At 70.1% G+C, this 56,098-nt stretch carries 56 protein-coding genes (1 of these 56 cut by a window edge); 14 read left to right on the top strand and 42 right to left on the bottom strand.

All coding sequences use genetic code 11. The annotated features are described in order from the left end of the window. The 6 genes from ABIC47_RS15735 to ABIC47_RS15710 form a co-directional block, all read right to left on the bottom strand. A protein-coding gene (locus tag ABIC47_RS15735) for a Mur ligase family protein (RefSeq protein WP_018191370.1) crosses the window boundary here: on the bottom strand, positions 1-405 show its 5' portion. 1,140 nt of this gene lie to the left of the window's left edge; 405 of the gene's 1,545 nt are visible here — the first part of the coding sequence; the start codon lies at positions 403-405; its stop codon lies beyond the left edge, outside the window. A 27-nt stretch (positions 406-432) separates the two neighbouring features. Beyond that, the gene (locus ABIC47_RS15730; RefSeq protein ID WP_020077369.1) at positions 433-2,175 is read right to left on the bottom strand and encodes a peptidoglycan D,D-transpeptidase FtsI family protein; all 1,743 of its coding nucleotides are present in this window, start codon (positions 2,173-2,175) and stop codon (positions 433-435) included. 20 nt (positions 2,176-2,195) lie between these two features. Further along, a complete protein-coding gene (gene ftsL / locus ABIC47_RS15725) occupies positions 2,196-2,867 on the bottom strand; it encodes a cell division protein FtsL (RefSeq protein ID WP_018191372.1) in 672 nt (223 codons plus the stop codon). Continuing rightward, positions 2,864-3,868 (bottom strand): 16S rRNA (cytosine(1402)-N(4))-methyltransferase RsmH, encoded by a 1,005-nt coding sequence (rsmH, locus tag ABIC47_RS15720; protein ID WP_089876311.1) that lies wholly within the window; start codon positions 3,866-3,868, stop codon positions 2,864-2,866. The genes ftsL and rsmH overlap by 4 nt, the downstream gene beginning before the upstream one ends. A gap of 115 nt (positions 3,869-3,983) precedes the next feature. Beyond that, entirely contained in the window at positions 3,984-4,415 is a 432-nt protein-coding gene (gene mraZ, locus ABIC47_RS15715; RefSeq protein ID WP_354481799.1) for a division/cell wall cluster transcriptional repressor MraZ, read from the bottom strand. A gap of 239 nt (positions 4,416-4,654) precedes the next feature. Next, positions 4,655-5,035, bottom strand: coding sequence for an SCO2097 family morphological protein (locus ABIC47_RS15710; RefSeq protein WP_018191375.1), 381 nt, complete (start codon positions 5,033-5,035; stop codon positions 4,655-4,657). Between the two features lie 80 nt (positions 5,036-5,115). On the opposite strand from ABIC47_RS15710, the gene ABIC47_RS15705 reads away from it, so the two are divergent. Then, positions 5,116-6,246 carry a polyprenyl synthetase family protein gene (locus ABIC47_RS15705; protein WP_020077367.1) on the top strand — a complete coding sequence of 377 codons (1,131 nt, stop codon included), beginning with the start codon at positions 5,116-5,118 and terminating at the stop codon, positions 6,244-6,246. Between the two features lie 25 nt (positions 6,247-6,271). Here the strand turns inward: ABIC47_RS15705 and ABIC47_RS15700 are convergent, their stop codons facing one another. Beyond that, entirely contained in the window at positions 6,272-6,613 is a 342-nt protein-coding gene (locus ABIC47_RS15700; RefSeq protein WP_018191377.1) for an Rv2175c family DNA-binding protein, read from the bottom strand. Between the two features lie 150 nt (positions 6,614-6,763). Here ABIC47_RS15700 and ABIC47_RS15695 point away from each other — a divergent pair, with 150 nt between their 5' ends. Together ABIC47_RS15695 and pknB are read left to right on the top strand one after the other, a co-directional pair. Next, positions 6,764-7,879, top strand: coding sequence for a LysM peptidoglycan-binding domain-containing protein (locus tag ABIC47_RS15695; RefSeq protein ID WP_354481795.1), 1,116 nt, complete (start codon positions 6,764-6,766; stop codon positions 7,877-7,879). Between the two features lie 86 nt (positions 7,880-7,965). After that, complete coding sequence (gene pknB / locus ABIC47_RS15690) at positions 7,966-9,867, top strand: Stk1 family PASTA domain-containing Ser/Thr kinase (protein WP_354481792.1); 1,902 nt, start codon at positions 7,966-7,968, stop codon at positions 9,865-9,867. A gap of 158 nt (positions 9,868-10,025) precedes the next feature. Here pknB and ABIC47_RS15685 read toward each other — a convergent pair whose 3' ends face one another. The 3 genes from ABIC47_RS15685 to ABIC47_RS15675 all read right to left on the bottom strand — a co-directional run bounded on the left by ABIC47_RS15685 (position 10,026) and on the right by ABIC47_RS15675 (position 13,138). After that, positions 10,026-11,360, bottom strand: coding sequence for a class II 3-deoxy-7-phosphoheptulonate synthase (locus tag ABIC47_RS15685; RefSeq protein WP_020077360.1), 1,335 nt, complete (start codon positions 11,358-11,360; stop codon positions 10,026-10,028). A gap of 109 nt (positions 11,361-11,469) precedes the next feature. Continuing rightward, positions 11,470-12,159 carry a lysophospholipid acyltransferase family protein gene (locus ABIC47_RS15680; RefSeq protein WP_018191385.1) on the bottom strand — a complete coding sequence of 230 codons (690 nt, stop codon included), beginning with the start codon at positions 12,157-12,159 and terminating at the stop codon, positions 11,470-11,472. Positions 12,160-12,187: 28 nt separating this feature from the next. Continuing rightward, complete coding sequence (locus tag ABIC47_RS15675; protein ID WP_354481789.1) at positions 12,188-13,138, bottom strand: ROK family glucokinase; 951 nt, start codon at positions 13,136-13,138, stop codon at positions 12,188-12,190. 148 nt (positions 13,139-13,286) lie between these two features. Between ABIC47_RS15675 and ABIC47_RS15670 the strand changes: the two genes are divergently transcribed. After that, entirely contained in the window at positions 13,287-15,116 is a 1,830-nt protein-coding gene (locus ABIC47_RS15670; protein WP_089876320.1) for an AMP-dependent synthetase/ligase, read from the top strand. 13 nt (positions 15,117-15,129) lie between these two features. Here ABIC47_RS15670 and ABIC47_RS15665 read toward each other — a convergent pair whose 3' ends face one another. From ABIC47_RS15665 to ABIC47_RS15645, 5 genes are all read right to left on the bottom strand, one after another. Beyond that, positions 15,130-16,062: an endonuclease domain-containing protein gene (locus ABIC47_RS15665; protein WP_354481785.1), complete on the bottom strand. Its 933-nt coding sequence runs from the start codon at positions 16,060-16,062 to the stop codon at positions 15,130-15,132. A 173-nt stretch (positions 16,063-16,235) separates the two neighbouring features. Further along, the gene (locus ABIC47_RS15660; protein WP_020077357.1) at positions 16,236-17,081 is read right to left on the bottom strand and encodes an NAD-dependent epimerase/dehydratase family protein; all 846 of its coding nucleotides are present in this window, start codon (positions 17,079-17,081) and stop codon (positions 16,236-16,238) included. Between the two features lie 35 nt (positions 17,082-17,116). Continuing rightward, positions 17,117-17,608 carry a peptide deformylase gene (def, locus tag ABIC47_RS15655; protein WP_018191390.1) on the bottom strand — a complete coding sequence of 164 codons (492 nt, stop codon included), beginning with the start codon at positions 17,606-17,608 and terminating at the stop codon, positions 17,117-17,119. Positions 17,609-17,646: 38 nt separating this feature from the next. Then, positions 17,647-19,005 (bottom strand): MinD/ParA family ATP-binding protein, encoded by a 1,359-nt coding sequence (locus ABIC47_RS15650; RefSeq protein WP_018191391.1) that lies wholly within the window; start codon positions 19,003-19,005, stop codon positions 17,647-17,649. Positions 19,006-19,093: 88 nt separating this feature from the next. Next, on the bottom strand, positions 19,094-22,498 hold the full coding sequence (locus ABIC47_RS15645) for a pyruvate carboxylase (protein ID WP_354481781.1): 3,405 nt from the start codon (positions 22,496-22,498) through the stop codon (positions 19,094-19,096). A 79-nt stretch (positions 22,499-22,577) separates the two neighbouring features. Here ABIC47_RS15645 and ABIC47_RS15640 point away from each other — a divergent pair, with 79 nt between their 5' ends. Continuing rightward, a complete protein-coding gene (locus ABIC47_RS15640) occupies positions 22,578-23,387 on the top strand; it encodes a ParA family protein (protein WP_026307211.1) in 810 nt (269 codons plus the stop codon). A 113-nt stretch (positions 23,388-23,500) separates the two neighbouring features. Here the strand turns inward: ABIC47_RS15640 and ABIC47_RS15635 are convergent, their stop codons facing one another. The 8 genes from ABIC47_RS15635 to ABIC47_RS15600 form a co-directional block, all read right to left on the bottom strand. Continuing rightward, positions 23,501-24,052, bottom strand: coding sequence for a MerR family transcriptional regulator (locus ABIC47_RS15635; RefSeq protein ID WP_018191394.1), 552 nt, complete (start codon positions 24,050-24,052; stop codon positions 23,501-23,503). A gap of 132 nt (positions 24,053-24,184) precedes the next feature. Further along, positions 24,185-24,877, bottom strand: a complete 693-nt coding sequence (ftsR, locus tag ABIC47_RS15630) for a transcriptional regulator FtsR (RefSeq protein ID WP_018191395.1) — start codon at positions 24,875-24,877, stop codon at positions 24,185-24,187. After that, entirely contained in the window at positions 24,877-25,383 is a 507-nt protein-coding gene (locus ABIC47_RS15625; protein WP_018191396.1) for an FHA domain-containing protein, read from the bottom strand. Before ABIC47_RS15625 ends, ftsR begins: the two co-directional genes overlap by 1 nt. Then, positions 25,376-26,008 (bottom strand): cardiolipin synthase ClsA, encoded by a 633-nt coding sequence (gene clsA, locus ABIC47_RS15620; protein ID WP_018191397.1) that lies wholly within the window; start codon positions 26,006-26,008, stop codon positions 25,376-25,378. Before clsA ends, ABIC47_RS15625 begins: the two co-directional genes overlap by 8 nt. Positions 26,009-26,018: 10 nt before the next feature. Then, positions 26,019-26,849 (bottom strand): DUF72 domain-containing protein, encoded by an 831-nt coding sequence (locus ABIC47_RS15615; RefSeq protein WP_354481776.1) that lies wholly within the window; start codon positions 26,847-26,849, stop codon positions 26,019-26,021. Further along, a complete protein-coding gene (locus tag ABIC47_RS15610) occupies positions 26,849-27,253 on the bottom strand; it encodes an RNA-binding S4 domain-containing protein (protein ID WP_018191399.1) in 405 nt (134 codons plus the stop codon). Before ABIC47_RS15610 ends, ABIC47_RS15615 begins: the two co-directional genes overlap by 1 nt. 1 nt (position 27,254) lies before the next feature. Further along, positions 27,255-27,749 (bottom strand): hypothetical protein, encoded by a 495-nt coding sequence (locus ABIC47_RS15605; protein ID WP_354481773.1) that lies wholly within the window; start codon positions 27,747-27,749, stop codon positions 27,255-27,257. A 42-nt stretch (positions 27,750-27,791) separates the two neighbouring features. Then, positions 27,792-28,628, bottom strand: coding sequence for a DUF1295 domain-containing protein (locus ABIC47_RS15600; protein WP_502910265.1), 837 nt, complete (start codon positions 28,626-28,628; stop codon positions 27,792-27,794). A 108-nt stretch (positions 28,629-28,736) separates the two neighbouring features. Here ABIC47_RS15600 and ABIC47_RS15595 point away from each other — a divergent pair, with 108 nt between their 5' ends. Beyond that, on the top strand, positions 28,737-29,036 hold the full coding sequence (locus ABIC47_RS15595) for a hypothetical protein (protein WP_018191402.1): 300 nt from the start codon (positions 28,737-28,739) through the stop codon (positions 29,034-29,036). A 10-nt stretch (positions 29,037-29,046) separates the two neighbouring features. Here the strand turns inward: ABIC47_RS15595 and ABIC47_RS15590 are convergent, their stop codons facing one another. Both ABIC47_RS15590 and ABIC47_RS15585 read right to left on the bottom strand, forming a co-directional pair. Then, positions 29,047-29,436 (bottom strand): VOC family protein, encoded by a 390-nt coding sequence (locus ABIC47_RS15590; protein WP_354481767.1) that lies wholly within the window; start codon positions 29,434-29,436, stop codon positions 29,047-29,049. Positions 29,437-29,481: 45 nt separating this feature from the next. Next, on the bottom strand, positions 29,482-30,429 hold the full coding sequence (locus ABIC47_RS15585; RefSeq protein WP_354481764.1) for a DnaJ domain-containing protein: 948 nt from the start codon (positions 30,427-30,429) through the stop codon (positions 29,482-29,484). A gap of 147 nt (positions 30,430-30,576) precedes the next feature. On the opposite strand from ABIC47_RS15585, the gene ABIC47_RS15580 reads away from it, so the two are divergent. Next, positions 30,577-30,957 carry a glyoxalase superfamily protein gene (locus tag ABIC47_RS15580; protein ID WP_089876341.1) on the top strand — a complete coding sequence of 127 codons (381 nt, stop codon included), beginning with the start codon at positions 30,577-30,579 and terminating at the stop codon, positions 30,955-30,957. Between the two features lie 115 nt (positions 30,958-31,072). On the opposite strand, the gene ABIC47_RS15575 is transcribed toward ABIC47_RS15580, so the two are convergent. The 6 genes from ABIC47_RS15575 to ABIC47_RS15550 are packed head-to-tail and all read right to left on the bottom strand — an operon-like array spanning position 31,073 to position 36,281. Further along, positions 31,073-31,945: a prenyltransferase gene (locus ABIC47_RS15575; RefSeq protein ID WP_502910266.1), complete on the bottom strand. Its 873-nt coding sequence runs from the start codon at positions 31,943-31,945 to the stop codon at positions 31,073-31,075. Between the two features lie 5 nt (positions 31,946-31,950). After that, a complete protein-coding gene (locus ABIC47_RS15570) occupies positions 31,951-32,274 on the bottom strand; it encodes a lycopene cyclase domain-containing protein (RefSeq protein ID WP_354481758.1) in 324 nt (107 codons plus the stop codon). Next, positions 32,271-32,630, bottom strand: coding sequence for a lycopene cyclase domain-containing protein (locus ABIC47_RS15565; RefSeq protein WP_354481755.1), 360 nt, complete (start codon positions 32,628-32,630; stop codon positions 32,271-32,273). Before ABIC47_RS15565 ends, ABIC47_RS15570 begins: the two co-directional genes overlap by 4 nt. Next, a complete protein-coding gene (gene crtI / locus ABIC47_RS15560) occupies positions 32,627-34,225 on the bottom strand; it encodes a phytoene desaturase family protein (RefSeq protein WP_354481753.1) in 1,599 nt (532 codons plus the stop codon). Before crtI ends, ABIC47_RS15565 begins: the two co-directional genes overlap by 4 nt. Beyond that, positions 34,222-35,145: a phytoene/squalene synthase family protein gene (locus tag ABIC47_RS15555; protein WP_354481750.1), complete on the bottom strand. Its 924-nt coding sequence runs from the start codon at positions 35,143-35,145 to the stop codon at positions 34,222-34,224. Before ABIC47_RS15555 ends, crtI begins: the two co-directional genes overlap by 4 nt. Next, entirely contained in the window at positions 35,142-36,281 is a 1,140-nt protein-coding gene (locus tag ABIC47_RS15550; RefSeq protein ID WP_354481748.1) for a polyprenyl synthetase family protein, read from the bottom strand. The genes ABIC47_RS15555 and ABIC47_RS15550 overlap by 4 nt, the downstream gene beginning before the upstream one ends. Positions 36,282-36,356: 75 nt before the next feature. On the opposite strand from ABIC47_RS15550, the gene ABIC47_RS15545 reads away from it, so the two are divergent. Continuing rightward, positions 36,357-37,010 (top strand): MarR family winged helix-turn-helix transcriptional regulator, encoded by a 654-nt coding sequence (locus tag ABIC47_RS15545; RefSeq protein ID WP_354481746.1) that lies wholly within the window; start codon positions 36,357-36,359, stop codon positions 37,008-37,010. Here the strand turns inward: ABIC47_RS15545 and ABIC47_RS15540 are convergent. Then, positions 36,892-38,478, bottom strand: a complete 1,587-nt coding sequence (locus ABIC47_RS15540; protein WP_354481743.1) for an SDR family oxidoreductase — start codon at positions 38,476-38,478, stop codon at positions 36,892-36,894. The genes ABIC47_RS15545 and ABIC47_RS15540 overlap by 119 nt on opposite strands. A 91-nt stretch (positions 38,479-38,569) precedes the next feature. Between ABIC47_RS15540 and ABIC47_RS15535 the strand changes: the two genes are divergently transcribed. Then, positions 38,570-38,911, top strand: a complete 342-nt coding sequence (locus ABIC47_RS15535) for a DUF7882 family protein (RefSeq protein WP_089876356.1) — start codon at positions 38,570-38,572, stop codon at positions 38,909-38,911. A 93-nt stretch (positions 38,912-39,004) separates the two neighbouring features. Here ABIC47_RS15535 and ABIC47_RS15530 read toward each other — a convergent pair whose 3' ends face one another. Next, the gene (locus ABIC47_RS15530) at positions 39,005-39,916 is read right to left on the bottom strand and encodes a sigma-70 family RNA polymerase sigma factor (RefSeq protein WP_089876358.1); all 912 of its coding nucleotides are present in this window, start codon (positions 39,914-39,916) and stop codon (positions 39,005-39,007) included. Between the two features lie 307 nt (positions 39,917-40,223). Between ABIC47_RS15530 and ABIC47_RS15525 the strand changes: the two genes are divergently transcribed. Beyond that, entirely contained in the window at positions 40,224-41,645 is a 1,422-nt protein-coding gene (locus ABIC47_RS15525; RefSeq protein WP_354482140.1) for an MFS transporter, read from the top strand. Between the two features lie 83 nt (positions 41,646-41,728). On the opposite strand, the gene ABIC47_RS15520 is transcribed toward ABIC47_RS15525, so the two are convergent. Together ABIC47_RS15520 and ku are read right to left on the bottom strand one after the other, a co-directional pair. Next, a complete protein-coding gene (locus ABIC47_RS15520) occupies positions 41,729-42,700 on the bottom strand; it encodes a DNA topoisomerase IB (protein ID WP_018191417.1) in 972 nt (323 codons plus the stop codon). Continuing rightward, on the bottom strand, positions 42,697-43,632 hold the full coding sequence (ku, locus tag ABIC47_RS15515) for a non-homologous end joining protein Ku (RefSeq protein ID WP_020077335.1): 936 nt from the start codon (positions 43,630-43,632) through the stop codon (positions 42,697-42,699). The genes ABIC47_RS15520 and ku overlap by 4 nt, the downstream gene beginning before the upstream one ends. Positions 43,633-43,731: 99 nt before the next feature. Here ku and ABIC47_RS15510 point away from each other — a divergent pair, with 99 nt between their 5' ends. Continuing rightward, the gene (locus ABIC47_RS15510) at positions 43,732-46,188 is read left to right on the top strand and encodes an ATP-dependent DNA ligase (protein ID WP_354481740.1); all 2,457 of its coding nucleotides are present in this window, start codon (positions 43,732-43,734) and stop codon (positions 46,186-46,188) included. Positions 46,189-46,261: 73 nt separating this feature from the next. Here ABIC47_RS15510 and ABIC47_RS15505 read toward each other — a convergent pair whose 3' ends face one another. Continuing rightward, positions 46,262-47,527, bottom strand: coding sequence for an MFS transporter (locus ABIC47_RS15505; RefSeq protein WP_081626628.1), 1,266 nt, complete (start codon positions 47,525-47,527; stop codon positions 46,262-46,264). Between the two features lie 170 nt (positions 47,528-47,697). Further along, on the bottom strand, positions 47,698-48,141 hold the full coding sequence (locus tag ABIC47_RS15500) for a nitrogenase-stabilizing/protective NifW family protein (protein WP_020077333.1): 444 nt from the start codon (positions 48,139-48,141) through the stop codon (positions 47,698-47,700). Between the two features lie 151 nt (positions 48,142-48,292). Between ABIC47_RS15500 and ABIC47_RS15495 the strand changes: the two genes are divergently transcribed. After that, complete coding sequence (locus tag ABIC47_RS15495) at positions 48,293-49,867, top strand: bifunctional phosphatase PAP2/diacylglycerol kinase family protein (RefSeq protein WP_354481737.1); 1,575 nt, start codon at positions 48,293-48,295, stop codon at positions 49,865-49,867. An 18-nt stretch (positions 49,868-49,885) separates the two neighbouring features. On the opposite strand, the gene ABIC47_RS15490 is transcribed toward ABIC47_RS15495, so the two are convergent. Together ABIC47_RS15490 and ABIC47_RS15485 are read right to left on the bottom strand one after the other, a co-directional pair. Further along, positions 49,886-50,401, bottom strand: coding sequence for a mycothiol transferase (locus ABIC47_RS15490; protein ID WP_089876366.1), 516 nt, complete (start codon positions 50,399-50,401; stop codon positions 49,886-49,888). A 50-nt stretch (positions 50,402-50,451) separates the two neighbouring features. Next, on the bottom strand, positions 50,452-51,624 hold the full coding sequence (locus ABIC47_RS15485) for a citrate synthase (RefSeq protein ID WP_354481733.1): 1,173 nt from the start codon (positions 51,622-51,624) through the stop codon (positions 50,452-50,454). A 19-nt stretch (positions 51,625-51,643) separates the two neighbouring features. On the opposite strand from ABIC47_RS15485, the gene ABIC47_RS15480 reads away from it, so the two are divergent. Continuing rightward, positions 51,644-52,915: a citrate synthase gene (locus tag ABIC47_RS15480; protein WP_354481730.1), complete on the top strand. Its 1,272-nt coding sequence runs from the start codon at positions 51,644-51,646 to the stop codon at positions 52,913-52,915. Between the two features lie 90 nt (positions 52,916-53,005). Here ABIC47_RS15480 and ABIC47_RS15475 read toward each other — a convergent pair whose 3' ends face one another. The 3 genes from ABIC47_RS15475 to ABIC47_RS15465 are packed head-to-tail and all read right to left on the bottom strand — an operon-like array spanning position 53,006 to position 55,652. Continuing rightward, positions 53,006-53,665: a methionine ABC transporter permease gene (locus tag ABIC47_RS15475; RefSeq protein WP_018191426.1), complete on the bottom strand. Its 660-nt coding sequence runs from the start codon at positions 53,663-53,665 to the stop codon at positions 53,006-53,008. Beyond that, positions 53,662-54,705: a methionine ABC transporter ATP-binding protein gene (locus tag ABIC47_RS15470; RefSeq protein ID WP_354481726.1), complete on the bottom strand. Its 1,044-nt coding sequence runs from the start codon at positions 54,703-54,705 to the stop codon at positions 53,662-53,664. Before ABIC47_RS15470 ends, ABIC47_RS15475 begins: the two co-directional genes overlap by 4 nt. Next, positions 54,705-55,652: a MetQ/NlpA family ABC transporter substrate-binding protein gene (locus tag ABIC47_RS15465; RefSeq protein WP_354481723.1), complete on the bottom strand. Its 948-nt coding sequence runs from the start codon at positions 55,650-55,652 to the stop codon at positions 54,705-54,707. Before ABIC47_RS15465 ends, ABIC47_RS15470 begins: the two co-directional genes overlap by 1 nt. A gap of 201 nt (positions 55,653-55,853) precedes the next feature. Between ABIC47_RS15465 and ABIC47_RS15460 the strand changes: the two genes are divergently transcribed. Continuing rightward, positions 55,854-56,098, top strand: a 245-nt coding sequence (locus ABIC47_RS15460; RefSeq protein WP_354481720.1) for a BatC protein, incomplete at its 3' end; no start/stop codon positions are given.

The following is a 56,098-nucleotide window of genomic DNA, read 5'->3' as shown; positions in this document are numbered from 1 at the left end:
GCTGGTCTTGCCGTTGGTGCCGGTGACGCCGAACAGGGTCGCCGAGTTCTCGTCGGTGCGGTAGATCCAGGCGGAGACCGCGCCGAGCGCGGCCCGGGGCTCCGGCGTGACGATGACCGGGAGGCCGGACTCGGCCGCGAGGGCCGCACCCTCCTCGTCGGTGAGCACGGCGACGGCTCCCGCCTCCGCCGCGGCGGTCGCGTACGTCGCGCCGTGGGCGTTGCGGCCGGGTACGCCGACATAGAGGTCACCGGGTTCGACGGCGGAGCTCGCGAGAGCCGCACCGGTCACCTCGACCCCGTCGAGGTCGCCGCGGCAATCCAGCCCGAACTCCGCTACCAGCTGGGCGAGCGGGCGGGCGACGGGATGCTCGGGGCGCAGTGAAGAGGGCGCCGGTCCTGTCACGTGGCTCACTTTCCGTTGACGCTGTTTCTAGTAGTAGGGCGGATAGTCCGCCGGGCTCGACGTGGAGGGCTTCACCCGGTAGGTCTTCAGCACCTGACTCATGATCGTGTGGAACAGCGGAGCGGCGGCTGCCGACGAAGTAATGGTAGTCGGGAACCCGAGGTTGACCGAAACGACGTACTGCGGATCGTCCACCGGCGCGACGCCCATGACCGACACGTAGTACGACGGCAGGTACCCGCCCTTGCCGTCCGGCTGCTGGGCCGTTCCGGTCTTCGCGGCGATGCGGTACCCGGGGATCTGGAGCTGCTTCTTCAGCTCGCCGTCGGTGACGACGGACTCCATCATCCCGAGCGTCGTGGCCGCCGCCTGAGCGGATACGACCGGCGTCGGCTTGCTGTTCGGGATGTCCGTCACCGAGCCGTCCGGGTGCTCGCATCCCTCGACCAGGGACAGCGGGATGCGGGTGCCGCCGTTGGCGAGCGCCTGGTACGCCCCGACCATCTGCAGCTGGGTCGCCGAGACGCCCTGGCCGAACATCGTCGCGTACTTGGTCTGGTCGTCCCAGTCCTTGACCGGGTGGAGCTCGCCGGCGGACTCGTCGGGGTACGGCAGACCGGTCGGATCGCCGATCCCGAACTTCTTCAGGTAGTCGTACCGCGTCTGGTCGCTGAGCGCGCGGCCCAGCTGCGACATGCCGGTGTTCGACGACATCATGAGCACGCCGGTGAGCGTGAGCCGGAGCGGTGCGTGGAATCCCGAGTCGTGCAGGTCGGCTCCGTTGCCGGACTGCCAGGAGTATGGGGCGAGCACCTGCGAGGTCGGCGTCGCCTTGCCCTGGTCGATGAGCATCGCGGCGGTCAGGGCCTTGAAGGTCGAGCCCGGCTCCCGCGGGTCGGTGAGCGGCTGGAGCCGCCAGAACGACGGGTCCGTCGCATCGATGTTGTTGGGGTCGAGCGACGGCACCTGCGCGATCGCCTTGATCTTCCCCGTCTTCGCCTCCGCCACGGTCACGAAGCCGAACTTGGAGCCTGTCGCGGCGACCTGCTGCGCGAGGGTCTGCTGCGCGAACCATTGGAGATCCGAGTCGATCGTCAGCTTGAGCGTGCCGCCGTCCTTCGCCTCCTTCTGCACCACGGTGCTGCCCGGGATGGCGACGCCGTCGGCTCCGCGCTGGTAGGTCTCCTCGCCGTTCTCCCCTGCCAGACAGCCGTTCTCGCTGGCCTCCAGCCCCGCGTCGCCGCCCTGAGAGAGGTAGCCGAGCAGGTTGCCCGCGACGGCGCCGTTCGGGTAGCTGCGGGCCTGCTTCTTGGTGAAGGTGAGCCACGGGTACGGGAGCTTGTCGAGCTTGTCGAACGTCCCGACATCCATACCGGCCTTGATGAGGACGTACTGCGACTTCGGATTCTCTTTGAGCGCCGCGTCGAGAAGCGCGACGACGGCATCGCCGCCCTGGCCGGTGATCGCACCGATCTTCGCGGCCGCCTCGACCATCTTCGCCCGGCCGCCGGCGATCGCATCCTTCGGCGAGGCCGCAGCCGTGTACGTGTAGATCGTGGTGGCCAGCACCGTGCCGTCACTGTCGATGATGTCGCCGCGGTTGCCCAGCAGCGGCGTCGACACCTCCTTGGCGGTCACCGACTGCTTCTGCAGCGCATCCGCCCGGACCACCTGGATGTCGACCAGCTTGGCGCCGAGGATGCCGACGGTCGCTGCGACGGCGAGGACCGTCATGGCGGTCCGCCGCCGCAGCATCTTCTTGCTGACCATGCCCCGCATCCGTCCCGTCGTCAGTGCGTCACCGGAGTCGGCAACGCTCCCTGCAACGGTACGGTCGGCGCGGCCCCGGATCCGGTAGCCCCACCCGAAGTTGTGGAATTCCCAGCCTGCCCCGCCGCTGGGGACGGATTCGCCGTCTGCTGCGGCTGCGTCACCAGCGAGACGCCCGCGAGCAGTGCGTTCGGGACGAGGTTGCCCTGCGTGCCGGTGACCGTGCCAGCGGCCCCGCTCGCCGGCAGCGGCGCCCCCAGCACCGCTCCGTCGGAGAGGCGCAGGTAGGCGGGGTTGCTGTTGCTGACCATCCCGAGCGCGTTGGCGTTCGCGGCCAGATTCTGCGGCGACGCGACCCGGTTGAGGTCCTCCGACACCGCTTGGTACGAACGCTGCAGCTCGGTCTGCTTCGACTCCAGCGTCTGCAGCTGGTAGGCGCCCTGCGAGATGCCGATGCTGAGGAGGAGCTGGGCCACCACGACCGCGAGCAGCGTGGCGACCGCGATCCCCGCGTACAGGGCGCGAGGGCGTGCACGTCGCTGGGACCGGGTCGGGACGACCTCGAGGTGGGTCCGCTTCGGCTCCTCCACCGGTGCGGGGAGGGCGCCGCCGCGCCAGAGCGCCGCGGGGCGCAGTGTCGCGGGACGTCTGCGCCCGGTGACCGGGGCCGCCTCTGCCAGATTGCCGCTCACGACCGCCTCCTCGTCTCGTCTTTGCTGTGGGATGCGCCGCTCGCCGGGCGCACCCGCTCGGCCGCCCGCAGGCGCACCGGGGTGGCCCTCGGGTTGGCGGCCTTCTCGTCGTCGTCGGCCAGTTCCGCACCGCGGATGAGGAGCTTCAGCTCCGGCCGGTGCTCGGGGAGCTCGACGGGCAGTCCCGCCGGAGCGCTCGACGTGGAGCGGGCCTGCAGCTCGCGCTTCACGATGCGGTCCTCGAGCGACTGATACGCCTCCACGACGATGCGCCCGCCCACCGACAGGGAGTCGATGGCCGCAGGGATCGCCCGCTGCAGCACCGCCAGCTCCTGGTTGACCTCGATGCGCAGAGCCTGGAAGACGCGCTTGGCGGGATGCCCCTGCCGCTGCAGGGCCACCGGAGTCGCCTTGATGATGAGGTCGACCAGCTGGCCGGAGCGCACCAGAGGCTCGCGCTCGCGCGACTCCACGATCCGGGAGGCGTAGCGGCCCGCAAGCTTCTCTTCGCCATACTCGCGGAAGATGCGCCGCAGGTCGGCCTCGGAGTACTCCGCCAGGACCGTCGCGGCGGTGAGCTCGCTCGTGCCGTCCATCCGCATGTCGAGCGGCGCGTCCTTCGAATAGGAGAAGCCGCGCTCCACCCGGTCGAGCTGGAGGGAGGAGACGCCGAGGTCGAACAGCACGCCGTCGACCGCCTCGAAGCCGAGCCCCTCGATGGCCTCGCGGATGCCGTCGTACACCGTGTGGACGAGGTGCACGCGGTCACCGAAACGCTCCAGGCGCTCCCCCGCGATCGCCAGCGCCTCGGGGTCGCGGTCGAGCCCGACCAGCGTGACGTCCGGGAAGCGCTCGAGGATGCCGGCGGAGTGGCCGCCCATCCCGAGCGTGGCGTCGACGAAGACGGCGCCGGGCCGCGTCAGCGCGGGGCCGAGCAGCTCGATGCAGCGCTCCAGGAGGACCGGAGTATGGATGCGGGAGGTGTCGTCGGAGTCGGTCATGGTCGTTCGGGACGAGTCGCCTGCCCCTGATCCCGGATCCCCATCCATTCCGACCTGGCACCGGGGAAGTGGTGTCAGGGCGTATGGCTGGGAGTCCGGCGCCAGGGACGCGGGCTCAGAAGAGTCCCGGGATCACCTCCTCCTCCGTGTTGGCGAATGCTGCTTCCTGCTCGGCCAGGTAGGTCTCCCAGGCCTGGGCGTCCCAGATCTCCGCGCGGCTGCCGGCGCCGATCACGACGAGGTCGCGATCGAGTCCCGCATACGAGCGGAGCGCGGGCGGGATGGTCACCCGGTTCTGCTTGTCCGGGACCTCTGCGCTCGCCCCCGAGAGGAAGACGCGCAGGTAGTCACGGGCCTGCTTGCTCGTCACCGGCGCCTGGCGGATCTTCTCGTGGAGCGATTCGAACTCGCGCTGCGAGAAGACGTAGACGCAGTGCTCCTGGCCACGGGTGAGGACGAGGCCGGACGCGAGCTCATCCCGGAATTTCGCCGGCAGGATGATGCGCCCCTTCTCGTCCAGCTTGGGGGCATGCGTACCGAGGAACATCGGCTGCCACCCCCACTCTCCCGGCCCAGGTTGCGGTGTGGCTCCACTTTACTCCACTTCCATCCACAAAATCTCGCATTGAGGACAGATTGCCCCGAAATGGGTACGTCAAAGCCCGGAAAGACGCGGAACTCGCGGGTGGAGGAAAGTGGAGCGATCGGGCGGCTCCTGGAGCAACAAAAAAGGGCCGATCAGAAGATCGGCCCTTCGTCGAAGAACGTGTGGAGCGGAGTGGAGGGTTAGCCCTCGCCGCCGTCGTTGCGCTTGTCCCAGCGGTCGTTCATGCGGTCCATGAAGCCTGTCTGACCGCCGCGCGCCTTCGCCTTCTTCGGCTCGGCGGCGCCCGGCTCGACCGCGACGCGCTTGCCCGGCGCGATGGACACGAGGACACCCGCGAACATCACGACGAAGCCCAGGATCCCGACGATCGGCTGCTGGTAATAGACCCCGGCGATCAGCACGCCGACGCCCACGACGGCGAGCAGGATGCCGAGCACGATCGACCGGTAGGCGGGACGTGCCCGCTTGCCCCCGACCTTCGCGACGAAATCTGCGTCGTTCTGATAGAGACTGCGTTCCATCTCTTCGAGGAGGCGCTGCTCGTGTTCCGAAAGCGGCATCCGATTCCCCCTCTTTCTCGCGGGTTCGAGGCTTCAGTGAGGTCGATTCTAGACCTCACGTGTCTGGCTAGGCTAGGCGTGTGTCTGAAAGCATCCGATTCGTCGACCTCATCCAGTCAAGAATCGATGGATTCTTCGATGCGCGTGCCTCCATTCTCGTCTCGATCGCCGACGAGCTCTCTCCCGTAGCGGCGTTCTCAAGGGAATTTCTCAGCGGCGGCAAGCGCTTCCGCGCCCTGTTCTGCTTCTGGGGATGGCAGGCCGTCCGCACCGCAGGAGACGAGGGCGACGACGGGTCGGACAGTGGCGCCGTCACGGCCGGCGGCGCCCTCGACGCCGTGGTCTCCGTCGCCAGCGCCCTCGAGCTGTTCCACGCCGCCGCGCTCGTCCACGACGACCTCATCGACAACTCGGACACCCGACGCGGCAAGCCGGCCGCCCACAAGCGCTTCGAGCACCTCCACGAGAACGAGGGATGGGGCGGTTCCGGCGCGACCTTCGGCACGGGCGCGGCGACCCTCCTCGGCGACCTGCTGCTCATCCTCAGCGACGAGCTGTTCGACGAGGGGCTCACCCAGCTCGTGAGCGCACCGGCCCGGCGGGCGACGCGGGCGGAGTTCAACCGGATGCGGATCGATGTCACGGCGGGTCAGTACCTCGACATCTTCGAGGAGATCGGCTGGTCGGGCCGCCCCGACTCGGAGCAGCTGGAGCGCGCCGAGCGCGTCATCGTCTACAAGTCGGCCAAGTACTCGATCGAGTCCCCTCTGCTCATCGGCGCGAGCCTGGCGGGAGCGACCGTCGGCCAGCTGGAGTCGCTCCGGGCGTTCGGGCTCCCCCTCGGCATCGCCTACCAGCTGCGCGACGATCTGCTCGGCGTCTTCGGAGACGCCGACGTGACGGGGAAGCCCAGCGGGGACGACCTCCGCGAGGGCAAGCGGACGGTCCTCATCGCGCTCACGCGCCAGTCCATCCCTTCGGGCGCGCGTGCTGCCCTGGACGAGCTGCTCGGCGACCCCGAGCTCACGCCGGAGCAGATCAGGACGATGCAGCTGACCATCCGGGAGTCCGGGGCCGTCGACACGGTGGAGCGGATGATCGCCGACAACGTCGCGCGCGCCATCGAGGCGTTGGATGCGGCGCCGCTCGGGGCGGCGGCGAAGGGGCAGCTCCGCGAGCTCGCGGTCGCGGTCACGCGTCGGAGCGCGTAGGCCCCATCCCTGAGCCGGGAGCGATTCAGGCCAGCGCTTGGGCCACGCGGCGCACCTCGGCCTTGCGGCCGGCGCGCAGAGCCTCGATCGGCGATGTGCCGAGGCTCTCCTCCTCCGTCAGCAGCCAATCCACCGACTCGTCGTCGCTGAAGCCGTCGTCCGCCAGGACGATCAGGGTTCCCCGCAGCTCGCTGAGCGGCTGGCCGTCCTTGAGGAAGGACGCGGGCACCTTGAGCACGCCGTCGACGCGCTTGGCTCCCAGGTGGCGGTCCTCGATGAGCCGACGGACGCGGCTCACGCTCAGTCCCATCAGCTCGACGAGGTCGGGTACGGTCAACCACTCGGTGGTCTGGACGTGCTCGGTCACCCCACCAGCGTGCCACGGATTGGCGTCCGGCGAGAAGCGGGAGTAATTGTTACGATCATGTAAACCCGTGTCACATCCGTCACTCCTGTTGACTCCTCTCTCCTTGTGTGTCAGCGTGATGGGCGACGTGTCACTCGAAGAGGGGGTCACATGGCTCTGGCAGACACCGGCAGATCGCGCAGCATCCTGGGCACCGTCCCGATCGCGGTCGCGAGCTCGCTCGCGGTGACCCTGAACCTGGTCACGCCCGCACAGGCGGCGCCCCAGGAGGACCGCGCGACCGACCACTCCGGCGACACCGGCGAGATCAGTCCTCTCGAGCGCGCCGCGCTCGGCAGCACCATCGGGATGACGCCCAGCGGATCGACGTCGAGTACGTCCGCTCCGCTCACCTCCGTCGCGGCAGCACCCGCGACCTACCGCGTGCAGTCGGGCGACACCATCTCCGGCATCGCGGCGCGGTTCGGACTCTCGACCGCAGCCGTCCTCGCGATGAACGGCCTGAGCTGGAAGAGCCTGATCTTCCCGGGCCAGGTGCTCGCCCTCGCGCAGGCCGCACCCGCGGCCGCGCCCGCCCCGGCTCCCGCGGCTCCCGCGCCGGCTCCCGCTGCCACGGTGTACTCCGTGGTGCGCGGCGACACGATCAGCGGCATCGCCGGCCGTTTCGGCGTCACCACCCGCGCGGTGCTGGCTGCGAACGGCCTGAGCACCTCCAGCCTGATCTTCCCCGGGCAGAAGATCCGCATCCCGGGCATGACCACCGCCGCGCTCAACGCACCCGCACCGGCGCCCGTCGCCGCTCCGGCCCCCGTCGCCGCGCCGGCACCGCTGCCGACCGCGTCCGCCGGTCAGGTGGTCGCCCTCACCGACGAGATGCGCGCGAATGCCCAGCTGATCATCCGCATCGGCCGCCAGCAGGGCGTCCCGGACCAGGGCATCGTCATCGCCCTCGCCGCGGCCGCACAGGAATCCGGCCTCCGCAATGTCCGCTATGGCGACCGCGACTCCCTCGGGCTGTTCCAGCAGCGGCCGAGCACCGGATGGGGCACGCCGGAGCAGGTGCTCGACCCGACGCGCGCGACGCTCGCCTTCTACGGCGGAGCGGGGAACCCCAACGCCGGCCGCACCCGTGGCCTCCTCGACATCCCCGGATGGACGCGGATGAGCGTGACGCAGGCCGCGCAGGCGGTGCAGATCTCGGCGTTCCCCGACGCCTACGCCAAGTGGGAGACGTCGGCGCGCACCTGGCTGGCCCAGCTCGGCTGAGCCGGAATGTCACAGCCCGATCACAGCCACCGCGTCCACCGGTGTTTTGCAGGGTTCTCGCCCGGCTCGTTCCCTAGACTCGATCCGTGACCACGAGCCAGACCGACCCGATGATCGGCCGTCTCATCGACGGCCGCTATCAGGTGCGCTCGCGGATCGCCCGAGGCGGCATGGCCACGGTGTACCTCGCGACCGACCTGCGCCTCGAGCGCCGCGTCGCGATCAAGATCATGCACGGCCACCTCGCCGACGACTCCACGTTCAAGAGCCGCTTCGTGCAGGAGGCCCGCTCGGCCGCACGGCTTGCACATCCCAACGTGGTCAACGTCTTCGATCAGGGCCAGGACTCGGACATGGCCTACCTGGTCATGGAGTACCTGCCCGGCATCACCCTGCGCGACCTGCTCAAGGACTACGGCAAGCTGACGCCCGAGCAGACCATCGACATCATGGAGGCGGTGCTCTCCGGCCTCGCCGCGGCGCACAAGGCGGGCATCGTCCACCGCGACCTCAAGCCGGAGAACGTGCTGCTCGCCGACGACGGGCGCATCAAGATCGGCGACTTCGGGCTCGCCCGTGCGGCCAGCGCCAACACGGCCACCGGCCAGGCGCTGCTCGGCACGATCGCGTACCTCTCCCCCGAGCTCGTCACCCGCGGCGTCGCCGACGCCCGAAGCGACATCTACGCGCTCGGCATCATGATGTACGAGATGCTCACCGGCCAGCAGCCCTTCCAGGGCGAGCAGCCGATGCAGATCGCCTACCAGCACGCGAACGACGCCGTGCCGGCGCCGAGCAGCAAGAACCCGGCCGTGCCCGCCGAGCTGGATGAGCTCGTCCTCTGGGCGACGGAGAAGGACCCGGACCGTCGACCCCGCGACGCGCGCGAGATGCTCGATCGCCTGCTGGAGGCCGAGAAGGCGCTCCGCGGCGAGGCCGTTCTGCAGCCGACGATGGTGCTGCCGCCCGCGTACGAGATCGACCAGGGCGACACCCAGATCATCAACCCGGCGATCCGCCAGCAGGTCGCGTCCAGCACGCCGGCCGCGGCGACGACCCTCACCACCGCCGCTGCCAAGCGCCGCTCGAAGGGCTGGTGGCTGTTCGCTCTCGTCCTCGTGCTCGCCGGCGTCGCAGCCGGCACCGGCTGGTACTTCGGGGCGGGCCCTGGTTCGCTGGTCGCCATCCCGAACGTCGTCAACAAGGCGCCGGATGCGGCTGTGTCGCAGCTGCAGAAGCTCGGCTTCAAGACGGCGCAGGCACCCGAGTACAGCACGACCGTCGCGGCCGGGATGGTGTCGAGCACCGACCCAGGAGCCGGCGTGCCCGCGGGGCGCGGCAGCACGGTGACGCTGCGCGTCTCGCAGGGACCGAAGCCGGTGACCATCCCGCCGCTCGCCGGCACGACGATCGACACCGCCAAGAGCGCCATCACCGGCGTCGGGGCGAAGGTCGGCACGGTCGCCGAGCAGTTCGACGCCAAGGTGCCCGCCAACACCGTCATCTCAGCGACCCGCGCCGACAACGGCGCGGATATCTCGGGCGGCGGCAGCTACTTCGAGGCCGCGTCGGTGAACCTCGTCGTCTCGGTCGGTGCGATCCCGGATGTCGCCGGCAAGTCCGTGGAGGACGCCTCGGCCATCCTGAGCAAGGTCAAGCTCCTCACCTCCGCCGGCCCGCAGAACTACAGCGACACGGTCGAGGAGGGCGACGTGATCTCCGCGCAGCCGCAGCACGAGCCCGTGCGCCCCGGCGACACGCTGCTGCTGGAGACGTCGAAGGGGCCGGAGCCCGTCACGATCCCGGATGTCGCCGGCAAGACCTGGGATGTGGCCAAGAAGGCGCTCACCGACGCCGGCTTCAAGCTCAAGTACAGCGCCATCGCCGACGTCGCACCGAACGCGTTCGTCGTGTCGAAGGTGTCGCCGGCCGGCGGGACCCAGGCGCCCAAGGGCTCCACCATCACGGTCAACTTCGCCGGCTTCTGAGCGACCGACGCCGCAACCGGCGCGGTCTGCCGCGCTGACCCGTGTCGGAACGGAGGAGATTCCGCTCCGCTGCGCCCTCGAACACAGAAAACGGAGGAGCACCGCGGCCGTGGGGCCGTGGGCTCCTCCGTTTCTGTGGAGGGTGCTGCGAGCTGGTATCAGCGGCCCGCGGCCGAGAGCTCCTCGGCGACCAGGAAGGCCAGCTCCAGCGACTGCTGGTGGTTCAGGCGCGGGTCGCAGAGCGACTCGTAGCGGGTCGCCAGCGTCTCCTCGTCGATGTGCTCGGAACCGCCCAGGCACTCGGTCACGTCGTCGCCGGTGAGCTCCACGTGGATGCCGCCCGGGTTGGTGCCGGCAGCGCGGTGCGCCTCGAAGAAGCCCTTCACCTCGTCGACGATGTCGTCGAACCGGCGCGTCTTGTAGCCGGTCGGCGTGGTGAGACCGTTGCCGTGCATCGGGTCGGTGACCCACAGCGGCTTCGCGTCCGACCGCTTGATGGCCTCGAGCAGCGGCGGCAGGGCATCCCGGATCTTGCCGGCGCCCATCCGGGTGATGAAGGTCAGGCGGCCGGGCTCGCGCTCGGGGTCCAGCTTGTCGATCAGGCGCAGCATGTCGTCGCGGGAGGTGGTCGGCCCGAGCTTCACGCCGATCGGGTTGCGCACGCGGGACAGGAAGTCGACGTGCGCGCCGTCGAGCTCGCGCGTGCGCTCTCCGATCCAGACGAAGTGCGCCGACGTGTTGTACGGCGTGCCGGTGCGGGAGTCGATGCGCGTCATCGGGCGCTCGTAGTCCATGAGCAGCGCCTCGTGGCTGGAGTAGAACTCCACCCGCGTGAGCTCGTCGAAGTCGGCGCCCGCCGCCTCCATAAACTTGATGGCGCGGTCGATCTCGCGGGCGAGGCCCTCATAACGCTGGTTGGCCGGGTTCGCGGCGAAGCCGCGGTTCCAGCTGTGCACCTGGCGCAGGTCGGCAAAGCCACCCTGGGTGAAGGCGCGGATGAGGTTCAGCGTGGATGCGGCGGTGTGATACCCCTGCACCAGCCGGCGCGGATCGGCCTGGCGCGACTCGGGCGTGAAGTCGTAGCCGTTGACGATGTCGCCGCGGTAGGCGGGCAGCGTGACGCCGTTGCGCGTCTCCGTGTCGCTGGAACGCGGCTTGGCGAACTGCCCGGCCATGCGGCCCATCTTGATGACGGGCACGGAGGCGCCGTAGGTGAGCACGACGGCCATCTGCAGCACCGTCTTGACGCGGTTGCGGATGGCGTCGGCGGTCGCTCCGGCGAACGTCTCGGCGCAGTCGCCGCCCTGCAGCAGGAATGCCTTACCCTCGGCTGCCCGGGCCAGCCGCGTCCGCAGCTGGTCGACCTCGCCGGCGAACACCAGCGGCGGAAGGGTGGCGATCTCGGCGGATGCAGCGGCGGCCGCCTCCGGGTCCGGCCAGGCCGGCTGCTGCTTGATCGGGAGCGTGCGCCAATACTCCAGGCCCTCGATCACGGACTCGTCAGGTCGCACGACGGGCTCTGTGGTCTGTAGCACTGGTCTTCCGCTCACTCGGGGTTTGGATGGGATATCCGAGCCTATCGCGAAAGCCGATGCGGCCGTCCTACTGTGACAGCGTCGCCCGCTTCTCCTTGACCGTGCTGGCGTAGACATCGACGTATTCCTGGTCGCCGAGGCGCTGCAGCTCGTACATGATCTCGTCGGTGACGGAGCGCAGGATGAAGCGGTCGCCCTCCATCCCGTCGAACCGGGAGAAGTCGAGCGGCTCCCCCACGATGATGCCGATGCGCCCGATCTTCGGGAGCCGCTTGCCGATCGGCATGATCTTGGCCGTATCCACCATCGCGACGGGGACGACCGGGACGCCGGCCTCCAGGATCATCCGCGCGACGCCCGTGCGGCCGCGGTACAGCTTGCCGTCCGGGCTGCGGGTTCCCTCCGGGTAGATGCCGAGGATCTCGCCACGAGCGAGTACGGCGAGCCCGGTGTTGAGCGACGCCTCCGACGCCTTGCCGCCCGAGCGGTCGATGGGCAGCTGGCCGGTGGCGTTCATGAACGCCTTGGTCGCCCATCCCTTCAGGCCCCTGCGGGTGAAGTAGTCGCTCTTGGCGAGGAAGGACACATGCCGGTCGACCTCGAGCGGCAGGAAGATCGAGTCGATGAACGACAGATGGTTGCTCGCGAGGATGACCGGTCCGTCGGTGGGGATGTTCTCGAGGCCGACGACCCACGGCCGGAAGATACCGCGCAGCAGCGGTCCCACGATCACGTACTTCATCAGCCAGTAGAACATCGAACCGAAGCCTATCCCCGCGCTGCCCCTAGAGCGAGGATGCGTGCAGTCGCGCCAGGTCGGCCGCTCCGACCACCCCGGCGTCGTTCACCAGCTCGGCGATCGCGAACTCGGGCTCCGGGTGGAAGCCGCGGGCGGGCAGGTTCTCCAGGTACGCCAGCCGGATGGGCTCCAGCAGCAGCTCGCCGGCCTGGGCGACTCCGCCGCCGAAGACGAAGAGCTGCGGGTCGAGGATGGCTCCGAGGCTCGCGCACGCCTGCCCGAGCCAGTCGCCGAGCTGGCGGAGGGCGGCGAGCGCGCCCGGGTCGCCCGCGTTGATCAGGGCGCTGATGTCGTTCCCGGTGAGCGCGCCGGTCCGGCTGCGCACATCCGCGAGTCCCTGGCCGATCCCGCCCGCATCCGCGAGCTCGTTCGCCATGCGCTGCAGGGCACGGCCGGAGCCGTACTGCTCGATGCAGCCGTGCGCGCCGCAGCCGCAGGGAAGCCCGCCGGGCACGACGCGCATATGGCCGATCTCGGCTCCCGCGCCGAAGCCGCCGCGGAACAGGCGGTCGTTGCTGACGATCGCACCCCCCACACCGGTTCCGATGGTGAGGACCACCATGTCGGAGACCAGCCGGCCCGCGCCGTAGCGGAACTCCGCCCAGCCGGCCGCATTGGCGTCGTTCTCGATGATCACCGGGATGTCGAGACGCTCCTCGAGCTTCTCCCGGAAGGGCTCGTGGCGCCAGTTGATGTTCGGCGCGTAGTAGACGGTCGACTGAGCGGCGTCGATGAAGCCGGCGGCGGCGACTCCCGCACCGGCGATCTCCTCGGGGCCGTCGCTGAGGCGCTGGATCATCGCGACGACCGCGTTCTCGATCTCCTCCGGACGCGTCGCGTCGGTGGGGACGCGATCCTCCCGGACGATCGTCCCGAGCTCGTCGACGAGGGCTCCGGCGATCTTGGTCCCTCCGATGTCGATGCCGATGGCGTGCACGTGGGGCCTTCCTGGAGGGATGGTGAGAGGGAGGGGCGGTCGGGCCGGGTCTCGGGCGAGCCGTGGCGGGACCATCTAGAGTGTAATCAACCGAATCGCCCCGAGCCATTCGGCCGCACGCCCGCCCACCGGTATCGAGGGAGCTACCGTGAAACAGATCCTTACCCCCGCGATCGTCCCTGCAGACCCGGACGCCAACGCCACCGACCTGCTCGTCGACCGCGTTGCGCAGACGCCGGACCAGCCGCTGTTCAGCCTCCCGGACGGTGACGGCTGGCGCGACGTCTCGGCGGCGGAGTTCCACCGCCAGGTGATCGCCCTCGCCAAGGGCCTGGTCGCCGCCGGTATCGAGCCCGGCGACAAGATCGGGCTGATGTCGAAGACCCGATACGAGTGGACTCTCATCGACTTCGCCGTGTGGTTCGCCGGCGCGGTGCTCGTTCCGATCTACGAGACGTCCTCCCCCACCCAGATCCAGTGGAACATGTCCGACTCCGGCGCGATGGCGGTGTTCCTGGAGAACGCCGAGATGCACGCGCGCTTCGACGAGGTGCACCCCGAGCTCCCCGACATCCGCACCGTCTGGCAGCTGCACCTCGGCGACCTCGACAAGCTCGCCGCCGCGGGCGTCGACGTGCCCGACGAGGAGATCGAGCGTCGCCGCCGCATCGCCAAGGGCTCCGACATCGGCACGCTGATCTACACCTCCGGTTCGACCGGACGGCCGAAGGGATGCGTCCTCACGCACTCGAACTTCGTCGAGCTCTCGCGCAACTCGGCCGAGGCGCTCAAGCAGGTCGTGCAGCAGCCGGGTGGCGCATCCACTCTGCTCTTCATCACCACCGCGCACGTCTTCGCCCGCTTCATCGCCGTGCTCTGCGTCACCGGCGGCGTGAAGGTCGGCCACCAGGCCGACACCAAGCAGCTGCTGCCTGCGCTGGCGAGCTTCAAGCCGACGTTCCTGCTGGCGGTGCCGCGCGTTTTCGAGAAGGTCTACAACTCGGCCGAGCAGAAGGCGGAGTCCGGTGGCCGCGGCAAGATCTTCCGTGCCGCCGCGGAGGTCGCGGTCGAGCACTCGAAGGCCGTCGAGGCGGGCTCGGTGCCGTTCGGGCTGAAGCTCAAGTTCGCCCTTTACGACCGGCTGGTCTATTCGAAGCTCCGTGCCGCGATGGGCGGCCGCGTGAAGTTCGCGGTGTCGGGCTCCGCACCGCTCGGCTCGCACCTCGGCCACTTCTATCACAGCCTCGGCATCAAGGTCCTGGAGGGATATGGGCTCACCGAGACCACGGCACCCGCGACCGTGAACCGGCCGGACACGTTCCGGATCGGCACGGTCGGACCGGCGCTCCCGGGCGTCGACCTGCGTCTCGCCGACGACGGCGAGATCGAGGTGCGCGGCATCAACGTCTTCAAGGAGTACTGGAAGAACCCGGAGGCGACGGCTGCGGCGTTCGACGACGGCTGGTTCAAGACCGGCGACCTCGGTTCGTTCGACGAGGACGGCTTCCTCACGATCACCGGGCGCAAGAAGGAGATCATCGTCACGGCCGGTGGCAAGAACGTCTCCCCCGCCGCGCTCGAGGACCCCATCCGCTCGAACCCGCTCGTGAGCCAGGTGATCGTGGTGGGCGACCAGAAGCCGTTCATCTCCGCCCTCATCACCCTCGACACCGAGATGCTGCCCACGTGGCTCGCCAACAACGGCGAGGACAAGGACATGACCCTCGCCGAGGCGTCGGTCAATCCGGCCGTCCACGCCGAGATCCAGCGCGCCATCGACCACGCCAACGCCGGCGTCTCGCGCGCCGAGAGCGTCCGCAAGTTCGTGGTGCTCGCGACGGAGCTGAGCGAGGCGAGCGGCCACCTGACGCCCAAGATGAGCATCAAGCGCAACGTCATCCTCGCCGACTTCGCGGACGTGATCGACGGCATCTACAGCGACAACCCCCGCACCGAGGGCTTCTCCCTGGCCCACTGACCCCTCGTCTCGTTCACGATTTGCGCCAAATCTCGGTTTTCGGCGTCGCAATACCGAGATTTGGCGCAAATCGCTGGAGGCGCTCGACGAACGCGGAGCGGTCGGCGAAGAGGTCGTCGGCGGTGACCCTGAGCACCCGCCAGCCTGCCGCCACGAGAAGGTCGTGACGTTTGATGTCGAGGAACCACTGTCGCCTCTCGACCCGGTGTCCGTCGCCGTCGTACTCGAACGCGATGCGCCGGTCGGGTAGCGCAAGATCCGGGTGCAGGACCCGGCCGTCGGCGACCAGCACGGGCTCGTTCACCCTGAGGCCCGCGATGCCGAGCTCATCCAGGAACAGGCGCAGCAAGCTCTCCGGCCGGGAGTCGGTTCCGAACCGGATGCGGGACAGAGCCCAGGCGCGCGCCTTGCCTCCTTTCGTCCGGCGAACGCGGGCGGACGTCTCCGCCAACTGATCGATCGTGACGATCGGAGGGCGGTTTCGCGCGCCGACGAGATGGTCGCCGGCAGCGACGAGATCGCTCGGCCCGAGCATCCCGGAGAGCTGGCACCAAACATGAGCGGGCATGGACACCGGAAGGCCGCTGACGTCCATCCCTTCGATCGCTCGCAGACTGTGCCCGGTCACCCCTCGACCGTGCGGGGCTGTGCGTGGAGAGAGCACCGACACGTGCAAGGGGCGACGAGGCGCATCAGCCGGCAACGGGATGCCGAGGAGTTCAGCGGCCGTGGTGTGACTGAAGAACGCATGCATCGGCATGACGCGCAGGTACGCCCGACACAGCTCCTGCAGCTCACCTGGACCGTACGACAGATTCACGCCGTGAAACGGATGGTGGATGTCGCCGGCGCGCAAGCGCAACGCGTCGACGCCGTGCCGCTGTGCCTGCGACAGAGTGAAAGGGACACCGACGAGCGGTCGTGGGAGGGCTGGTGGGGTTCGCATCCCGTCATCATGGCGAACACGCCCGCCGCAGGACCCTGCAGCCCGCCGATCTGTGGACAGCGCGCGTTCTCCACAGCCGCGCCGCGGATCGAGATTTGCGCCAAATCGCGGTTTTGACGCCCCCATAACCGAGATTTGGCGCAAATCTCAGGAAGGGCGGATGCGACGGCGGGTCAGACCTCGTCGCGCCAGGAGTGCGTGGGGGCGTAGCCGAGGATGCGGCGGGCCTTGTCGATCGACAGGAGGGTGTCGTTGACGCCGAGCTCGCGCTTCAGCGGCACACCGGGGAACACCTCGGCGACGAGCTCGTCGTTGGGGCGGCTCATCACGGTGTCGGCGGCGGCGATGATGAAGCGGTCGAAACCGGTCGTGTCCCACTCCAGCGCGCGGCGGATGGCCTGGGCCCCGTCCCGCGCGTCGATGTAGCCCCACAGGTTCCACTTGCGCGCCCACGGGTCGTCGTCGAACGCCGGGAACGCCGCGTAGTCCTCCGGGTCCATCACGTTCGAGAAGCGGAGCGCCACGATCTTCAGCGCCGGATCCCAGCGCACCAGCTCGATCGCCATCTGCTCCTCGAGGTGCTTCACCAGCGAGTAGGTGCTCTCCGGCCGGGCCGGGTAGTCCTCGTCGACGGGGATGTACGGCGGCGGCACGTCGAACGGCAGGCCCAGCACGGTCTCGCTCGACGCGTACACGACATTCCGGATGCCTGCGCGGCGCGCGGCCTGGAACACGTTGTACGTGACCCGGATGTTGTTGTGGAAGGTCGCGACGTCGCTCAGGATCCCTGGCGCCGGGATGGCCGCCAGGTGCACGATCGCGTCGAAGCCGTCGTGCTTGTCGTTGACGCCGAAGATCGCATCCACCGTCTGCCCGTAGTCGGTGAGGTCGACGCGGACGAAACCAGGACCACGCTCCCCTGCCGCGTCGAGGGAGACGACGACGTCTCCCGACTTCCGCAGCTCGCGCACGACAGTGCGTCCGAGCTTGCCCGATCCTCCGGTGACCGCGATTCGCATGCGGCCAGTCTACGAGTGCCGCGGGCGGCGAGGCGTCAGAACCAGTCCGACTCGCGGACCTGCTTCATCGCCTCGCGGCGGCTCTCCTTGTCCAGCCGGTCGAGGTAGAGCTTGCCGTCGAGGTGGTCGGTCTCGTGCTGCAGGGCCTGCGCGAGCACACCGGTGCCGGAGACCTCGATCTCGTTGCCGTCGAGGTCGATGCCCGTCACCCGGGCGAACGGGTAGCGCAGGGTCTTGAACCAGAGCCCGGGCACCGAGAGGCAGCCCTCGTCCATCAGCTCCGGCTCCCCCGACACCTCGACCAGCACGGGATTGATGACGTACCCGACCTTCCCGTCGACGTTGTAGCTGAACGCGCGCTCGTTGACGCCGATCTGGGGGGCTGCGACGCCGGCACGGCCCGGCGGGAGCACGCTGTCCACCAGGTCCTCGACCAGCCCGCGCACGCCGTCGTCGATCTCGCCGATCGGATCGGACGGGGTCTTCAGGACGGGGTCGCCGAACAGGCGGATCTGACGCTCGGTCACAGGTACTCCTCGGTGGATCGGGCGGACGGTCGGGATGCTCAGTCGCGCTCCGCGGGCAGGCCCTCGACGACGAGAGCGGCCAGCGTGCGGGCCGAGAGGCGGGTCAGCGGCTTGAGGTCCTTCCACGACACCACCGAGCCGGCGGCCAGCTGCGGGTCGTACGGGACGCGGACGATCTCGCGGACACGCGAGCGGAAGTGCGCCTCGATCTCCTCCAGCTTCACCAGGTTCGTGGCGTGCGTGGCGGTGTTCAGCGCGACGACCGCGTTGCGGACGAGTTCACCGTAGCCGTTCGCCTCCAGCCAGGTGAGCGTCTCGGAGGCCAGGCGCGCCTCATCCACACTGCCGCCGGACACGATGACGAGCGAATCCGCCCGCTGCAGTGTCGCGCGCATGACCGAGTGGACGATGCCGGTTCCGCAGTCGGTGAGCACGATCGAGTAGAACCGTGCGGAGAGGTCGGCGACGACGTTGTAGTCGTTCTCGTCGAACGCCTCCGAGAGCATGGGGTCGGTGTCGGACGCGAGGATGTCGAGCCGCGTCTCGTCGCGCGAGACCAGTGCCGAGAAGTCGGTGAAGCCGCCGATGCTCGCGGCCTTGTGCACCACGTCCCGCACGGTGGAACGCGTCTGGCGCGGAACCCGCTCCGACAGCGTCCCGCGGTCCGGGTTCGCGTCGATGGCGATGATGCGGTCCTCGCGGGCAGACGCCAGCGCCATCCCGAGCAGCGTGGTGACCGTGGTCTTGCCCACGCCGCCCTTACGGGTCAGCACGGGTACGAAGCGCGCGCCGCCCTCGAAGTGCTTCTGGATGCGGTGGTCGAGCTCCTTGCGCGCCCGCACCTTGGCCGAGTCGCCCAGGTTCACGGTGCGGAAGGTGACGTTGTAGACGAAACGCTGCCACGGTCCCTCCGGGCCGGGACGCGTCTTGCGGTTGACCTCGAGGAGGCGGTCCGCGGTCAGCATCGCCGCCGGCTCGGGCTGTCCGGACTGCTCGCCGCGGAGCCGATCGCGGCGGGAGCCAGCGAACGCATCGGATGCGGGCAGCGGGGGCACGTCGGCGGCGGGAGCCGATGCACCCTCCGGAGGCTCGGGCGTCGACGCGAGACGCGAGGCGACGATGGCGACCGACATGGTGGTCGGCTCGGCGGGCGAGGCGACGAATCCCGGGTCGACCGGGACCTCGTCGATCGCGACGGCGGCCTCGTCCTCCGGGATCTCGCGCGGCGGCGTCGGCGGGAGGTCGACGGCGATGCTCAGCGTCGATTCCACATCCAGCGTCGGCTCGCGCGACGACGTCGGCTCGAACGAGCGCGCGGGCGTCAGCTCGTCATCCGCGGGCACGAGGTCGCGCGGGGCGCGCTCCTCGGGCGCGTCGGCGTCGGACCTGTCAGCCACGTCGTCTCGTCCTCCTTCTGCCGCGGGAGTGTCCCGCCGACTCGTCATTGTAGGCCGCCCCGGGCCGGGGCGGCCGATCAGTGCCCGCTCAGGCCGGCTGGATCACCACGAGCAGGTCGCCCGCGTCGACCTGCTGGGTCTTCGGGATGGCGAGCCGCTCGATGGTCCCGGCGATCGGGGCCGTGATGGCGGCCTCCATCTTCATCGCCTCGATGGAGGCGACCGCCTGGCCCGCGGCGACCGTGTCGCCGACCGCGACCTGGAGGGTGACGACGCCGGAGAACGGCGCGGCCACCTGGCCCGGGTTCGCGGAGTCGGCCTTCTCGGCCGCCTTGGTCTCGACGACGATGCTGCGGTCGCGCACGAACACCGGCCGCAACTGGCCGTTGAGCGTGGTCATGACCGTGCGCATGCCCTTCTCGTCCGCCTCGCCGATGGCCTCCAGACCGACGTACAGACGCACGCCGCGGCTGAACTCGATGACGTGCTCCGAGCCCTGCTTGAGCCCGTACAGATAGTCGAGCGTGTCGACGACGGAGAGGTCGCCGAACAGCTCGCGCATCTGCTCGTAGATGCGGGTGGGAGCCGGGAACAGCAGGCGGTTGAGGGTCGCGCGACGCTCCTCGCTCGACCCCTCGAGCGCGCTGCGGTCGTCGGCCGAGAGGTCCTCGACGCCGACCTTGACCGTCTTGCCCGCGAGCACCTTCGTGCGGAACGGCTCCGGCCATCCACCCGGCAGCTCGCCCAGCTCGCCCGCCATGAAGCCGACCACCGAGTCCGGGATGTCGTAGTTCTGGGGGTTCTCGGCGAAGTCGTCCGGGTCGGCCTTGACCGCCGCGAGGTGCAGGGCCAGGTCGCCGACGACCTTCGAGGACGGCGTCACCTTCGGGATGCGGCCCAGGATGCGGTTGGCCGCCGCGTACATGTCCTCGACGAGCTCGAAGTCCTCCGCGAGGCCCAGCGCCTTCGCCTGCTGACGCAGGTTGGAGAGCTGACCGCCGGGGATCTCGTGCTTGTAGACGCGCCCCGTGGGGCCGGGCAGACCCGACTCGAACGGGCGGTAGACCTGGCGGACGGCCTCCCAGTACGGCTCGAGGTCCTCGACCGCGGTGAGGGAGATGCCGGTGTCGCGCTCGGTGTGGGCGAGGGCGGCCACCAGGGCGGAGGCGCTCGGCTGGCTGGTGGTTCCGGCCATGGGGGCGCTGGCCACATCCACCGCGTCCGCACCAGCGCGCGAGGCGGCGAGCAGCGTGGCGAGCTGGCCGCCGGGGGTGTCGTGGGTGTGCACGTGGACCGGGAGGTCGAACCGCTCGCGGAAGGCGGCCACGAGCTTCTCGGCGGCCGACGGGCGCAGCAGTCCGGCCATGTCCTTGATGGCGAGGATGTGGGCGCCCGACTCGACGATCTGCTCGGCGAGGCGGAGGTAGTAGTCCAGCGTGTACAGGTCTTCGGCGGGGTCGAGCAGGTCACCGGTGTAGCAGACCGCCACCTCGGCGATCGCGGAGCCCGTTGCGAGCACGGACTCGATGGCCGGGCGCATCTGCGACACGTCGTTGAGGGCGTCGAAGATGCGGAAGATGTCCACACCGGTCGCGGCGGCCTCCTGCACGAAGGCGTCGGTCACCTGCGTCGGGTAGGGCGTGTACCCGACGGTGTTGCGACCGCGCAGCAGCATCTGGATGTTGATGTTCGGCAGTGCCTCGCGGAGCGTTGCGAGACGCTCCCACGGGTCCTCGCCGAGGAAGCGGAGCGCGACGTCGTAGGTCGCGCCGCCCCAGGCCTCCACCGAGAGGAGCTCCGGCGTCATCCGGGCGACGTAGGGGGCGACGGCGACCAGGTCGCGGGTGCGGACGCGCGTGGCCAGCAGCGACTGGTGCGCGTCGCGGAAGGTGGTCTCCGTGACCGCGAGCGCCTTCTGCGCGCGCAGGGCCTCCGCGAATCCGGCCGGGCCGAGCTCGAGCAGGCGCTGGCGCGAGCCCGCGGGGGCCGGCGCGCTCAGGTCGATCTTCGGCAGCTTCTCCGCCGGGTCGGCGCTGATCGGGCGCGGGCCGTTGGGCTGGTTCACCGTGACATCGGCGAGCCAGTTGAGCACCTTCGTGCCGCGGTCCTTCGACGCACGGCCCTTGAACAGCTCCGGGCGCTCCTCGATGAAGGAGGTGGAGACGTTGCCGGCGATGAAGTCCGGGTCCTCCATGACCGCCTGCAGGAACGGGATGTTTGTGGCGACACCGCGCACGCGGAACTCGGCCAGCGCGCGGCGAGCACGCAGCACGGCGGCCGGGAAGTCGCGTCCACGGCAGATGAGCTTCGCCAGCATGGAGTCGAAGTGCGGGCTGATCTGCGCGCCCGGGTTGATCGTGCCGCCGTCGAGGCGGATGCCCGCACCGCCCGGAGAGCGGTAGGTCGTGATCTTGCCGGTGTCGGGGCGGAAGCCGGCCGTCGGGTCCTCCGTGGTGATGCGGCATTGCAGCGCCGCGCCCCGAATCTGGACCGTGTCCTGGCTGAGGCCCAGGTCGGCCAGCGTCTCGCCCGCCGCGATGCGGATCTGCGACTGGACGAGGTCGACGTCGGTGATCTCCTCGGTGACCGTGTGCTCCACCTGGATGCGCGGGTTCATCTCGATGAACACGTGCTGTCCGGCGCGCTCGCCCGCGGTGTCGAGCAGGAACTCCACCGTTCCCGCGTTCTCGTAGCCGATGGAGCGGGCGAACGCGACGGCGTCGCGGTACAGCGACTGACGGATGTCCTCCGACAGGTTCGGCGCCGGAGCGATCTCGACGACCTTCTGGTGGCGGCGCTGCACCGAGCAGTCGCGCTCGAACAGGTGCATCGTCTCGCCCGTGCCGTCGGCGAGGATCTGCACTTCGATGTGACGCGGGCGGAGCACGGCCTGCTCCAGGAACATCGTGGGGTCGCCGAAGGCGCTGTCCGCCTCGCGCATGGCCTCCTCGAGCGCCGGACGCAGCTCGTCCTTGCTGCTGACGCGGCGCATCCCGCGGCCACCGCCACCGGCGACCGCCTTCGCGAAGATGGGGAAGCCGATCGCGTCGGCGCCCGCGAGAAGTTCGTCGATGTCGCGCGACGGCGGGGTGGACTTGAGGACGGGGACGCCCGCGGCGATCGCGTGCTCCTTCGCCGTGACCTTGTTTCCGGCCATCTCGAGCACGGAGGCGGACGGGCCGATGAAGGTGATGCCGGCGGCGCGAGCTGCCTCGGCCAGGTCCGGGTTCTCGGACAGGAAGCCGTAGCCGGGGTAGATGGCGTCCGCGCCGGACTCCTTCGCGACGCGGATGATCTCGTCCACATCCAGGTAGGCGCGGACCGGGTGGCCCGGCTCGCCGATCTGGTAGGCCTCGTCAGCCTTCAAGCGGTGCATCGAGTTGCGATCTTCGTACGGGAAGACGGCGACCGTTTCGGCGCCGAGCTCGTACGCGGCCCGGAAGGCTCGGATGGCGATTTCACCGCGGTTGGCAACGAGGATCTTTCGGAACATGGGGACCTTTCGAGCAGGGGTCGACACCACACAGCAAACGGTTAGGTTCTCTAAGACTAGTGAAGGTAACGTGGCTCTCGTGCACGTACTCAGCGTTAGCTCCCTCAAGGGCGGTGTCGGAAAGACGACGGTGACGCTCGGTCTGGCGTCGGCGGCGTTCGCGAAGGGCCTCCGGACGCTGGTGGTGGACCTCGATCCGCAATCGGATGTCTCGACCGGCATGGACATCCAGGTCGCCGGTCACCTCAACGTCGCCGATGTTCTCGCGTCGCCCAAGGAGAAGATCGTGCGCGCCGCGATCGCCCCTTCCGGCTGGACGAAGGGCCGTTCCGGCACCATCGACGTCATGATCGGCAGCCCGTCCGCGATCAACTTCGACGGACCGCACCCGAGCATCCGCGACATCTGGAAGCTCGAGGAGGCGCTCGCCAACGTCGAGCACGACTACGAACTGGTCCTCATCGACTGCGCCCCGTCGCTCAACGCGCTCACCCGCACGGCGTGGGCCGCGAGCGACCGTGTGGCCGTCGTGACCGAGCCCGGCCTGTTCTCGGTCGCCGCCGCCGACCGTGCGCTGCGTGCGATCGAGGAGATCCGCCGCGGGCTCTCGCCGCGCCTCCAGCCGCTCGGCATCATCGTGAACCGCGCGCGCGTCCAGTCGCTCGAGCACCAATTCCGCATCAAGGAGCTGCGCGACATGTTCGGGCCGCTCGTGTTGTCGCCCCAGCTGCCGGAGCGCACGTCGCTGCAGCAGGCGCAGGGCGCGGCGAAGCCGCTGCACGTCTGGCCGGGCGAGAGCGCTCAGGAGATGGCGCACAACTTCGACCTGCTGCTGGAGCGTGTGCTGCGCACCGCCCGCATCGGCGAGTACGCGACCGCCCAGTCCTGACCCGGGCTCACCCCCGCCGTCGAGTCCGCACAAATTGCACGTTCCGGGCGCCCGGAGCGTGCAATTTTTGCGTACTCGACGGTGGGTGGAGAGGGCGGAGGGAGCGCGGGAGTTTAGGAGGCGCGGGTGCGCGCGGCGCGGCGGGCGGCGAGCTCGTCCATGGCGTCGGTCTGCGTGTCCAGCTCGACGAGGCTCGACTCGACCTCGCGCAGCACCTTGCCGACGGCGATGCCGAAGACGCCCTGCCCGCGGCTGACCAGGTCGATGACCTCGTCGTTCGAGGTGCAGAGGTAGACGCTCGCGCCGTCGCTCATCAGCGTCGTCTGGGCGAGGTCGTTCACCCCCGACTCGCGCAGCTGGTTGACAGCCGTGCGGATCTGCTGCAGCGAGATGCCCGTATCGAGAAGGCGCTTCACCAGCTTGAGGACGAGGATGTCGCGGAAACCGTACAGGCGCTGCGAACCGGAACCCGCGGCACCGCGGACGGTCGGCTCGACCAGTCCGGTGCGCGCCCAGTAGTCCAGCTGGCGGTACGAGATGCCGGCCGCGCGGGCGGCGACCGCACCGCGGTAACCGTTCACGTCGTCCATCTCGGGGAGGCCGTCGGTGAAGAGGAGTCCGAGGTCGTACCGGGCGACGCCGTCTTCACGACTCAGTTCGCTCATGTTGTTCGCCTCTCACCCCGGGTTGTGGATCGCGCGTCGCATCCGCGTCGCTTCATCCACGGTACCCATGCGGCGGTCGCCGGGCAACGACATCCGCCCTTTCGGTTTCGGCGTGTCGAGGCGCCGGGGCCGTCACGGACGCAGCCGGGCGATGGATGAGCGGATGATGCTGCCGCGCACCACGTCGAGCTGCGCCGCGATCTCCCGGGCGAGTTCGGCCGTACGGGCCTTGCTGCTCACGTCGTTGCGGCGCGCGATGGGGACGAGCGCGGTCTCGATCAGCCCGATCTCGCGCTCGGCCGCTGCGCGGAAACCGCGGAGGTGCCGCGGCTCGATCCCGCTGCGGCGGAGCTCGGCAAGGGCGCGGAGCACGGTCAGCGCTTCGTCGCCGTACACATCGGAGGCCGGGAGCAGCGAGGCGCTCACGGCATCCTGCAGCAGCTCCGCGTCGGCGCCGGCCTCGCGCAGCAGCTCGTCACGCCGGTACCGCCGGGTGCCGGCGAGGATGGACCCCGCGGGCGCGGTGCCAGGGAACGCCGGATCGAGCCCCGCATCCAGGTCGGCGAAGTACTTCTTGATGACCTTCAGCGGGAGGTAGTGGTCGCGCTGCATGGCGAGCACGGCGCGCAGCCGCTCCACATCGGCCGGCGAGAACTTGCGGTACCCCGAGGCCGTGCGGGCCGGCGACACCAGCCCGCGCTCCTCCAGGAAGCGCAGCTTCGACGACGACAGGTCCGGGAACTCGGGAGTGAGCCGCGCGAGGACCTGGCCGATGCTGAGCAGGGCCGGAGCGCCGTCGGCGGCCCTGGTGGCCGGCCGGGCCACTAGCCGTTCGCCGCTGCGGCGAGGTCGTGACGCGAGGCGTAGAAGGTGAGGCGGAACTTGCCGATCTGCACCTCGGCCGAGTCGGAGAGGAGAGCGCTCTCGATCCGGACGCCGTCGTAGTACGTCCCGTTCAGAGAGCCCAGGTCGCGGACCTCGAAGGAGGTGCCGCGGCGGGTGAACTCCGCGTGACGACGCGAGACCGTCACGTCGTCGAGGAAGATGTCCGCGTTGGGATGGCGACCGGCCGTCGTGACGTCGGCATCGAGGAGGAAGCGGGCGCCCGAGTTCGGCCCCCGTCGCACGATCAGCAGGGCGGAGCCGGACGGCAGGGCGGCGATGGCCTCCTGCTCCTCCGGCGACACCTCGCCCGAGGGGTACATCTTCGAGATGAACTCCTCGCCGAAACGCGCGGTCGTGTCCTCGTTGCCCGCCGCGTCCCGCAGGGGGCCCTTGGCGGCGTCGTCGGCTCCGTCGGCCGGGCCGTTCGGGTTAATGTCTTCAGGCACCGTCAACCTCCTTGCCGTCCAGCGTATCCGATCGCGGGCTCCTGTCATCGGCCGGAAGGCGGATTACCCGTGCCGTCTCCCGGATGTACACGATGCCGGCCCACCAGTAGAGGAACGCTCCCCACAGTGCGAAGGCCCAGCCCAGCGGGAGGGAGAAGGGGGCCAGCGGCTCGAACGCCTCACCCAGCATCAGCAGCGGGAGCGCCCAGAACAGGCAGAAGGTGGCCACTTTTCCCAGGTGGTGCACGGGAAGCGGCCCGAACCCGTGGTTCGCGAGGATGACGCCGAGGACGGCGAGCATCACATCCCGCGCCACGATGACGAGGAACAGCCACCAGGGGATGACCTCGCGCCAGCACAGGCCGATGAGCGCCGCGAAGATGTAGAGCCGGTCGGCGGCGGGGTCGAGCAGCTGCCCGAGACGGGACTCCTGGTGCAGGCGACGGGCGAGGAAGCCGTCGAGGAAGTCGGTCACGCTGGAGAAGACCAGCACGAGGAGGGCGAGGCCGTCCTCCCCGACGATGATCAGCCACAGGAACACGGGGACCAGCGCGAGCCGGAAGAAGCTGAGCACGTTGGGGATCGTCCACACCCGCGAACTCACCACGGCGCTCTCACCCTGCACGCTCCCGAGTCTAGTGAGGACGCGGCGTCCACTCGGAAAGGCGGTCACGCAGGCCCATGGCATCGTAGGGGGCGCGCACCTTCACGTCGTTGTCGAAGTAGGCGTACACATCCCGGCCCTGGCCGAGGTGGATGCTGAGCTCCGCCGCCCAGCGGTCGAGCGACTCGTCGGTGTACCCGCTGGTGTACAGCTCCTCGTCGCCGTGCAGCCGCACGTAGACGAAGTCGGCGGTCGTGTCGCGGATGACCGGATAACGGCCGGCGGTGTCCGCCAGCACGATCGCTACCCCGTGTGCGCGGGCGAGCGCGGCGAACTCCGGGACGTCGAAGGAGGCGTGGCGCACCTCCACCGCGTGCCGCAACGGACGCTCCTCCCCCGCCGCCAGGTGCGTGCGGTCCTCCTTCAGCGTCGTCTCGCGGGCGAGCGCAGCCGCCTCGGTCGTGGTGCGCGGCAGCATGCCGAGGAACGCATCCACCTCACCCTCCTCGAACTGCAGGGTCGGCGGCAGCTGCCACAGCAGCGGCCCGAGCTTCGGGCCGAGGGCGAGCACGCCGGAGGCGAAGAAGTTGGCGACGGCTCCGCGGGCGTTCTTCAGGCGCAGGATGTGGGTGATGTAGCGACCGCCTTTGACCGAGAACACGAACTCGTCCGGGGTGCGCTCCGCCCACGTCCGGTAGCTCGTCGGACGCTGCAGGGAGTAGAAGCTGCCGTTGATCTCGATGGAGTCCAGCCGTTCGGCGGCGTACTCCAGCTCGAGGCGGTGCGGCAGCTTCGGCGGGTAGAACACGCCTCGCCACGGGGCGTAGGTCCAGCCGGAGATGCCGATGCGCGCGAACGCCATCAGCGGCCCCGGAGCTGCTCGAGCAGTCGTCGTTCGCGCTTGGTCGGGCGTCCGGCGCCGCGCTCGCGCAGCACGGCGGCCGGTGCCTCGGTGCGTGGCGGGGGTGGCGGAGTGCGGTCCTCGAAGCAGTCGGCGGCCGCGGCGGCGCTCAGCCGCTTGGTGATGAGGCGGCGTGCGATGTAGATGCGCTCGACGCCGCCGACGAGCGCGCGCACCTCGTCGCCGACCTTCACCGGCTGGGCGGGCTTCGCGCGGTCGCCGTTCACCTTCAGGTGGCCCGCCTTGCACGCGTCGGAGGCTGCGGAGCGCGTCTTGAACAGCCGGACCGCCCAGGCCCACGAGTCGACGCGGACGCTGGAGCGGCCGCCGTCCGGCGGCGTCGCGTGCGGGGTGGAGCCGGCCATGTCAGGCCACCGGGACCGGGCGGCTCTCCGCCCGCTGCCCTTCCGGCGCCTGCTCCTCGTCCGCCAGCGATGCCTTCCACTTCACGAGGCTCCGGACCGTGCGGCTGCGGTCGGATGCGAGCTTCTCCATCACATCCGCCGGGACGAAGTAGTTCACGGCCACCCAGCCGCGCACGGTCTCGGAGCGGTCGTCCGCGAGCTCACGCAGGATGTCGCACGGCGTCGCCTCGTTCTTCGCGACACAGCCGCGCACTCCGTCGTCGGGGTCCTTCGCGAGCGCCGCGAACAGGTCCACCGGGGTGTTGTAGCTGCTGGCGACCGCCTCCCGGATCTTCGGATTCGGGTCGGACGCCAGCAACCTCAGGCGGCGGAGCTTGCTCTCCGTCACCTCGGGCGCCGGGTGCAGCGCGGCCGCCTCCTCGGCGGTGAGCATGGCCGGCCGGTGGTTCCGCATGGCCTGGCGCTGGGCGGGGGTGTTGAACCGGATGCAGGACATGCCTCCACCGTAGCCCCGGTCCTCAGCGTCGCGCGGGGTGTGTCACCGCGATTCGGGCGACACGCGCGCCGCTCCGGCCCCGCGGCCGGGGAACCACGGGATCACCGGCGAGGTGCGCGCCTGGTACTCCGCGTACTCCGGGTAGCGCGACCGGCTGATGCTCTCGGTGAACACCGTCGAGCCGATGAACAGGCCGGTCAGCAGGAGCGGCCCGATGACCGTCCACTGCAGGAGGGATCCCGCGGCGACGCATCCGAACAGGAAGAGCACCCACCACTGCGCCTGCTCGAAGAAGAAGTTGGGATGACGCGAGAACCGGAAGAGGCCCGACTGGAGGAAACGCGGCGACGGCTCGCGGCCGGCCGCCACCTCAAGCTTCTTCCAGCGGTGGAAGTTCCACTGCTGCTGGTCGGCGATCGTTTCGCCGGTGAGGAAGAAGAGGAACACGGCGGCGAGGATGACGTCGAGCGCATTCAGAGGCGTCCGGTGCTGGAACGCGGCCCAGGCGGGGAGGGCGATGAGGAGCAGCAGGATGTTCTGGTAGATCACGATGAAGAACAGGTTGAAGACCTGGAACGCCCCCGCACCCATCCGCCCGCGCAGCACCACCCAGCGGTAGTCCTCTCCCCCGGGCGCGTAGCCGCCCTTCCGGGCGAAGTTGAAGGTGAGGCGTGCTCCCCACAGCGTCACCAGGATCGCCATGAGGTCGAGGCGCGCGTCCGCGAGACCGGCCGCACCTGCGAAGACCCACACGTACACGACGGGCACGATCGACCAGATGCGATCCACCCAGGAGTGCTCGTTGGTGATGAGGGACAGCACCCAGGTCGCCAGGCAGGCGGCGGCCAGGATCCAGAGACAGACGATGAAGGGCTCCACGTGCACAGTGTAGAACTCCCGTGCGGCCGCCGTGACTTCGTCGGGATGCTGCTGAATGAAAGCCGAGGAGGACTCGAACTCTCAGCGCGACACGCCTAACGTGTCACCGTGTCGATTTCCGGTCCCCACGCGTTCCGCGCCGTGCTCCTCCGTGACAACGGGGAGCCCGCGCGCACGCTCACGCTGCCCAGCGACGTGGATGTGCCGCCGAGCCGCATCCGCGTGCCGTCCGACTTCGTCGGCGCGTCGGCGTTCGACGTCTACGAGCTGGTCGACGACCGGTCATGGCCGGAGGAGGCGACGTTCCAGCTGGTGTCGACCGTCCCGCGTTCCACCGACGACCTTCCCGAGCACGAGCGCGACCTGCAGCAGAGCGGCGATCTCGACAGCGACGACGAGCGCGCCTGAGCCCGCGCCGTCAGTTCTGCAGCACCGAGATCACGTTGCCCGCGGGGTCGCGGAACCAGGCGATGTCCGGTCCCTGGTCGGCCGCGCGGCCCCGGAGCACGCCTTTCTCGTCGGTCGGCAGCGACGGATCGTCGTAGATCGCCGTCGCCACCCCGCGGGAGTTGAGGTCGTCGACGGCAGCGTCGATGTCCTCCACGACCAGGTTCAGGATGGTGAACGTCGCTGGCGTGTGGTCGGGCTTCGGATAGATGAACACGTGACCCCCGGAGGGCAGCTCGAGGTCGAGGTTGCCCATCGGGCCGTCGCTGATCGCGAGCCCGAGGGTGTCGCCGTAGAAGGATTTGGCCGCGGCGATGTCGTCGACGCTGAAGCCGCTGAAGATCTCGAGTGGGGTGACCATGGCGTCCACTCTGCTCGCGCCGGCCGCGCCGTGTCTAGAGCGGGTTCAGACGAACCGCACGGCCTCCTGCAGCCGGGTCCGCAGTTCGAACGCGCGGTCGACGCTCTCGCGCCCGGCCGCGTTGGCGCCGTCGCGGAGCAGCCGCGGGAGGAGGGACCGGCGCACGAGCATCGAGCCGCTCAGCCTGCCGCGCCGCACGACGTCGAAGGGCACGTCGAGGTCGTCGTCCGGCACCACGACGATGTACCCGGTGAACCGGACGCCGGCCTGCCGGCCGAAGCTCTTCGCCGCGTGGTACAGGTCGTGGAAGGGCTCCTCGTCGGAGCCGATGCCCTCGCCGACCACCTCGCCCTTGGCGAGCTTGACCGGAGCGCCCCAGTCCGCCGAGCGGATGGCGAACAGTCCGGCCGGACCGAGCACGATGTGGTCGATCTTCGCGTCGGTGGAGGGATGCACGGCCACGTCGTTCCAGATCGTGAAGCCGATGCCCAGCCCGGAGACGGCGCGTGCTGTCGCCTCCTCGGCGAGCGCGACCGCGAGCAGCTGGCGGATCTCGCGCGGTGCGGAGCGCACCAGGGCGGGATCGTACGGGTCGCGGTCGTCGGTGCCCCGGCCCATCCATTCGCGCATGAGAGAGAGGAAGCGCTCCCGCGATCGGCCGCCGGGATGCCCGTAGCTGCGGGCACGGACGGTGGCGCCGCGCGACGTCCCGCGCGACGTGTGGAAGGTCGCGCTGAACCCGCCGCCGGCGGAGTCGCCGGCCACCGCATCCACCGTGATGCTCTCGCCCCGGTCGTACCGTGCGCGGTCCTCCGGGTCGCCGATGAGCTCCCAGGCCTGCTGGACGGCCTGGAACGCGGCCGCGGTGCCACCGGTGTCGGGATGTGTCTCGCGCAGCAGACGTCGGTAGGCGCGGCGCAGGTCGTCGTGGCTCACATCCGGACGGACGCCGAGGACCTCGTAGGGGCTCGGGGCGGCCGGGGAGTCGCTCATCGCTGGGGCGTCGCTTTCGGTTCTGGCGGGGGCGGAGATTACGACGATATCGCGCGCGACCGCGAAAATGCCGAAATCATATTGCGGCCGGAAACTGACCGCATCCCGCTCTAGCCTGGAATCATCCGATCACGAAAGGGTGTCACCATGACCATCACCGACTGGCGCATCGAGCTCATCATCCTCCCCGTCACGGACGTCGACCGGGCCAAGGCCTTCTACGTGGATGCGCTCGGCTGGAACGCCGACCACGATCAGCGGGTCTCGCCGGAGCTCCGCTTCGTGCAGATCACCCCTCCCGGATCCGCGTGCTCGATCGCGTTCGGCGAGGGACTCACCGACATGGCGCCCGGCACGATGAAGGGCCTCCAGATCGTCGTGCCGGACGCCGACGCGGCCCTCGCGCACCTCACAGAGCACGGCGTCGAGGCGCGCGGCGTCGCGGACCTCGCCTGGGGCCGCTTCGTCGACTTCACCGACCCCGACGGCAACGCCTGGACGCTGCAGCAGCTCCCGAAGCGCGACTAGCACGCTCTCCCTCTTCTCCCGCGCGATCCGCCCCACCGTCGAGTCCGCACAAATTGCACGCCGACCACGCGATCGGCGTGCAATTTTTGCGGACTCGACGGTGGGGGGATGGGGGTCAGCGGAGGGAGGTCCAGAGGATGAGGAGGAGGGTGACGACGAAGCCGCAGGCGTAGTTGATCCAGAGGAAGCGGCGCCAGCCGCGGTTCGCGGTGCTGGAGTCGGCGTCCGTCACCGACCAGAACGGGGCGGCGGCCGCGATGTACGGGAGGGCGAGCACCGCGGCGAGCGGGCCCGGCCACGCGGTGAACAGCATCGCGACGCCGGCCGCCGCCCACGCGACGATCGCAAGCCGGACGGTCGCCGCCGCGCCGATGGCGGTCGCGATGGACGAGATGCCGCCCTCACGGTCGGGCACCACATCCTGAACGGCGCCGAACGCGTGGCTGCCGACGCCCCAGAGGAAGAAGGCGAGCAGCACCAGCCACAGCTGCGGGGTGAAGACCGCGCCCGCGAGCACCAGCCCGTAGAGGGCGGGGCTGACGAAGTGGACGCTCGAGGTGGCCGAGTCGAGGAACGGCACCTCCTTGAAGCGGAGGCCCTTCACCGAGTACGCCAGCACCGCGAACAGCGAGAACGCGAGCACCAGCCAGGACAGCGGCGACCCGACGATCACGAGGTACACGACGAACGGGAGGGTCGTCACCGCCGCCGCGATCAGGGTGCGGCGGTGCGCCGACCGGTCGAGCAGCGCCCCCTCCGCGCCGCCCTTCCGCGGGTTGCGCAGGTCGGACTCGTAGTCGAAGACGTCGTTGATGCCGTACATCGCCAGGTTGTACGGGATGAGGAAGAAAATGGTGCCAATGACGAACGTCGCATCCACCCGGCCTGTCGTGAGCAGGTAGGCGGCGGCGAACGGGAACGCGGTGTTGATCCAGCTGAGCGGGCGCGACGCCAGCACGAGCTGCCGGAAGGGGGCTGCCGGGGCCACGGCGGTCACGACCTGCTCCCCCGCCGCCGGGTCAGCAGCCAGAGCGCGGGCAGCAGCAGGAGGCCGGCGATCGGGTACGCGAAGTCTTCGAGCGGCACGAGCCCCACGCGCACGCCGCTGATGCGCGCGTCCTGATAGGTCATGAACCCTGCACCGATCATCAGATTGTCGAAGACCGCGGTCAACAGCAGGATGACGACGGCGGCGACGGCGATCGGAGCCCACCAGCGACGCACCAGCCGCGTCCGGTCGCGCGCGGTCGCCAGCGCGACGACGAGCACGGCCGCCGCGATCGCGAGGAAGACCAGGCTGAGCAGGGCGTACGTCACCGGGCACGCTCCTTCGCGTGCTGCGGCTCGCCGGTCGGCCGGCGGCGCGCATCCATCACCGCTCGCGCACCGAACACGGTGACCAGGGTGAGGTAGCAGAGGAACAGCAGGAAGAAGACCTCCTCCAGCGGCAGCTCCGGGGCGAGCTCCACGCCGGTCATCAGCGGCGACTCTCCCCGGGCGAACACGCCGAGCAGGATACCGGCGGCATCCCACGCCAGGAAGAAGGCGAGGCCGAGGGCGAGCACGATCGCCGCCCGGCGCGCATCCCGCCAGAACACCAGGCGGAAGCGGGCGTCGAGCAGCACCATCGCCGCCAGCGAGAGGAGCAGGCAGCCGAGGTAGACGAACGTCACGACACCCGCTCCGCCTGCGGGGCGGGAAGCGGTTCGGGCAGCGGACCGGCCCCGCCGTCGCCGCGCAGCCGCTTCAGCACCAGCTCGGCGCTGATCAGGCACATCGGGAGGCCGATGCCGGGGATCGTGGAGCAGCCGGCATAGAACAGGTTGTCGACCTTCGCCGAGGCGTTGCCCGGGCGGAAGAACGCACTCTGCCGCAGGGTGTGCGCCGGGCCGAGGGCGCCGCCGCTCCACGCGTTCAGGTCGGTCGCGAAGTCCTCCGGCCCGACCGTACGGCGCAGCACGATCCGGTCGGCGAGATCCGGGATGCCCGCCCAGGCGGAGATCTGCGCGATGGCCGCGTCGGCGGCACGCTCGATCGCACGGTCGCCCGCGCCGTTGAGTCCGCCGGCGCCGAGCGACACATCCGCCGGCACCGGGATGAGCACGAACAGGTTCTCGTGCCCCTTCGGTGCCACCTCAGGGTCGGTCGCGCTCGGCATGCACACGTACAGCGAGGCCGGGTCCGGGATGCCGGGGTTCGGCCCGTAGATCGTCTGGAAGTTGGCCTCCCAGTCGGTGGTGAAGAACAGGTTGTGGTGGGTCAGCTCCGGCAGACGGCCGCGCACGCCCAGCATGGCGAGCACGACGCCCGGGCCGGGGTCGCGGCGCTCCCATTTCTTCTCGGGATGCGTGCGCAGCTTCTCGGGGAGCAGCGCCGTCTCCGTATGGTGCAGGTCGGCGCCGGACACGACCACGTCGGCGTCGATCGTGTGCACAGCGCCGGACGCATCCCGGTACTCGACGCCGGAGGCGCGCGGACGCGGCGAGTCGCCGTCGGCGGTGGTGCGGATGGCGGTGACCCGCGCCCCGGTCACGAGCCGGACCCCCGCCCCCTCCGCGAGCGCGGCCACCCGGTCGATCAGCGCTGCGAAGCCGCCGAGCGGATACCGCACCCCGTCGTCGAGGTCGAGGTGGCTCATCAGGTGGTACATGCTCGGCGCGCGGTCCGGCGAGGTGCCCAGGAACACCGCGGGGTAGCCGAGCACCTGGCGCAAGCGGACATCGCGGACGAAGCGGGCGGCGTAGCGGTCGAGCGGTTCGAGCAGCAGGCGGGCGAGGCGGGGCAGCCGACGGATCAGGTCCGACGCGAAGAGCGGCCGCAGGTCGGCGAAGGTGCTGTAGAGGAAGCGGTCCACAGCCAGGCGGTACGTCTCGGCCGCGCCCGTCAGGTACCGGTCGAGTGCGGCACCGGCGCCCGGCTCCTCCCGTTCGAACACCGCACGGTTCGCTGCGCCGTCGGCGAGGATGTCGAGCGGCGGCCGGCCGTCCTCCGAGAACACGCGATAACCCGGATCGAGCGTGACGAGGTCGAGCTGCTCGGCCGTGGAGGTGCCCATCAGCCGGAAGAAGTGGTCGAAGACCTCGGGCATGAGGTACCAGGAGGGCCCGGTGTCGAAGCGGAACCCATCATGCTCCCACGAGCCGGCGCGGCCGCCGAGGGTCGCGTTCTGCTCCAGCAGCGTGACCCCGTAGCCCTCGCGGGCGAGCAGCGCCGCTGTGGCGAGACCCGCGATCCCGCCGCCGATGACGACCGCGGTCTGCCCGGTCATGGTCGTTCCCCCTGCGGCGAGCGCGGGAGTGCGGCCGAGACGGTCGCGCGCGTCAGGATGCCGAGCTTCACCCGGATCGGGACGCTGATGCGGCGGGTCAGCAGTTCGCTGGCGGGCGTCGCGCGGATGCGGTCGCTCAGCTCCGCGAACAGCCCGTGCGCGGCGATGATCGCCCGGCGGCAGTTGTCCGGGAGCTCGGGGATGGTGTCGGCCGCCGCCCCGAGGTCGCAGTCGATGTCGACGACCAGGGCGAGCTTCTGCCGTTCCGTCAGCCGCGCCGGGTCGATCCCCGGGAAGTAGCTGCGGCCGAGCTCCGACCAGTCGACCGCGAGGTCGCGGAGGAAGTTGATCTTCTGGAAGGCGGCGCCGAGCCGTCGGGCGCCCGCCTCCAGCCTCCGTCGCGTGTCGTCCGGCACCGGACGGTCGGCCAGGAAGACCCTGAGGCACATGAGACCGACCACCTCGGCCGAGCCGTAGACGTACTCGCGCAGCTCCTCCGCCGTGAAGTCAACGGGGCTGAGGTCGCGGCGCATCGACGCGAAGAAAGGACGGGTCAGGTCGACACCGATGCCCGTCGCCCGGGCGGTCACCGCGAACGAGTGCACGACGACGTTGGCGCTGTACCCGGTGCGCATCGCGCGCTCGGTGTCGGCCTCCAGGGCGTCGAGCAGCTCCCGCTGGTCGTCGACGTCGAGCCCGGCTTCTGCCGCGGCCCCGTCGACGATCTCGTCGGCGACGCGGACCAGCGCGTACACGTCCTCCACCCGGGGACGGATCTGCGCGGCGAGGAGGCGGGTCGCCATCCCGAACGATGTCGAGTAGGCGTGGATGATCGTGGCCGCACCGGCGTGGGCCGCGTCCGTGTAGGTGGCGAGGTCGGTCGGCACGGCGGTCGTCGGAGCCTCGGGCGCTCGAGTCATGCGATCCTCCCGATGCAGGAGCGTGCCACGTCGGCGAGGGGTTCGGCCAGTGCCGGCGGGATGGATGGGGAGTCGAGCAGCGCGACGGCGCGATCGACATGGTCGGCGAGCAGCCGCTCGACGAACCGGCGCGCGCCGCACTCCTCGAGCACGGTGGCGAGCCGTCCGGCCTCATGCGGCGCGAGGTCGCCGCGGCCGAGGGACGGCGCGACCTCCTCCCAGCGGGCGGTTCCGCGGGCGTACGCGATGAGAGAGGTCTCCTTGCCCTGACGGAGATCGCTGACGATGCTCTTTCCGGTGACGTCCTCCGCGCCGAAGACGCCGAGAAGGTCGTCGCCGAGCTGGAAGGCGATCCCGACGAGCCGGCCGTACTCGGCCAGCGACGCGAGCACGTCCTCTCCCCCGCCGGCGAGCAGCGCGCCCGTCATCAGCGGACCGGAGACCGAGTAGGCGGCCGTCTTGTGCTCGGTCATGGCGAGCACGTCGTCGAGCGCCGGGGCGTCGTCGCCCAGGCGCCCCGAGAGGGCGACGTCGGCGAGCTCGCCTGCCGCCGTGACGAACACGCTGTGGTCGAGGATGTCGAGGAGGCGCTCGCGCGTCCACTCGTCGGTGTCAGCGCGGGCGAGGACAGTGGATGCGGCGTGAAGCAGCAGATCGCCGGCCAGGATGGCGCCGGACTCGCCCCAGCGACGGGCCCGGACGGCGCTCGCCCCGTGAGCGACGGCGTCGGCAGCGAACTCTCCCGCGGTGTTCGGCCGGCCGCGCCGGACGGTGTCGCCGTCGATGACGTCGTCGTGGAGCAGGAACGCGGTGTGCAGCAGCTCGTACGCGACCGCCGCGGTGCAGGCGACGTCGCGCTCGACGCCGCCGAGTCCGCGGTACGCCAGGAGGACGAAGCGCGGGCGGATGCGCTTGCCGCCGTCTGCCGCATCCCGAGCCGACTCCCACAGCCGACGGTAGGAGGGGCCGTAAGCGGAGGCTGCGGAGATCCGCTCGGTGAAGAAGCGGTCGAGCCGCTCCTCGACCGACGCGAGGTCGTGCGCCAGAGTGCTGTCGCCGGTCGAGTTCTGACCGGTCGCCTTCTCCTCAGGAGTGCGCGCGTCAGGAGTCCGCGTTTGGGGGTGCAGCTGTGTCATGCCCGGCGCTCCCTTGTCTAGCTTGGATAGCAAATAACCTAGCACGATTCTTACGGATGGGAATAGGATGTTCGCATGACACCGGCTCGGGATGACGCGCGACGCGACGCACGCCGCATCTCCGCATCCCTCACCGATCCCCGCGTGATCGACCCGCGGCAGGAACTCGTCCGGCACGACGACCTGAGCGAGGAGGAGCTGGCGCAGATCGTCCGGCTGCTCGCCGCGATGCGCGAGTGGCGTGACGCCGACCAGCGGCTCAGCTTCGAATCCCGCACGCACATGAAGCTCAACGAGACCGACATGCGGGCGCTGCGGTACATCATCGCGTCGATGAACGCCGACGTCCCGGTCACCGCCGGGGCGCTGTCCGACCACCTCCACATCTCCACCGCCTCCACGACGAAGCTACTCGACCGCCTGGAGCGTGCCGGCCACGTCGTCCGCCGCCCGCATCCGACCGACCGCCGTGCCGTCACCGTCGAGATCACGCCGGAGACGCACCGTGAGGTCCGCCGGACCATGGGACTGCAGCACGCCCGCCGGTTCGAGGTGGCGCGGTCTCTCAGCCCCCAGGACCGTGACACGGTGACCCGATTCCTCCGCGACCTCAGCGAGACGACGCTGGCGTCGGTTCCTGCCGTGGGTGCGGGTTCGGACGATCCGGATGCTCGTGAGTCGGACTCCGGTCCGGATTCTGCTGCCCGGTCGGACGCGCGACGCGGCTAGCCGCCTTCGGGTGCTCCGCCTCGTACACGATGCGGTTCGCCATCCCGTTGAAGATCACGCCGTGGAACGGCAGGATCGCGAACCAGTAGAGCCGTCCCGAGAGTCCGCGCGGGAAGAACACGGCGCGCTGCCGGTACTGCGATCCCCCGCCCTCGCGCGGACGGACCGCGAGCTCCAGCCAGGCACGCCCCGGAACGCGCATCTCGGCGCGCAGCCGGAGGCTGCTCCCCCGCTCGATCCGCTCCACCCGCCACCAGTCGAGGGCATCGCCCGTGTTCAGGTGGTCGGCGTCGCGGCGTCCGCGGCGGAGGCCGACGCCCCCGACCAGCTTGTCCGCCCAGCCGCGGAGCGCCCAGGCGAGCGGGAACGAGTACCAGCCGCGCTCTCCGCCGATGCCCTCGACGACGCGCCACAGCATCTCGGGGTCGGCGGTCGAGTCGCGTTCGCGCAGGTCGGTGTAGACGGTGTGCCCCGACCATTCGGGGTCGCTCGGCAGCGGATCGCTGGGCGCCCCCGCAACCGAGGCGTCCTGCCAGCTGGTCTCCACCTCCCCCGACCGCTCGCGCGCCAGGGCCAGCCGGACGGCTCGGCGATACGGGGTCAGCCCTTCTGGCGGCGGCGGGATGACGGCGTCGATGTCGTGCTCGCGCATCACGCAGTCGTATTGCAGCGACTCGATGATGGGGACGGCGAGGCTGCGCGGGATGGGCGTGACCAGGTTGACCCACTGCGAGGCGAGCCACGGGGTGAACACCGGCAGGGACGCGATCGGTCGTTGCGGCAGGCCCGCCTCCAGGGCGTAGGCGTTCATCATCTGGCCGTAGCGGAGGATGTCCGGGCCGCCGATGTCGAACGCCCGAGACACGTCCGGTGGGAGCTCGGCCGCCTCGAGCACATAGTGCAGGACGTCGCGGATGGCGATCGGCTGGATGCGGTTGCGCACCCAGCGCGGCGCCGGCATGTACGGCAGCACCTCGGTCAGGTGCCGGATCATCTCGAACGAGGCGGACCCGGAGCCGATCACCACGCCCGCCTGGAAGACCACCGTCGGGACGCCGGAGTCGAGCAGGATGCGGCCGACGGCCACGCGGGAACGCAGATGCCGCGAGAGCTCGCCGTCCGGGTGCAGGGCGCCGAGGTACACGATCCTGCGGACGCCCGCTGCCTCGGCCGCCTCTGCGACCGTGCGAGCCGCCGCGGACTCCTCCTCGTCGAAGTCGCCGCGGGCCCGCATGGAGTGGACGAGGTAGTAGACGACGTCCACATCGCGGACCGCGCGGGCTACGGCATCGGCATCGTGCAGGTCGCCCTCCACCACCTCCACATCGCCCGCCCAGGGCACGTCCGTCAGCTTCTGCGGCGAGCGCGCCAGCACCCGGACGTCGTGACCGCGGGCGAGCAGCCGCGGGACGAGGCGGCCGCCGATGTAGCCGGTGGCGCCGGTGACCAGGATGCGGGAGGGGCTCATGGGGGCGACAGTACGCCCGTGGGCGAACATCCGGGCATGGCAGCCGTTCGGCGTCGCATCGAACGGGGGAACCATCCTGTACGTTTTTCCTATGGGCAAGCTCGTCTACGGTGGCACCACCGAGATCGGTTTCGAGGACCGGGTGCTGGCGCACCTGCAGATCGTGATCGGACTGAAGCTCCGCCGCAAGGAGGGTTTCTTCTTCTCCTGGCGCGACGAGCAGGGCGTCGGTGACGGTCGCAGTGCGATCTGGATCGACCCGGCCATCCCCCTGCTGTTCCGCTACAGCGGCGGCCGGTACCCCCGCATCAACAAAGCCTGGCTGGAGCAGCTGACGGCGTCGTCGAACAGTTCGCAGGGTCTCCAGCTGACCGAGGAGATCGGCGCGCTCGGCGCGGACGAGGTCGACGCGGATTCGCCTCCCGGGCGCTGACCGCATCCACACGCAGACCGCATCCACACGCATCCACACGCAGAAGGACCCCGCACCGATCAGGTGCGGGGTCCTTCTTCTCGTGCTCTCGATTCAGCGCAGGTACTCGAGCAGCTCCGGGCAGCGGAGGCGCTTGAGGCTGCGGGTCTCCAGCTGGCGGACGCGCTCACGGGTGATGCCGTACACCTCGCCGACCTCGTCGAGGGTCATCGGCTTGTGACCGTCGAGGCCGAAGCGCATGCGCACGACCTTCGCGTCGCGCGGCGGCAGCTCGCGGAGGCGCTCCTCCAGGTCGCGGTGACGGAACTCCACCTCGACGGCCTCCGGCGGACCGGCGAAGTCGCCGTCCTCGATCAGGTCGCCGAGCTCGGCGCCCTCGTTCTCGCCGACCGGCACGGCCAGCGAGACGGTCTCCGAGTCGCTCATCTGCAGCTTGTGGACTTCGGCGGGGTCGAGGTTCGAGGCCTCGGCCATCTCCTCCAGGGTGGGCGTGCGGCCCAGCTCCCCGCCCAGGTCGCGGCGGATGCGGTCCAGCTTGTCGATCTTCTCCACCGTGTGCACGGGGATGCGGATCAGGCGGGCCGTGTCGGCGATCCCGCGGAGGATCGACTGGCGGATCCACCAGGTGGCGTAGGTGGAGAACTTGTTGCCCGTGCGGTAGTCGAACTTCTCGACAGCGCGGACGAGACCGAGGTTACCCTCCTGGATGAGGTCCATCACGGGGAGGCCGCGGCCGGCGTACCGCTTGGCGATGCTCACCACCAGGCGGAGGTTCGCCTCGATGAACCGCTCGAACGCGCGCTTGCCGTCATCGGCGAGGTACTGCAGCTCACGCTTCTCGCGGGGGGTCAGGTTCGGGCGGATCGCCAGCCGCTCTCCGGCCAGCACTCCCACCTCGATCCTCTTGGCCAGGGCGACTTCCTCGTCGGCGGTCAGCAGCCGCGTGCGGCCGATGGCATTGAGGTAGTCCCGTACCGGGTCGCTGGTAACTTCGAGCGTCGTCATCGTGTCATCCCATTCAGCCCGTGTACGCACGGGCGACCTCGTTTAAGTGCTCTCAGTTCGGGTGCGCCACCTCGCCTTCCGGGTCGGTGGTTCGTTAGCCACGATAAGCAATGCACCCCGTACCCCAACAAGGGGTTGACAGGGGTACCAGCGGTGCGCTATCGGACCCTGAGAACAAGTGAACGCCGGTTTGTCAAGGCTCTCCCTTCGGATACACAGGACCCGTACAGTCCCCCGAGTGACAGCTCACACATCGCAGAGGAACGCGGCGTCGCTGAAGACGATCCGCACAGCCATCCCCGCTCGCATGGACCGCCTCCCCTGGTCCCGCTTCCACTGGCTCGTCGTCGTCGGACTCGGGACCGTGTGGATCCTGGACGGCCTCGAGGTGACCATCGTCGGCGCCATCGGAAGCCGCCTGACCGAACCCGACAGCGGCCTCGGACTCACCACCGCCCAGGTCGGACTCGCGGCGGCCATCTACGTCGCCGGCGCCTGTACCGGCTCCCTGGTGTTCGGCTATCTGACCGACCGGTTCGGCCGCAAGAAGCTGTTCATCATCACCCTGGGCCTCTACCTGGTGGCGACGGTGCTGACCGCGTTCGCCGTCACCCCGTGGATGTTCTTCCTGTTCCGGTTCTTCACCGGCGCCGGCATCGGCGGCGAGTACGCGGCCATCAACTCCGCGATCGACGAGCTGATCCCGGCCCGGCGGCGCGGACTGGTCGACCTGGCCATCAACGGGTCGTACTGGCTCGGAACGGCGTTCGGCGCCATCCTCACCGTGTTCCTGCTGAACACCGACATCTTCGCCCCGAACATCGGTTGGCGGATCGCGTTCGGTCTCGGCGCGGTGCTCGGCCTCGTCATCCTGCTCGTCCGCCGGAACGTGCCGGAGTCGCCGCGGTGGATGTTCATCCACGGTCGCGACGAGGAGGCCGAGAAACTCGTCGACGAGATCGAGGAGAGCGTCGAGAAGGACACCCACCAGAAGCTCGAGGCGGTGCCCAGCGACCGCGAGATCGAGATCCACCAGCGCCGCTCCACCGGTTTCGGCGAGATCGTGCGCGTCGCGATCACGCAGTACCCGAAGCGGTTCGTGCTCGGCCTCTCGCTGTTCATCGGCCAGGCGTTCCTCTACAACGCCGTGTTCTTCACCTACTCGCTGGTGCTCACCAAGCTGCTGAACGTCCCGGACGACGTGGCGCCGTGGGCGCTGGTCCCGATCGCGATCGGCAACTTCCTCGGGCCGTTCCTGCTCGGTCACCTGTTCGACACGGTCGGGCGGAAGTTCATGATCACCCTCTCGTACGTCGGCAGCGGCGTCCTGCTGGTCGGGACGGCCATCCTGTTCGACTCCGGTGTGCTGGACGCGTTCTGGCTCACCGCATGCTGGATGGTCGTGTTCTTCTTCGCGTCGGCCGGCGCCAGCGCGGCGTACCTCACCGTCAGCGAGATCTTCCCGATGGAGACCCGGGCCATGGCGATCGCGTTCTTCTACGCGGTCGGAACCGGCATCGGCGGCATCATCGGCCCGATCCTGTTCGGGAACCTGATCGAGGGCGGCATCCACTCGGTGGTCATCGGGTACTACATCGGGGCCGGGCTGATGATCGCGGCCGGGCTCGTGGAGCTGTTCCTCGGCGTGAACGCGGAGGGCAAGTCGCTGGAGGAGATCGCCTCCCCGCTCTCCGCCTCGACGAAGGCGCAGGCACCCGCCAAGCGCTGACCTGGTCCCACGCCGACAGCTCCTGAGTTTTTCGCCCCCGCGACGGCGTGTCGCGCGAAAAACTCAGGAGCTGTTGGCGTGTGTCAGCTGGTGGAGAGGAGTTCGAGGAGGGCGGGCTCCGGCGCGCGACCGCCGGAGGTGTCGATGACCTCGCCGCTGCGGTAACGGTCGAAGATGCGCGGGTCGATGTAGCTGTTGCGCGCGATCGCCGGCGTGTTGCCGAGGGCCGCGGCCGCCTCGTTCACGGCCGCGCTGATCCGCTTCTTCCGCTGGGAGTCCGAGCCGGCGACACCCAGCTCGGCGAGCGCCTCCGCTGCGACGATCGTGCCGTGCAGCGTCCGGAAGTCCTTCGCGGTGAACTCGCCCCGCGTCTGCCGGCGGATGTACTCGTTCAGGGATGCCGGACGGATGGAGTGCCAGGTGCCGTCCTTCCACGACAGCAGCCGCGAGCGCTGGCCGCGGAGCGCCTGAATCTGCCTCAGCAGTTCCGCCAGGTCGGCGTCGGTGATCGTGCTCGTCCACTTCTGCGCCGACTTCGCGGGGAACGTCAGCGTGATGTCGTCGTCCTCGATGCGGGCGTGCCTGCAGAGCAGGGTCGTGAGCCCCCGGCTGCCGTTGGCATGCAGGTACTCCTCACTGCCGATCCGGACGCTGCCGAGGTCGATGATGCGGAAGGCTGCGGCGAGGATGCGGTCTCGGCCGAACCCCTCCTCCCGCAGGTCCATGGTCACCTTGCGGCGCGCCGACGGCAGGGTCTCGGCCAGCTGCGCGGCCCGCTCGAACTTGACGCGGTCCTGGTGCAGCCTCCACGAGTCGTGATAGCGGTACTGCCGCCGGCCGGCCTGGTCCGTCCCGACCGCCTGGATGTGCCCGCGGGCGTCCGGCGAGATCCACACGTCCTGCCAGGCGGGCGGGAGCACGAGCGAGCGGATGCGTTCCAGCTCGCGCTCGTCGACGATCGTGTTGCCCGCCTCGTCCTCGTACACCGGTCCCGAATCCGTCATCCTCCGGTGGTAGCCGGGGCCGGACGGGTTGCTGCGCTTCAGCCGCGTCACGCGGGTTTCTTCGCAGACTTCTTGGCCGGGGCCTTTCGCGTGGATGCGGTGGACGATTTCGATGAGGCGGACTTCGATCCGGAGGCGGAGCTCTTCCGCGCCGCCGGCTTCTTCTCGTCGGACTTCTCGCCGGACGACTTCGACGAGCGGCTGCGCTCGACACTGCGTTGCAGAGCCTCCATCAGGTCGATGACCTCGCCACCGCCCTTCTTCTCCTCCGCCTCCTCACCGAAGGTGGCGGCGGTGTCGACGCTCTCCCCCTGCTCCAGCTTGGCGTCGATGAGCTTGCGCAGCTCGTCCTGGTACTCGTCGCTGAACTTCTCCGGCTCGAAGTCGCCGGCGAAACTCTCCATCAGGGCGCTCGACAGCTGCAGCTCGCGGTCCGAGATGCGCGGGGTCTGGTCCAGCGACGGGAAGTCGGCCTCCCGGATCTCGTCGTGCCAGAGCAGCGTCTGCAGCACGAGCAGGTTGCCGCGCACGCGCAGCGCGCCCAGCCGGGTCTTCTGGCGGAGGGCGAACTCCACGATCGCCGTACGCTCCTCGTCCTCCAGCGTCTTCCGCAGCAGCGCGTACGCCTTCAACGACTTGGAGTCCGGCTCCAGGTAGTAGCTGCGGTCGAACATCAGCGGGTCGAGCTGGTCGTTCGGGACGAACTCCACCACGTCGATCTCGCGGCTGCGCTCCGAGGGCAGCGACGCCATGTCCTCGGCGGTCAGGATGACGGTGCGCTCACCGTCGTCGTACGCCTTGACGATGTGCTCGTACGGGATCACCTTGCCGTCGATCTCGCAGCGCCGCTGGTAGCGGATGCGGCCGCCGTCCGCGTCGTGCACCTGGTGCAGCGGCACGTCGTGATCCTCGGTCGCGCTGTATACCTTCACCGGAACGTTGACCAGACCGAAGGTGATCGCGCCCGTCCAAATGGCCCTCATGTGCCCATCGTGTCCGGCAAGTGTCGCATTTTCAAGCCATGATCAGGGAATGCGCCGGAACGCATCCGCGACCGCACGGCCCGGGCGTACGGTGAGGGCATGGCCGCGCAGGACACCGAGGTCGTCGAGATCGACGGCCACCGCCTCAAGCTGACCAACCTCGACAAGGTCATGTACCCGGAGACCGGGACGACGAAGGCCGACATCTTCGGCTATTACAACGCCGTCGCCGACGTGATGATCCCGCACGTGCGCGACCGGATCGCGACGCGCAAGCGCTGGGTGCACGGCGTCGGGACGCCCGACGACCCGGCGGAGGTGTTCTTCCAGAAGAACCTCGACCCGGCCTCCACCCCGGACTGGGTGCGTCAGGCATCCATCACCCACAAGACCAGCACGAACACCTACCCGCTGGTCAACGACCGCGCGACGCTCATCTGGCTGGCGCAGATCGCGTCGCTCGAGATCCACGTGCCGCAGTGGCGGGTGGGGCGCGGCGGCGAGCGGAAGAACCCCGACCGGCTGGTGCTCGACCTCGACCCCGGCGACGGCGTCACCCTCGTCGACTGCGCGGAGGTCGCCCGGCTTGCCCGCGCCATCCTCACCGACATGGGGCTCGACCCGATGCCGGTCACCTCCGGTTCCAAGGGCATCCACCTCTATGCCGCCCTCGACGGCTCGCAGACCAGCGACCAGATCAGTGCGGTGGCCCACGAGCTGGCGCGCGCGCTCGAAGCCGACCATCCCGACCTCATCGTGAGCGACATGAAGAAGTCGCTGCGCGCCGGCAAGGTGCTCGTCGACTGGAGCCAGAACAACGGCGCGAAGACCACGATCGCGCCGTACTCGCTGCGCGGCCGCTTCCATCCCACCGTCGCGGCGCCCCGCACCTGGCGCGAGCTCGCCTCCAAGAACCTGGAGCACCTGGACTACCGCGAGGTCATGCAGCGCCTCAAGCGACGCGGGGACCCGCTGGCGGAGCTCTCCGCCGGGCACGGGGGCCACGCGTCGGAGCCGGATCGGCTGTCCACCTACCGCTCGATGCGGGATGCGGCCAAGACTCCCGAGCCGGTGCCCGCCGAGCGGCCCGCTGCCCGGGAGGGACGCTCGTTCGTCATCCAGGAGCACCACGCCCGGCGGCTCCACTGGGACTTCCGGCTCGAGAACGACGGCGTGCTCGTCAGCTGGGCGCTGCCGAAGGGCACGCCGACCGACACCAAGCAGAACCACCTCGCGGTGCACACCGAGGACCATCCGCTCGAATACGGCAGCTTCGCGGGCGACATCCCGCACGGCGAGTACGGCGCCGGGCACGTCGACATCTGGGACCACGGCGACTACGAGCTGGAGAAGTGGCGCGACGACGAGGTGATCGCCACGCTGCACGGCCAGCCGGACGGCGGGCTCGGCGGGGAGCCGCGGAAGTTCGCGCTCATCCGCACGGCGCAAGGCGGCGACGAGAAGAACTGGCTCATCCACCTCATGAAGACGGAGGGGCAGGACGGACATTCGGAGTCGAAGGATCGGGCCAAGGCGGGATCGAAGCGCGCCTCCGCGGCGACGTCCCGCGAGCCGGGGCCGGCGATCACCGGTGACCCGGTCTCCCCCATGCTCGCAACGCTCGGCTCGCAGGCCGACGTGACCGACGAGGACGAGTGGGCGTTCGAGATGAAGTGGGACGGCATCCGGGCCATCGCGGAGGTGCGCGGCGGCCGGCTGCGGCTCACTACACGCAACGGCAACGACGTGACCGTCACCTATCCCGACCTCGCCGGGCTCGTGGACCTCGCGGGCGACCACGACCTCGTCCTGGACGGCGAGATCGTGACCCTCAACCCGAAAGGGCGGCCCGACTTTGGGCTGCTGCAGACGCGGATGGGACTGACCCGGCCCGGCGACGTGCAGTCCGCCCTCACACGAGCGCCCGCGCACTACATGGTGTTCGACGTGCTGGAGGTGGACGGGAAGAAGCACACGCGCGACACCTACGACGAGCGCCGTGAACTCCTCGGTGAGGTGCTGCGGCCCGACCGCGGCGACCCGGTGCAGGTGCCGCCGGCGTTCGACGGCGACCTCGAGCACGCCATCGCATCCAGCCGGGAGCTCGGCCTCGAAGGCGTCATGGCCAAGCGCCGCGACAGCACCTACGCGACCGGCCGGCGCTCGCGCTCGTGGATCAAGATCAAGCACCACCTCACGCAGGAGGTCGTCATCGGCGGGTGGACCCCCGGAAACGGGCGCCGGGCGAACACCATCGGAGCACTGCTGCTCGGCATCCCGGACGGTGACACCCTGCGCTACGTCGGCAAGGTCGGGACCGGATTCACCGACCGCGTCCTGGACGACCTGGCCGCCAAGCTCGGAGCGCACGAGCGCAAGACGCCGCCTCTGGAGGGCGTGCCGTCCGCCGACGCGCGCGGCGCCCACTGGGTGCGGCCGGAACTCGTCGGCGAGGTCGAGTTCGCCGAGTGGACCGGGCCCGGGCGACTGCGGCAGCCGTCCTGGCGCGGGCTCCGGCCCGACAAGCGGCCGGACCAGGTCGTCCGGGAGTCGTGATCCTCGTCGAAGTGCACGTCGTGGCGGTTATTTCGCGCGAATAGCGACCACGACGTGCACTTCGACGAGGGATTCAGGGGGTCGGCGCGAGCGCGTCGTAGCGGCGGAACGAGCCCTGGATGCGGGCGATCACGCCGACCAGCACGACGATCAGCAGGCCGCCGAGGAGCGGCGGGAACCAGAGGGCACCCGTCACGGCGAGCACACCGATGTACAGGTCGCCGAGACGTGGACCGCCGGTGACGACGACGGTGAACACGCCCTGGAGCCGGCCGCGCATCGCATCCGGCGCGGAGGCCTGCAGGATCGTCATCCGGAAGATCGAGCTGACGTTGTCTGCCGCTCCCGACGCGGCGAGCAGCACCGTCGCCGCGATGAGTGCGGGCAGGTTCGCCTCGACGAGGGAGGCGCCGCCGCCCGCCGTGCCGGTGAAGGCGACCACCGCCAGCACGATCCCGAAGCCGAGGATGCTGGCCCCGTAGACGATGATGGCCCGTTCGACCGCGCGGCCCTGCCAGCGGACCCCGCCGAGCCGCCCGGAGAAGACGCTCGAGAGCAGCGTCCCGACCGCCCCGGCTGCCGTGAGGATGCCCACCGTGATCGGTCCGCCGCCGATCAGCAGCGCACCCACCGCGGGGAACAGCGCACGCGGCTGACCGAACGTCATCGCGATGACGTCGAGCACGAACGTCATGCTGAGGTTCGGCGCGGTGCGGAGGAACCGCAGACCCTCCAGCACCGAGGAGAGGCCCGCGCTCTTCCGCTCGCCCTCCGGCACGATGGACGGGAGGGTGAAGATGCCCAGGAACGCGGCCGTGAAGAGCACCGCATCCACCGTGTACGTCCACGGGATGCCGACCGTCGCGACGAGCAGGCCCGCCAGCGCCGGGCCGACGGTCACCATGACGCCCATGCTGATGCCGCCCAGGGCGCTGGCCGCGGGGAGCAGGCTCACCGGGAGCAGTCGCGGCGTGATCGCCTGGCGGGTCGCCCCGATCATCACCCCGGCCACGGCGTTGATCGTCGTGATGACGTACAGCGGCCAGACGACCGGGATGTGCATCCATGCCAGGAGCGCGAGCGCGGCCGTCGACGACCACGCGACGATCGCGGTCACCAGCGCGACGGTGCGCCGGTCGAAGGCGTCGGCGAGGACGCCGCCGTAGAGGCCGAAGACGATCATGGGGACCAGGGCGAAGAGCGCCACCAGCGACACCGCGAGCGTCGAGTGCGTGAGGTCGTAGATGTGCAGCCCGACCGCGACGATGGTCATCTGCGAGCCGATGCCGGAGATCGCTCCGCCTGCCCAGAGCCGGGCGAAGGCCGGGGACTCGCGCAGCGGCGAGAGGTCGACGAAATGGCGACGCCGCGAGAGGGTCTCGGCCGGTGGTGCCGAGGGGTCCGCGGGGGCGGTCGGGTCGGGGAGGCCGCTCCGGTCGGTGCCGGTCCGGTCGGCGCCGATCCGGTCGGAGCTCGGGTGCGGGTCCGTCCCGCGCTGCCGGTCCGCGCTCAGAAGCGAGGCTGCTTGCTGAGGCGCACTGCGGCGGTCGAGAAGACGACGCCGGCGAGCATGATCACCACGGTGATCGCCTGGAGCAGCACCTGGAAGAACGGGGTGAACGGTGTCACGGAGACCCAGAGCCAGAGGATCGCGCCGATGAGCGTGATGACGTAGCTGAAGGTGCGGCGGGCGTAGAGCGCGTTGAGCGACACGACGGTGGCCGCGACCGTGACCTGGAAGAAGGGCAGGAAGTCCTCCGCGTTGCCGGTCCAGGTGGCCACGAGGCTCCACACGCCGATGACCAGCGACGCGAGCACGACGATCGTGGCGAGGAGATTGCCGAGTGCGGTCGGCAGGGTCGTGCTCAGGCTGCGGACGAGCGTGCCGTGCTCGTCGCTGCCGACGACGTCGCGCTGCTGTTCGTTGGGCTGGGAGATGACGTGCGTGCTCACGCCGTCGATCCTACCGCCCGCGGCGACGTCCCGCAGAGGCCGTCCACAGGGCGGGTCGTGCGCAGTCGTCCACAGCTCCGCGACCCCGGGCGTTCTCCACAGACAGCGGGGATGCGCGCCTCGCCGGACCGGCTCGGCGTACGTTGGCGGTATGGCAGCATCCCGTCGTCGCACCCGATCGCGCACCTCGCGCCGCGCTCCCCGTCGCCTCTCGCTCCCCGCCCGCCTCAAGAGGTGGGATGCGAGGGTCGCGTCACGCATCAACGCGCGCACGACGGGCGCGGTGTCGGACGGGTTCTGGCGCGGCCTCACGCTCGCGGCCAACCACGGCAAGCTGTGGTTCGCCGCAGCAGCCGTCCTGGTCGCCCTGGGCCGCCCGCGGGCGGCGGTTCGGGGGCTCGCCTCGCTCGGCATCGCCAGCTTCGTCGCCAACCTGGTCGGCAAGCGGCTGGTCGGCGGCGACCGGCCGGCCCTCACGTCCATCCCGCTCGCGCGTCGGCTGGAGCGCTCCCCCACCTCGCCGTCGTTCCCGTCGGGCCACACGGCGAGCGCCGCCGCCTTCGCGACCGGGGCGGCGCTGGAGTGGCCCGCGGCCGGCGCGGTGCTCGCGCCGCTGGCCGCGGGCGTCGGATACTCCCGCCTCCACACCGGAGCACACTGGCTGTCCGACGTCGCCGGAGGCGCCGCGATCGGCGCGGGGGCCGCCGTCGCGCTGAAGCTCGCAGCCCCGGCGGTGAAGACCGCCGCGCGCCGCGACCCGCCGACGGCACGCATGATCGACCTTCCGGCCACCGACACCGGCGATGGCGTGTTCATCGTGGTGAACCCGGGCTCCGGTCGCGGGCTCGGCGGCCCGGAGCCAGGGCCGCTGTTGCGGAAACGGCTGCCGCAGGCCGACATCCATGAGCTGGCGGACGGCGACGACATCGGCGAGGTGATCGAGGGCCGGCTCGGTGCGGAGACGCCGCCGCGCGTGCTCGGCGTCTACGGCGGTGACGGCACGGTCGCAGCGGTCGCCCAACAGGCTCGGGCCGCGGACCTCCCGCTCCTGGTGTTCCCGGGCGGGACGTTCAACCACTTCGCGAAGGCCGCCCTGCTCGACACCGTCGACGCGACGCTGCAGGCGCTGGCCGACGGGTCCGGCCGCCAGGTCGATGTCGCTGACCTGACGTTCGGCACCGGCGAGACGATCACCGTGCTGAACACGGCCTCGGTCGGCATCTACCCGTCGTTCGTCGAAGAGCGCGAGAAGCACGAGAAGCGGCTCGGCAAGCCGATCGCGGCGCTGATCGCGGCGATCCGGGTCGTCCGCCGCGGCGATCCCCTGCAGATCGAGATCGACGGGCGACCACGAACGGTCTGGTCGGTGTTCGTCGGCGTCGACCGGTACTACCCGGTCGCGGTCGCGCCGATCGAGCGGCGGCGGCTCGACGACCACCTGCTCGACGTGCGCATCCTGTTCGCTGGCGGGAAGCCGCGATCCCGAGGCGCGGTCGCCCTCGCCTTCGGCGGCAGGACCGACGCCGTGGTCGCCCGGCTGCCGTTCCTGCAGGGGCCGCCCGCGCTCGAGGCGCGCACCGTCGAGGAGATCACCATCGCGGCGCAGGGCGATGACCCGGGCTACGCGCACGACGGCGAGGCGTCGACCGAGACGCCCGGCGACCCGCGGAAGATCACCCTCCGGATGCGGCCGGCAGCTCTGAAGGTGTACTCGCCGAAGGCGTGACGCGCACCGACGGTGCGGTCAGCCGCGGCGCTGGAGCACGCCCTTCACGTACGCGGCCTGACCGGCGTGCTGCAGGTCGTCCGAGATCACGCTGACCAACCGCACCGCCAGCGTGACCGGCGGATCCCACTGCCGGTCGACGACGCGGGCGAGATCGTCGTCGGTGAGCGTTCGGACGAACTCCTCGGTACGTGCGTGCACCCCTTCGTGATACCCGACCAGGTCGGTCGCGCTCACGTCGGCGAGCTGCGCGACATCGTCGGAGCTGTGGCCGTACCCGGTGTCGGAGACGTCGAACGGCAGGGCGAAGCGCTCCGCCCATCCCTCCTCCGTCCACGCCTGGGCACGGCCGGCGACCTCGGAGACGTGATCGTCCTGCACCCGGGTCAGGTGCCAGACCAGCCACGCGATCGAGTTCGCGTCCGGGTCGACCCGGCCTCCCAAGGTCTCGGCGTCCAATCCGCGGACGGTGCTGCGCACCACCCCCGCGATCCGGTCGAACGCATCGATCAGAAGCTCACTGCTCGCGGTCACGTATCCTCCTCGCATCGTCTGCCCCGCACGATACGCCGCCCACGCTCCGCTCAGAGCACGGCGGCCTCCCGTGCCGGAAGCGGCTCTGGGGCTGCCGGACCGACGTATCGCGACGACGGCCGCAGGATCTTCCCGTCGGCCGCCTGCTCCAGGATGTGCGCCGTCCACCCCACCACCCGCGCGGCGGCGAACGTCGGCGTGAACATCGACCGGGGGATGCCGCAGAGCTCCATCACGACACCCGCGTAGAACTCCACATTCGTGTGCAGCTCCCGGCCCGGCTTCAGCTCCGCGAGGAGCTCCTGCACCCGTCGCTCGACCTGCACCGCAAACTCGACCCGCGGGCCACCGAAACCTTCTGCGAACTCGCGCAGCATGCGCGAACGCGGATCCTCCGTGCGGTACACCGCATGTCCGAAGCCCATCACGCGGCCGCCCTCCGAGAGCGTGCGCCGCACCCACTCGTCCGTCCGGTCCGGCGTGCCGATCTCATCCAGCGTATCCAAGGCTCGGCTCGGCGCGCCGCCGTGCAGGGGCCCGGACAGCGCGCCCAGTGCGCCGCCGACCGCCGACGCGAGATCCGCCCCGGTCGACGCGATCACGCGGGCGGTGAATGTGGAGGCATTGAACCCGTGGTCGATCGCCGCGGTCATGTACGCGCTCAGCGCGCGCTCCTCCTGCGGCGTCGGTTCGCGACCCGTCACCAGCTGGAGGTACCCGGCGACGTATCCCAGGTCGTCCCGGGGCTCGAGCGGCTCACGTCCTTCCGCGAGCGCGTGGAGCGCGGCGAGCAGGACGGGCGTGACCGCGGCGGTGCGGATGGCGTCCTCCACCCGCGCCTCCGGGCTCTCGTCGTACAGCGGACGCGCCCCGTCGGCCGCGGCAACCGCGGTGAGAGCCATGCGCAGCCCGGCCAGCGCGTCCCCGCCCGCTGTCAACCGGGCGATCGCCGGGAGCAGGTCGCGCACCTCGGACGGGACCGACCGGGCCGCCACGATGCGCGCGCGGAACGCCTCCAGCTCTGCCGGGGTCGGCAGCGACCCGAAGAGCAGCAGGTGCCACGCCTCCTCGAACGTCCGCTCGCGCGCCAGGTCGACGGCCGAGTACTGCCGGTAGTGGTAGAAGCCTTCGTGACCGCGCACATCGCCGAGCTCCGTCCGCGCCGCGACCACGTTGGTGAGGCCGCGGGGAACGTCGATGAGGGTGTCATCCATCCTGTCCATATCGGTAGTGTGAACGTGGATGCAACACATCGTCAACGTTGATCGGATCAATATGGATGCGCTCCCCCGCCTCACCGCCGACCAGACCGCCGAGCGGCTCGGCGTGAAGCTGGAGACCCTGTACGCGTACGTCGCGCGCGGTCGGCTCGGACGCGAACGCACCGCGGAGGGCTCGACCTTCGACCCTCTGGAGGTCGAGCGCTTTGCGGCGAGCAGGCGCCGTCGTCCATCCGCCGACGGCGGCCACTCCGAGGGTCGCCCGTTGATGGTGATCGAGACCGCCTTCGCCCTCATCGAAGATGGTGAGCTGCGCTATCGCGGCCGTCCCGTCGACGAGCTCGCCGCCGAGCCGTTCGAGACCGTCGCGCGCTGGGCGCTCACCGGTGAATGGGATGCGGCGGCGCGATTCGCTCCCGGAACCGGCGTCGACGCTGCGCGGGCCGTGGCCCGCGCCCTCCCCGCTGCGGCCGGCGACCGCGACCGCCAGCTGGTCGCGGTGAGCGCCTTCGCGGCTTCCGACCCGCTGCGCGCCTCCCTCGACCCGGCCGCCGTGGCATCCGCCGCCGAGCGCCTGGTCGCCGGGATGGTGGAGGTGCTCGCGCCGAGGCGGAGCATCGACCAGGGGCCGACCGACGCGCCGTCGAACGTGAATGGCCAGCCTGACCTCGCCTCCCGCCTGTTCGGCCGGCTCTCCCCCGCGGCGCCGTCGGCCAACGACATCCGGCTGTTCAACGCCGCCCTCGTTCTGCTACTCGACCACGACATCGCCGTCTCCACCCTTGCCGCCCGCGCCGCGGCGTCGGCCCGCGCCACCCCGTACGGCGTCGTCGTCGCGGGACTCGGCGCGCTCGACTCGCCGCTGCACGGCAACGCCAGCCGGGCGGCGCACCAGCTTCTGGCGCGCGTCGTCGCCGGCGAGGACCCCGCCCGCGCGGTCGCCGACGCCGTGGTCGCATCGCACGGACCCGTTCCGGGATTCGGCCAGCCGTTGTACCCGGCGGGCGATCCGCGGGCGCGCATCCTGCTCGGGATGCTGGCTGACGAGCCGCGCCATGCTGCCGTCACTGCCGCGGTGGAGGCCGTCGGCGACGTGGTCCGCGAGCGCACCGGCGCCCATCCCAACGTCGACCTCGCCCTCGGCGCCCTCACCCTCGCGACGGGGATGCGCGACGACGCCGGCGAGGTCGTGTTCGCCACGGCCCGCACCGTCGGCTGGATCGTGCACGCCCTCGACGAGTACGCAGAGCGGCCGTTGCGGCTGCGGCCGGTCGGCCGTTACGTCGGCCCGTGACCGGCGCCGCGCCCGTGTGCCGCATCCGTGGGTCGCAACACGCCGTTACAGCGACGCCTCAACGGCGTGTTGCGACCCACGGATCGGCGGTCAGCGCCGCAGCGCCTTGCGCGCCAGCCAGTTGCCGAGGAATTGCGCCGCCTGCACCAGCACGACGATCGTGATGACCGCGATCCACGTCACCGCCCAGTTGTAGCGCTGGTACCCGTACGAGATCGCGAAGTCGCCCAGACCACCGCCGCCGATGCTGCCGGCGATGGCGGACAGGTCGACGATCGCGACGAAGATGAACGTGTAGCCGAGGATGAGCGGACCGAGCGCCTCGGGGATGAGCAGCGTCGTGATGATCCGCCACGGGCTCGACCCCATCGCCCGCGCCGCCTCGATGACGCCCGGTTCGATGGTGACGAGGTTCTGCTCCACGATCCGAGAGATGCCGAAGGTCGCCGCGATCGTCATCGGGAAGATCGCCGCGGGGGTGCCCAGGAACGTGCCGAGCACCAGCTGCGTCAGCGGCGCGATCGCGGTCATGAAGATGATGAACGGGATCGGCCGGATGAAGTTGACGACGACGTTCAGCACGGTGAAGAGCGCCCGGTTCTCGAGCAGTCCGCCGCGCCGCGTCGTGTAGAGCAGGACGCCGAGCGCGAGTCCGAGGATGCCGCCGAGCACCAGGGTGGCGACGACCATCCACAGCGTCTGGCCGATGGACTCGAGGTACACCGGCCACAGGGTCGACCAGTCGGTCATGCGGCCACCTCCTCGACCTCGGTCACCGTGCGGAGCTCGGCGATCAGCGCATCCACGTCGCCCGGCTCGCCGAGGAGCTCCAGCGTGAGGCTGCCGAACGATCGGCCCTGCAGCGCGGAGATGCCGCCGTAGACGATCTCGAAGCGCACGTTGTGGCGGCCTACCGCGTCTGACAGCACCGATCCGAGGCGGCCGTCGTCGTGGATGCGCGCCGAGACGATCCGACCGGAGTGCTTGCCGCGGAGGCGCTCGATGTCCGCCTCGCCGGGTTGGTTGCGCAGCACCGTTCCGACGAACCGCTGGGCCGTCGGCGTCTGCGGATCGGAGAAGACCTCGAACACCGTGCCCTGCTCGATCACCCGGCCGGCGTCGAGCACCGCGACGCGGTCCGCGATCGAGCGCACGACCTCCATCTCGTGCGTGATCACGACGATGGTGACGCCGAGTTCGCGGTTGACCCGCTTCAGCAGGGCGAGCACGTCGGACGTGGTCTCGGGGTCGAGCGCGCTGGTGGCCTCGTCGGCGAGCAGGATGTCGGGGTTCGTCGCGAGCGCGCGGGCGATGCCGACGCGCTGCTTCTGGCCGCCGGAGAGCTGGTCGGGGTAGCTCCACGCCTTGTCGGTGAGGCCGACGAAGGCGAGCAGCTCGGCGACCCGCTGCTTGCGCTTGTCGGCCGGCCACCCCGCCACCTTGAGCGGGTAGGCGACATTGCCGAAGACGGTGCGCGAGCGGAACAGGTTGAACTGCTGGAAGATCATGCCGATGCCGGCGCGGACCTGTCGCAGGTCGCGTTCCCGCATGGTCGTCAGGTCGCGTCCGTCGACGATCACGGCTCCCGCGGTGGGATGCTCCAGCGCGTTGATCAGCCGGACTAGGGTGCTCTTGCCCGCGCCGGAGTAGCCGATGATCCCGAAGATCTCGCCGCGGCCGATGGTGAGGTCGAGCCGGTCGACGGCGGGAACCGCGGCGTCGCCAGAGCCGAAGCTCTTGGTGACGCCGCGGAACTCGATGATGGGACCCGCGGTGGCCGTGTCGGGCACTACTGCGCCGCCTCGATGGTCTTCTTCAGGTCGTCGAGGATGCCGATCAGGTCGGACTCGGGACGGTTGACGATGACCGCCGTGTTCTTCGACTCGGCGAGCACCGCATCCGTCACCGCCTTGGTGTGGTACAGCTTCGCGATCTTCAGGTAGGTCGGGTTGTCCTTGTCCTTCTCGCGGGCGACGAAGGCGTTGATGTAGGGCTCGGCGGTCTCCGACTTCGGGTCGTCCTGGAACAGCGCCGACTTCGGGTCGATGCCCGCGGTCAGGGCGTAGTTGTTGTTGATGATCGCGCCGTCGGCCGAGCTGAGCGCCGGGGCCGTCTGGGCGGCGTCCACCGGGATGACGGTGACCTTCGAGGCGGCGGCGTCGATGTCGGCCGGGGTGGCCAGGGTGCTGCCGCCGTTCTTCAGCTTCAGCAGCCCGGCCTTCTGCAGCACCAGCAGGGCGCGCGCCTGGTTGGTCGGGTCGTTCGGGATGGCGATCTTGCCGCCCTGGGGGATGTCGTCGAGGCTCTTGTGCTTGGTCGAGTACAACGGCAGCGGGACGACGAGGGTCGCGCCGATCGGCACCAGGTTCTGCTTCGCCTGCACGTCGTAGTTGGCGAGGAACTGCAGGTGTTGGAACAGGTTCAGGTCGAGCTGACCGTCGGCGAGCGCCGGGTTCGCCTGCGTGTAGTCGCGGAAGTTGACGGTCTGGATGTCGATGCCCTCCTTCGCCGCCTCCTTCTTCAGCACGGCCCAGTACGGCGAGGACGCCTCCGTTGTGCCGATCTTCACCGTGACGCTCTTGGCGGTGGCGGTGCCCGATCCCGTGAGGTTCACGACGACGAGGACGACGGCCACGATCACCGCGACGACGGCGATGCCGATGCCGACGAAGAGGCCGATGCGGGAGCGCTTCGGCTTCTCCGGGAGCGCGGGGGTGGGTGGGGTGGCGTCGGACATGGCTGTGCCTCTCTCTCGTGAAGGGGGGATGTGCCGGCGAACGCTGTGGCGGCATATCCGAGCCTCTCCCGAGCCGACGACAGTGGTCAAAACGTCTTGCGAAATGTGACGCCGCCCGTTCATCCGGCGACCCTTACGGTCGCGGTGGGCCACGCGTAGGGTGAGTGGGGTCAGCGTTCCCGCAGACGGAGTGGAGACGGAATGAGCGACATCAACGACGACGACATCAGCACCGACGCGGTCGGCGGCGGCGAAGGCCCCGCGGACGGCGGAGCGAACCCGGGCGGCCACGACGGCGGAGCCGACGGCTCGGCCGCAGGCGAAGGCCCGGCCGACGGCGGAGCGAACCCCGGCGGCCACGACGGCGGAGCCGACGGCTCGGCCGCAGGCGAAGGCCCGGCCGACGGCGGAGCGAACCCCGGCGGCCACGACGGCGGAGCCGACGG

Origin of the sequence: Leifsonia sp. 563 (genome assembly GCF_040545055.1) — a bacterium.
GTDB lineage: Bacteria > Actinomycetota > Actinomycetes > Actinomycetales > Microbacteriaceae > Leifsonia.
The sequence above is the reverse complement of the archived record's forward strand: the minus strand, read 5'-3'. Positions and strand labels throughout refer to the sequence as shown.

What these genes read in the sequence shown, in the direction of transcription:
- ABIC47_RS15730 (WP_020077369.1), bottom strand. Translation starts at nt 2,175, where the DNA reads ATGGTCAGCAAGAAGATGCTGCGGCGGCGGACCGCCATGACGGTCCTC.
- rsmH (WP_089876311.1), bottom strand. Translation starts at nt 3,868, where the DNA reads ATGACCGACTCCGACGACACCTCCCGCATCCATACTCCGGTCCTCCTG.
- mraZ (WP_354481799.1), bottom strand. Translation starts at nt 4,415, where the DNA reads ATGTTCCTCGGTACGCATGCCCCCAAGCTGGACGAGAAGGGGCGCATC.
- ABIC47_RS15710 (WP_018191375.1), bottom strand. Translation starts at nt 5,035, where the DNA reads ATGCCGCTTTCGGAACACGAGCAGCGCCTCCTCGAAGAGATGGAACGC.
- ABIC47_RS15695 (WP_354481795.1), top strand. Translation starts at nt 6,764, where the DNA reads ATGGCTCTGGCAGACACCGGCAGATCGCGCAGCATCCTGGGCACCGTC.
- ABIC47_RS15680 (WP_018191385.1), bottom strand. Translation starts at nt 12,159, where the DNA reads ATGTTCTACTGGCTGATGAAGTACGTGATCGTGGGACCGCTGCTGCGC.
- ABIC47_RS15665 (WP_354481785.1), bottom strand. Translation starts at nt 16,062, where the DNA reads ATGCGAACCCCACCAGCCCTCCCACGACCGCTCGTCGGTGTCCCTTTC.
- ABIC47_RS15660 (WP_020077357.1), bottom strand. Translation starts at nt 17,081, where the DNA reads ATGCGAATCGCGGTCACCGGAGGATCGGGCAAGCTCGGACGCACTGTC.
- ABIC47_RS15645 (WP_354481781.1), bottom strand. Translation starts at nt 22,498, where the DNA reads ATGTTCCGAAAGATCCTCGTTGCCAACCGCGGTGAAATCGCCATCCGA.
- ABIC47_RS15635 (WP_018191394.1), bottom strand. Translation starts at nt 24,052, where the DNA reads ATGAGCGAACTGAGTCGTGAAGACGGCGTCGCCCGGTACGACCTCGGA.
- ABIC47_RS15615 (WP_354481776.1), bottom strand. Translation starts at nt 26,849, where the DNA reads ATGGCGTTCGCGCGCATCGGCATCTCCGGCTGGACCTACGCCCCGTGG.
- ABIC47_RS15610 (WP_018191399.1), bottom strand. Translation starts at nt 27,253, where the DNA reads ATGGCCGGCTCCACCCCGCACGCGACGCCGCCGGACGGCGGCCGCTCC.
- ABIC47_RS15605 (WP_354481773.1), bottom strand. Translation starts at nt 27,749, where the DNA reads ATGTCCTGCATCCGGTTCAACACCCCCGCCCAGCGCCAGGCCATGCGG.
- ABIC47_RS15590 (WP_354481767.1), bottom strand. Translation starts at nt 29,436, where the DNA reads ATGGTCACCCCACTCGAGATCTTCAGCGGCTTCAGCGTCGACGACATC.
- ABIC47_RS15585 (WP_354481764.1), bottom strand. Translation starts at nt 30,429, where the DNA reads ATGAGCGACTCCCCGGCCGCCCCGAGCCCCTACGAGGTCCTCGGCGTC.
- ABIC47_RS15580 (WP_089876341.1), top strand. Translation starts at nt 30,577, where the DNA reads ATGACCATCACCGACTGGCGCATCGAGCTCATCATCCTCCCCGTCACG.
- crtI (WP_354481753.1), bottom strand. Translation starts at nt 34,225, where the DNA reads ATGACCGGGCAGACCGCGGTCGTCATCGGCGGCGGGATCGCGGGTCTC.
- ABIC47_RS15555 (WP_354481750.1), bottom strand. Translation starts at nt 35,145, where the DNA reads ATGACTCGAGCGCCCGAGGCTCCGACGACCGCCGTGCCGACCGACCTC.
- ABIC47_RS15550 (WP_354481748.1), bottom strand. Translation starts at nt 36,281, where the DNA reads ATGACACAGCTGCACCCCCAAACGCGGACTCCTGACGCGCGCACTCCT.
- ABIC47_RS15545 (WP_354481746.1), top strand. Translation starts at nt 36,357, where the DNA reads ATGACACCGGCTCGGGATGACGCGCGACGCGACGCACGCCGCATCTCC.
- ABIC47_RS15540 (WP_354481743.1), bottom strand. Translation starts at nt 38,478, where the DNA reads ATGAGCCCCTCCCGCATCCTGGTCACCGGCGCCACCGGCTACATCGGC.
- ABIC47_RS15535 (WP_089876356.1), top strand. Translation starts at nt 38,570, where the DNA reads ATGGGCAAGCTCGTCTACGGTGGCACCACCGAGATCGGTTTCGAGGAC.
- ABIC47_RS15530 (WP_089876358.1), bottom strand. Translation starts at nt 39,916, where the DNA reads ATGACGACGCTCGAAGTTACCAGCGACCCGGTACGGGACTACCTCAAT.
- ABIC47_RS15525 (WP_354482140.1), top strand. Translation starts at nt 40,224, where the DNA reads ATGGACCGCCTCCCCTGGTCCCGCTTCCACTGGCTCGTCGTCGTCGGA.
- ku (WP_020077335.1), bottom strand. Translation starts at nt 43,632, where the DNA reads ATGAGGGCCATTTGGACGGGCGCGATCACCTTCGGTCTGGTCAACGTT.
- ABIC47_RS15510 (WP_354481740.1), top strand. Translation starts at nt 43,732, where the DNA reads ATGGCCGCGCAGGACACCGAGGTCGTCGAGATCGACGGCCACCGCCTC.
- ABIC47_RS15495 (WP_354481737.1), top strand. Translation starts at nt 48,293, where the DNA reads ATGGCAGCATCCCGTCGTCGCACCCGATCGCGCACCTCGCGCCGCGCT.
- ABIC47_RS15485 (WP_354481733.1), bottom strand. Translation starts at nt 51,624, where the DNA reads ATGGACAGGATGGATGACACCCTCATCGACGTTCCCCGCGGCCTCACC.
- ABIC47_RS15480 (WP_354481730.1), top strand. Translation starts at nt 51,644, where the DNA reads ATGCAACACATCGTCAACGTTGATCGGATCAATATGGATGCGCTCCCC.
- ABIC47_RS15475 (WP_018191426.1), bottom strand. Translation starts at nt 53,665, where the DNA reads ATGACCGACTGGTCGACCCTGTGGCCGGTGTACCTCGAGTCCATCGGC.
- ABIC47_RS15465 (WP_354481723.1), bottom strand. Translation starts at nt 55,652, where the DNA reads ATGTCCGACGCCACCCCACCCACCCCCGCGCTCCCGGAGAAGCCGAAG.